Raw genomic sequence first — 57,671 nt, 5'->3', positions numbered from 1 at the left:
TCTATTCAAACAAAAACTCAAAAGAAAAAGCTTTAAAAATAATAAAAAGCTGTATAAAAACAACTATAACCCTTATAAATATATTACGATAATTACTGAATTTCGCTAAGAATTTATAGCAATTACTACGAAGATTTTACTAAAGCGAAAAACTTCCTTCGGTCAAACAGTTTCGCTTCTTAACGTAAAATCTTCTACGTAATAGCTTAAATTCTAAAGCTTATTCAGATATTATCTTCATATTATTTATAAGTTTTAATGTAAGTTATTTTTTATACAGCTTATTGAAATTCAAATTTATAAATATATATTTAACTTAATTAGAGTATTATTAATAGTAATAAAATTTTATATTTTAAACAACACTAGAGATAGTATTAAAGAGTTTAACTCTTTAAAATAATCACTAATTAAGTTAAAACAAGATATTTTATTATTTTTTATTTATAACTTTCTCATATATAAAGTGTGAGAATAATGAATTTGACCATGCAAACCAATCTCTTGTAAACTTAGCTGGGTCATCTACATGAAAACCTTCATGCATATATCCAGTGCCTGCATCAGTATCTTTTAATAATTTAATTAACTTATCTATTTCCTCTTGATTATTTGTTGTTAATCCCTGCATTGATAAAGCTATATGCCAAATATATTGGTCTGGAGTATGTGGACTTCCAATTCCTTTAGCAGCTTTTCCTTCAAAGAAGAATCTATTATTTTTGCTTAAAATAAATTTTCTAGTATTTTGGTAAACTTCATCCTCAATTCCTTTATACTCTAAGTAAGGAATCGATAAAAGACTTGGTACATTAGCATCGTCCATGAAGTTATAATTACCCATACCATCAGTTTCATAAGCATAAACTTCTCCAAATCCTTCTTTATAAACTTTTCCATGCTTTTCTATAGCATTGTCTATTTCTTCTCTCAAACTATAAGCTTTTTCTTTAAGCTCTTCATCCTTATAAACCTTCTCTGCAATTTCTGAAATATATCTTAAAACAACTACAGCGAACATGTTTGCTGGAATTAAGTATCCATATTCACAAGCATCATCACTTGGCCTAAATCCTGACCATGTCATTCCTGTATAAGCAACTGGAGTTCCTAACCCTTCATGGCTTAAAGTGTCAGTTACTGAACAATTTAATCTTTGGAAACTATAATCTGATTTTTCTCTATGATATTGCTCAACTCTCCAAAGATCTATTATCATATTAAAAGCTTTTTTAATATCATCATTAAAGAAAGTTTTATCACCAGATTTTTTCCAATACTTATATATTAATCTAACTGGATAACATAGTGAATCTATTTCATACTTTCTTTCCCAAACCCAAGGACTATCCTTAGTTATATCATTGTCCCACTTTTGTCCGTTAGGTTCCTTATTAAATGCATTTGCATATGGATCTATGAATATACATTTTATTTGTCTATTGATTAATCCAGTAAAAATATCCTTTAATTCTGTATATTCATTAACAAACGGCAAGTAATGCTCTACTTGAGATGTAGAATCCCTAAGCCACATTGCAGGAATATCACCAGTAATTACAAAAGCATCTCCTTCTGAAACTTCTAAAGTTGTATCCATTGTATTTATAAAACAATTATAAAATAATTCTTGTAATTTCTTATCCTCTATTTTAGCTGATAAATCTTTACCAATTTTTCTTACACTTTCTTTTAATTCATTAGTTGATAAACTCATTTTACTCTACCCCCAAGTTAAAATATTTATTATTTAGCTATTTTCTAAATAAAACTAAATTTTTATGAAACGTTATTTTTAGGCACTAATTAAAATCAAAATAATTTTTCAAAAATCACCATTAACTAAAAACTAAATTTATTTAAATGCTTTACTTTATTACTTAGCTAAAAGTTAACCTGATTTTATAGAATATCCAATCAACTTCAGATACATTGTATACCATTTCATATTTGTAATAAATATACTTTTTTAAAGTTCTTTATGTTTCTAAAATTTATCACTTAAATCTAGAAACTAGACAAGTTAAGACTAAATAACTTTAAATATATAAAAATGAATCTCTATGAAAGTTTTGATACAATCTAGCTTAAAATAAAAGAGCTAAAAGATTTTAAAAATTATTATTCTAAAGTTCTAAAAATCTTTTAACTCTCATATTATTTAATTCTCATGATCTTATATTACCAACTAAAATTATAATTTTTTAGCTATTAAGAATTTTATTTTTATTCCTTGTTTTGAGAACATTTCCTCATGCTCTGTTACTACATTATATTCATATCCACTATTATGTAGATCACGAGTTATGTAAGTTATCTCAAAATTACATTCTTTAAAATATTCTAAAGATTCTTCAAAAAGCTCATCATCATCAGTTTTAAAATGGATTTCCCCACCATCAACTAAGAAATCTCTATATTTTGTTAACTGTCTTGTGTGAGTTAATCTTCTCTTCTTGTGTCTATCTTTAGGCCATGGATTACAGAAATTTATATAAATTCTTTCTATCTTGTCATTACTACCTAATATAGTATCTATTAAAGCAATCTCTTGAGGCATTAATTTAACATTATCTAAAGGTTTATTTTTCTCATCATATGCTTTTTCTATATTTCTTTTAGCTAAAACAAGAACTTCATCTTTTATGTCTATTGCTATATAGTTTATATCTAGATGGTCAGAACCATGTACAGCCATAAATGTTCCTTTTCCACATCCTAATTCTAAATATATTGGGTTTTCTGTATTTTTAAAAGTATTTTTCCAATTATCTCTATTCTCTTTTGGATTAGCTACAAAGAAGTCACATGCTTCTAATTCTGGTCTAGCCCAAGGCTTTCTTCTCATTCTCATCTTAAAATCCACTCCATCCTTTAGTTTCAGAATTATTATACAGATTTATATGAAGTATATCAACCTTAGGATTTTCCTAATCTTATAAAAGATTATATAATTTTAAAGAACTCCTTTGGAATATACTCTATGAACTGACTTATTTCATTTCTATGTCCATATTTTCCTTGAGAATTATATGTTATAACTAACCTTTTCTTTGCACGAGTTATTGCCACATAAAAAACTCTTTTTTCTTCTGCTAAATTTCCCTCTTTAATAGCCATATAAGAAGGAAATGTATTATTTTGAATACCTGCTAAAAATACAGTATCAAACTCCAATCCCTTTGCTTGATGCACAGTTATTATTGGTATTCTAGGCTTTTTAGTTCTATTTATTATTAAAGATTCTAACTCTCCATTAGAAAGACCTGTTATTCTTATAATATCTAACAAGGCATCTCTATTACCTTTACTTTTGTCATCTAAATCTCTAAATAAAGCATATAGATCTCTTAATCTATTTAACTTTTCTTTGTTTTCATCTCCAGAATACATACTCTTAATATTAAATCCATTCATTACACAGGCAACTAATTCATAAGGTCTTTTACTTTCTGCTATTTGAAAAAGTTCATTTAATTTCTTGCTAATAGACGTAAATGCTTTTAAATGTTTTGACATTAATGCTATTCTTTCCATTGAAGTTGGAATTATCTTTTCATTTATTGCCCTAACTAAAAGTTCAGAAGTAGCAATAATATCATCCATAGCATCATGGCTTGGCTTATGTCTAGTATCATAAACATTACTTAGATTTTCTAACTTATAATTTATATTTCCTGGATAAAATCTTCTATATATGTCTAAAGTATCATAAAAAGTTTTAAACTTAGGCTTTCCTAAATTGCTTCTTTCAAGCTCGCTACATAGGATATTTATATCATATTGAACATTGTGACCTACTATTATAGAATCCTTAGAATACTCCACAAATTCCTTTAAAACTTTTTCTTTATCTTCTCCAATCCTTTGAAGCATTTCATCTGAAAAGCCATGAACATAGTAAGAGTCCTTAACTGATTTCTTATTCTTTAGAAACTTTTCAAACTTATCTACTACCTCACCATCTCTATTTAATTTTATAGCTGCTATTTGAATTATCTCATCCTCTGTAACATCAACTCCTGTACTTTCCACATCAAAAACTATTATATTTTCTTTTTCAAATTCATTTATTAGTAAAGAAAATTTTTCTCCATATTCTAATACAAGAGGATCTATATAATCTGCTAATCTTATGCCAACCTCTTTATACTTATAAGATTCTATTGCCTCTAAGGTTCTCATACCAATTCCAGTTGGCAGTCTATTAACGATTCGCTTTAAACTTAGAGAATCATATCTATTAGCTATTAATTTTAAAAATGCTAATAGATCTTTTACTTCTTGTCTCCTAAAAAACTTAAATTGATCTACAAGTATAAATTCAAAATCTGCTCCTTCATATCCACCTATTTGATAGAGCTCTTCACTAAGTCCTATATTATAGTTATTATCCCTTGTAAGAACACATACTCTTTTTAAATCTTCACCCTTTTCACATAACTTATTTACATAATCAAAGATAAATCTAGCCTCTTCTCTTAATCCTCTAGTTTCTTTTAATAGTATTTTCTCACCAACTTCTTTTGATTCTGATAAAATCCCATTCTTATACATAGTAGAAACTTTACTAGAAAAAGCATTATTCAAAAATTCTAAGGAAGCTTTATTTAAGTTTTTGGTGGCCCTATAATTCTTAGAAAAAACAATTTCTACAGGATTATATTTCTCTTTAAATTTATTAAAAATCATTTCTGGGTCAGATCCACGCCAACTATATATGGTTTGAAAGAAATCTCCACATATAAGAACATTATTTCCTTCAAAAAGCTTCTCAATTATTGAATACTCTATAATACTTGTATCCTGAACTTCATCTATATTTATATACTTAAATTTATTTTTAAGGGCCCTAACAACTTTTTTATCCTTAAATAGTTCCTTAGTAAGTAGTATCAAATCATTAAAGTCTAAAGCATGATCCTCTCTAAGCTTAGAATCATATAATGTTACTAATTCATGCCCATGAAATTTAATGTAGTTTTTAAGGTTTAAATTTAAGTTTCCTTTGTTAGTACAAACTTTATTTATTTTTTCTTCTCTAAATTTAAAAATTTCATCAATTACAGTTTTATATTCATCTAAAACTCTATCTTCTAAGATTTCTATTCTTGCTCTTTCAACCTTTATAAAATCAATAACCTTTTGAATTTGCATATTAGTAGCCATTAAATTACTTGTAGCATAGTAATAACTTAACTTACTTATAACTTCTCTACAATCATCTTCATCAAATATTGTGAAATCTGAAAAAATATCAGTATTTCTCTTTGCATAAGTTCTAACTACGTCAAAACAAAAACTATGAAAAGTTCTTATGGTTATATCCTTAGCCTCTCCCCCAACTATTTTAATTACTCTATCATTCATCTCTTTACATGCCTTATTAGTAAAAGTGATGCATAGAATTTCTGAAGGCTTTGAATTTCCATTTTTTATTATTGAAGTTACTCTCTCTGCTAAAGTATTAGTTTTTCCTGTTCCAGCAGAAGCAAGCAAAATAATATTGTTTTTTTGTTCATTTACAACCTTTTGTTGCTCTTCATTTAAATTAATCATACTAGCCTTCCTTTCCACATAAAATTCTATTGTAATTATAAATTAAGTTAAGATTTAATTAAATATAATTACAATAAAATTTTATTTACAAGTATCTATTATTTCTTTTTTAATTTTTATATAAAACTTTTATTAAAATTATTTTATAAGTTTTATACAAAAATAAAATGAAAATAAAAAATTCATTAAAAACAAAAATAGCACAAGTAAAATTTTATTACCTGTACTATTATTAAACTTATTTTCCACCAAAATATAATTATATTATTATACTAAAATTCCAATCTTCTTTTCCACAATTAAAATTTTAAATCACTTTACATAGTTTTTATTTCTAATCCAAAATGATCTGATATAACTTCTTTATTTTTCCCATTAAATATAACCCTACTTTCATAAACTTTTGTAATCTTATTAGTAAAAATTATATCTATTCTTAATTGTCCAGTGTTATCTTCCCATCCAGCTATATTTTTATTAACTGTAACTCCTGAATCCTTACTTTCCGCTAAATAATAAGTATCAATTAACCCATTACTTTTAAGAAAATCATATCCCTCATTCTTTAAAAAGGCATTATTATTGAAATCTCCCATAAAAAAGGCTCTATTTTTACTTTCTTTAGCATGTGCAAGTAAGTTTTCAACCTGAAATATGAAGCTTTCCTCTTTATCATTCCACCATCCCATGTGACAAGAATAAAAATCTATATTTTCATTATTAATATCTATTGTTGCTTTTACTATTTTTCTTGATTTCCAAAAAGTTTTAGAGCGACTTTTTGATATATAAAAGCTTTCACTATTTACTATTTTATGTTTAGTTAATATACACAATCCTTCCTCATATATATCATAACCAATATGAGAATAATCCCAAACTAGGTGGTATTCTTCTCCACCCAGTTTGTTTATTTCTTTAATTAATGCTAAACAATAATTATCTTCTTTTAAATTTCCTTCTTTAATACTAGCTTTAATACTTTGACTAGCCTCTTGAAGAGCTATAACATCATATTTCTCTTCAATTATTGTTTTTGCTAAGTATTTTATTTTGTATAATTGATCTTCCTCTAGCCAAGAATGACAGTTTAAAGTAAGTAATTTCATCTTTAATCACCTAAATACCTAATATATCTTGAATATCTGATTTTAATACATCTGCTTTAGGACCATATATAGCTTGAACCCCTTTATCTTTAACTATAAGACCTAAGGCTTTATTATCTTTCCAAGCTTTTTCATCTCCAACTTTTTCAATGTCTTTTACAGTAACACGAAGACGAGTCATGCAAGCATCTACATCTACTATATTTTCTTTTCCACCTAGTAATTCAATAGCTTTAACTGCTAATTCATCCATTGAAGCATTATTATTTGATGAATCTTTATTTGTATTTTCATCTTCATTATCAATATAGTTACCCATACGTCCTGGTGTAGCTATTTTGAATTTCTTGATTAAGAAGCTAAATACAAAGTAATTTAAGAAGAAAAATACTACTGCAACTATTATAAAGTTTATTAAATCTTTAGTTAAACCTGCATTTATCATAAGTGGTGAACGAGTCATAAGCTCTATGAATCCAAAAGCATGAACTCTTAAGTTTATTATATCAGCTATTGCAAATCCTAAACCTGCAATTACTGCATAAACTACGTATAATATTGGTGAAATAAACATGAACATAAATTCAATTGGTTCAGTTACACCAGTTAAGAATACTGCTATAGCTGCTGAGAAAAATACTGATTTATATTTTTTCTTCTTATCTGGATCAACATTTTTATACATAGCTAATGCTACCCCTATTAATGAAGCACTTGAAAGTATTACTTGTCCTACTTTGAAACGAGCAGGTACCACTGATCCTATAAGTTGATTGTATGAAGTTATGTCTCCTGCTTGCTTAAAGTTATTTAAATCAGTTATCCAAGCAAGCCACAATGGATCTTGTCCTGCAACTGCTTGTCCAGCTGTTGGACCTGTAAGTATATGATAAACTCCACCAAGCTCTGTATAGTTTATTGGAACTGTAAGCATATGATGCAATCCAAATGGTAATAATAGACGTTCTAATGTACCATATAAAAACGGTGCTACTATTGGAGCTGTATCCTTAGATGTTGCTATCCATTGACCAAAAGTATTTAATCCATATTGTACAAATGGCCATAAGAAAGAAAGTATGATTGCTGCTATTGTTGAACCTATTATAACCACAAAAGGCACAAAACGTTTACCATTAAAGAATGCTAAGGCATTAGGTAATTTATTATAATTATAGTACTTATTATATAAAGCTGCTCCTAAAAAACCTGAAATGATACCAACAAATACACCCATATTAAGTGCTGGAGCACCTAACACTGAAACAAAGTAGTCTTTGACTAACAGTGTTTGTCCTGTAAATGATTGAACGGTAGTAGTTGAATCAGCTGCTAACATAGCATTACTTACACTAAATATTACACCAGTGATTCTATTAATAAGAACAAATGCTATGGTACCTGCAAAAGCTCCTCCAGCACGTTCTTTAGCCCAAGATCCCCCTATTGCAACAGCAAATAATAAGTTTAAATTACCAATTATCGCCCAACCTATATCCTCCATCACTCTTGCTATAGTTTTTATGAAATCTACATCAATGTAAATCCCCATTACTTTACCTATTGAAATCATAAGTCCAGCAGCAGGCATTACAGCAACAACAACAAGTAATGCCTTACCAAACTTTTGCCAGAAATCAAAAGAACCTAATTTAAATTTCTTCATTCTCAAATCCCTCCAAATTATTAATATTTTACACTTATTTTAAGGTTATAGCCTATATACACTCTAAACCTTAAATTTTTTCTTTAGATATATCTAGCTAAAATACAAAACTAAAAATAAACTTTAAATTTAACTTAACTTTGTTATATTTAAATATAACAACATCTAAAAAAAACTTATATTACATTCATTCATAAAATTTTAATTTAAATTTTTATAATTATTATAAATAAAAATATAATAAGCTCTTTAAAAAAGTTTATATACTCTGCATTCATAAGGTTTTAATGTAAACTCTGTTAAATTTTCATGTACATCAACCTCATAATTGTTAAGAATTAAATTCTTAGAATTAAGTTTTTCTTTGTCATATATGTACTTGGCATTTTCTCTAGTTAAATTAGCAATTATCAAAAATTTATCATTATTTAAAGTTCTTGTATAAGCAAAAATATTTCCATCATCTTTAAGAATTAAATCATATACACCATAGATTAAAGCTTTATTAGACTTTTTAAGTTTTATAAGCTTTTTATAGAAGTTTAAAACTGAATTTTCATCTTTTTCTTCAACCTCTACATTTATTGTTTTATAATTTTCATTAACTCCTATCCAAGGTTTTCCTTCAGTAAATCCTGCATTTTTACTTGAGTTCCATTGCATAGGTGTTCTTGCATTATCTCTTGAAGTAATCCAAGCTTCTTTTAATGCTAATTCTTCTGAAACACCACTTTCAATTCTTTCATTGTAAGTATTTATAGTTTTAACATCATCATACTCAGCTATACTGTGATACTTAATATTTGTCATACCAAGTTCTTGCCCTTGATATATGAAAGGTGTTCCTTTTTGTAAGAAGTAAATTGCTCCAAAAGCTTTTGCACATTCAGTTAAATATTCTTTGTCATTTCCCCAAGTTGAAACAACTCTAGGTATATCATGATTTTCAATGAAAAGTGCATTCCATCCTTTACCTTCTAAAGAATTTTGCCAATTTGTTAGAACATCTTTATAGGCCTTCACATCAAATCCTTTTCCCTCTTCATAATTCCAAAGATTAAGATGCTCAAATTGGAATATCATATTAAATGTTCCCTGATCTTCATCCACCCAATAGTCCGCTTCATTAGCACTAACTCCATTTGCTTCTCCAACCGTAACTATATTGTACTTTGAAAAAGTTTTTTCTTTCAGTTCTTTAAGGTAAGAATTTATTCCCTCTACATTCATATGTTTTTCAAAGGATGAAACATATTTAAGTCCCTCTGGATTATCCATATCTTTAAGACCATCCTCTTTTTTTATGTGACTTATAGCATCAACTCTAAATCCATCAATTCCCTTATCAAGCCACCAGTTTATCATTTTGTATAATTCATTTCTTACCTCTTTATTTTCCCAGTTTAAATCTGGTTGCTCTTTAGCAAACAAATGTAGATAATACTGTTTACTATTCTCACAAAATTCCCAAGCTGAACCTTTAAATATACTTTCCCAATTATTAGGTTCTTCATCCTCTTTTCCATCTCTCCAAATATACCAATCTCTTTTAGGATTATCTCTTGAAGCTCTTGATTCTATAAACCATGGATGTTCATGACTAGTATGATTTATTACTAGATCTATAATAAGTTTCATCCCTCTATTATGAACCTCATTAAGTAATTGATTAAAATCATCCATAGTTCCAAACTCATCCAAAATATCTTTATAGTCACTAATATCATATCCATTATCATGATTAGGTGATTTATACATTGGACATAGCCAGATTAAATCAATACCTAGATCTTTTAAATAATCTAATTTAGATATTATACCTTGAATATCACCTATACCATCACCATTAGAATCCATAAAACTCTTAGGATAAATCTGGTAAGCGATTAATTCTTTCCACCACTTTTTATTCATATTTTCTCCTTATATTTACGTATATTGATTAAATTCTAAATCCGAATAACATGCAAACGTTTGCCTTAAATTCAAAAAAATTTGTTTTTTAGAATTCCCTAAAAAACAGATTTTAAGAATCAAACTAAAATTCAAAGTTCACGAAACTCCTTTGAATTAAGTCTCATTTTACATTTTTATAATATCAGATAATTAAATCCTTTACAAAATTGATTTAAAGAAAATTTAATTATATATTCTGGATTTATCTCTTATTTTCTCTTTTATTCTTAAATTTTCATGCAAACGTTTGCCCAATTTTCATGAGGAATTCTATCCTCTATCAATTAATTCAGTATCTACTATACAATATTTTTTTCTACCTACTAAGTTTCCGTTTAAATAATCTATAAGTAGCTTAGTTGCCTCATATCCTAATTCTCTTGCATTAATATCTATAGATGAAATTGGTGGATTTTGATATTTAGTCATAGGTGTGTTATTAAACCCTACTATTTTTACTCCTTCAATTCCCTCTTCATTTAAAAATTTATTCGCTCCTAAAGCAAGTAAATCATCTGTTGTAACAACTATCTTAGGAGTTCTTTTTAATATTATCTCCCTCATAGCTAAATACCCACATTCTTCTGAAAAATCTATTCCCTCAATAACTATAGTTTTATCATAATTTAAATTATTTGCTTTAAAAGCATCTCTAAATCCGCTTAATCTATCTTTGGAAACATTCCAACTTTTCTTTCCTCCAATAAAAGCTATGTCACTTTCTCCATCTTTTATAAATTTATCAACTAACTTAAACATTGCTTGAAAATTATCATTATCAACCCATAAAACATTTTCTTCATCTGGTCTTCCAATAACTACAAATGGGAAATTTATATCTTTTAAATATTTTATAGTCCTTTCCTCTTCTCTAACAGATAATAAACATAATCCTTCTAATAAATTATTGCTTGTAAATTCCTTTATTACCTCTAATTCATCCTCATCATTTTTACCAAAAGCATACATGATATAGTATCCATTTTCATCTGCTGACATACTCATACCTCTCATAGCTTCTACAAAAAAAGGATTCTTAAATGAATCGTCTGCTTCATTAGGCAAGACTACACCTAATATTTTTGTTTTATTATTAACAAGACTTCTAGCTATTGCATTAGGTTTATAATTTAATTTTTCTATAGCCTTATTTACTTTTATTTTAGTTTCCTCACTAATTTTTGGACTATCAGATAAAACTCTTGAAACAGTTGAAGGGGCTACATTGGCTTCTCTAGCCACATCTTTAATTGTAACTTTCACAAAATCACTCCCTCACATATTAAAATATACCATAAAATCATTTTACAATCTACCAAGTGATTTAATTGTATAAAAGAACATATTTCATAGAGTATTTATGAAAAAAATTTATTAATAATCATTGGAAATATTAAAACATAAACATTATCCTTTGTTTAACTTATAAATTCCCCTAACAAAATAAAAGACATACTAAGAGTAATATTTTTTATAAACATAATTTTTTAAATTTTTCCTCATCTTTTATTAAAGATTTATCCCTTTTTAATCCCAATAATATATTTGGTATATTATCTTTATTTTTATAAGAATTAGGAATTGATAAAAATCCTACCACAATTGAAATGATTCAAATAAAATTCATATTTACTATCTTAAAAAATAAAAAAGGGATATATCAAAAGTTTTATAAAAAACTATTTTGATATATCCTAATTTAAAATTATTTCATCAGTTTACATATGTCATTTGTGAAATCTACAGGATCTTCAATACTTAATCCTTCAACAAGCAAAGCTTGGTTATAAAGTAATTTTGTATATAGGGTAAATTTATCTTTATCCTTTTCAAGTGCATCTTTTAATGAATTAAACACTTCATGATTTGTATTAACTTCTAATACTTTTTGTGCTTTAACTCCTTGATTATTTGGCATAGCACTTAATATTTTTTCCATTTCTATTGAAACTTCACCTTCTGAAGATAAACATACTGGATAATTTTTTAGTCTACTTGAAGCTTTTACTGCACTTATTTTTTCTCCTAAAGCTTCCTTCATAGCTTCAAATATACCTTTGTTTTCTTCATTTTCTTTTTTATTTTCTTCTTCTGATTCTATGCCTAAATCACCACTAGATACTGATTTAAATTCTTTTTCTTTGTAGTTCATAAGCATTTTTATTGCAAATTCATCTACATCCTCTGTGAAATAAAGAATTTCATATCCTTTATCTAGTACCATTTCTGTTTGTGGCATTTTTTCTATTCTTTCATTAGAATCACCAACTGCATAATAGATGTATTTTTGATCTCCAGCCATTCTTTCAACATATTCAGCTAGACTTACCATTTTCTTTTCTTTAGATGAGTAGAACATTAATAAATCTTTTAACTCATCCTTATTCATTCCAAAATCATCATAAACTCCGTATTTTAACTGTCTACCAAAGGATTTATAGAATTTTTCATAACTTTCTCTATCATTTTTCATCATAGACTCTAATTCATTTTTGATTTTAGTTTTTATATTTTTAGCAATACGGCTTAATTGCCTATCATGTTGAAGCATTTCTCTTGAAATATTAAGTGATAAATCTTGAGAGTCTACTATACCTTTTACAAATCCAAAGTAATCTGGTAAAAGCTCAGAGCATTTTTCCATTATTAAAACACCATTTGAATATAATTCTAAGCCTTTTTCATATTCTTTAGTGTAATAATCATATGGTATATTTTCTGGAATATAAAGAATAGAATTATAACTTATCATACCATCAACACTTATGTGCATGTGTCTTAAAGGCTTATCAAATCCAAATCTTTTTTCAACATAAAAATTATTGTAGTCATCATCAGTAAGCTCATTTTTATTTCTTCTCCATAAAGGAACCATACTATTTACTGTTTCTTCTTCTACATATTCTTCATGCTCATTCTCTGTTCCCTCTTTAACTCTTGATTTAGTAACATCAAGTTTAATTGGATATCTTATGAAATCTGAATATTTCTTAATTAATGATTTTAATTTATATTCTTCTAAGAATTCATCATAATTTTCATCCTCATCATTTGCTTTTAAATGTAAAATTATATCAGTTCCAAAAGAATCTTTTTCAGCTTCTGAAATTGTATATCCATCTACTCCATCTGATTCCCATTTATATGCTTTATCTGATCCAAAAGCTTTTGTTATTACTGTTATCTTATCTGCAACTAAAAATCCTGAATAGAATCCAACTCCAAACTGTCCTATAATATCAAACCCATCTTGGATTTCATTTTCTTTTTTAAACTGTAAAGAACCACTCTTAGCTATAACTCCTAAATTCTCATCAAGTTCCGCCTCTGTCATACCAATACCTCTATCTGATATTGTAAGAGTTCTTTCTTCTTTATTTGGTATTATTTTTATATAGTAATCATCTTTATTGAAAGTTAATGAACTATCTCCTAAAGTCTTATAATAAACCTTATCTATTGCATCACTAGCATTTGAAATTAATTCTCTTAAAAATATTTCTCTGTTTGTATAAATTGAGTTAATTACAATGTCTAATAGTCTTTTTGATTCTGCTTTAAATTCTCTTTTTTCCATTTTGAATTATTCCCTCCCAAAACAAAAAACTTCTTTATTAGCACTCTATTAACCAGAGTGCTAACCTCTATTTTTATATATAACACTTTTTGAAATTAATGTCAATATCTAATCCAAAATGAAAACTTTACTTCCACAATAAGGGCAATAATTATAATCTCCCTCTATAGTTTTTCCACAATTAGGACAAACTTTTTTCATTGCTCTTTTGCCATAAACTTGTCCTTCTTGAATAAGAGTCATATCTTCTAGATTAACTTCTTTAATTTCTCCATTTTCCATGGCTTTTCCTTTTTCCTTTGAAATTTCATATATTGAATTACATCTTTTACACATGACATAATATTTTTCGTTCCATCTAAAAATAGGAATAAAAAATATATGAAAATACTCATAACTCTTTATTAAAGTTCCCATAGTTCTTGTTGAACAAGTTGTACAATATATATTTTCTAATTGTTTTATTTCTTTCTGTTTATTTTCAATTCCAAATATACCAATAAAAAACATATCATTCTCCTATAAATTTTATCACTACTTAAATATCATATTAGGATATATTTTCTCAAAAATTCACCTGTATATTTATTATCAAGAAATCTATCTAATGAATTTTTAGCTTTTATCCTCTTCATGCTTTCTACTTATCTTCTTATAGCTAAAGATGATATTATGATATCTAGTATTAAAAGTATTGATATAATTATATAACTTTTATAAAAAGTTTATCTATCAATAATATTAAGTATTAATTAATTGTGTAAAAAAACACTTGCTTTAAATAAATTAAAGTAAGTGTTTTTTAATTTTTATTTTATTCATATCCATTTACTATAAGCTTAAGTTCTCCTGTATGTGGATCAATTATAAGTCCATGAATATTTACATCACTAGGCATTAACGGATGATTTTTTAATGATGTCACACTTTCTTTTACGGAGTCTTCTACACATCCAAATCCATGAAGCCACTTTTCCAAATCTATTCCACAATGTTTGATAGTTAAGATAGTATCTTCTGATATTCCTCTATCCTCCATTTTCTTAATCATATCTTTAGAATTTAAATTGCTCATCCCGCATCCATAATGCCCTACAACTAAAACATCTTCTGCATTAAACTCATAAATAGCAACAAGTATACTTCTAACAATACTTCCAAAAGGATTCATTATTGTAGCCCCAGCATTTTTTATTATTTTTGCATCTCCATTTTTTATATTCATGGCTTTTGGTAATAATTCCGTAAGCCTAGTATCCATACAAGATAAAATTACTAATTTTTTCTCTGGTTTTTTAGTTGCTTTATATTTCTCATATTCCTTATTTTTCACAAAATTCTTATTAAATTCTAAAATTTCTTCTAATATTCTTAAATTATTTCCCATACTAAATACCTCTAAATAATATCTTTTTATTTTTAAAATTAATTATTTATACTACTATAACGCAAAGATTTAATTATATCCTAAAAAACTTTTTATATAAAAAATTGATTTAAAGTATTTACTTTAAACCAATTTAAAAATTCTTCCTTTATCACTTTATATTAAAATAAATTAACTCTATCAAAATTTAAATTTCAGTAGAGTTAATTTATTTATAAAATATATGTAATATTGCCAAATATTACTTCTTAATAGATTTAATATATACTCTATATTTCTATTATAATATTTTAAATATATAAAATAGGAATATAATTTTTAACTTATAGCACTAATAAGCTTTTTACACTCATTTTCGATTTCTTCTATTGATTTATGAGTATAAATTGCATTTCCACAAGCATATATATTTTTACTTGAAGTTTCTAAATTTTCATCTACAGCTGGACCAGTTGTATTTGGATTTAATTTAAGACCACTTCTTAATGCAACTAATCCATCTGAAATCATTGGATAAGCAAAAATTACTGTATCACATTTTATTTTTTTCTTTTCATCACCATTTTTTATGGTTACAGAATTTACTCTTCCTTCTCCATGTATCGCAATAATTTCATATCCAGAATATAAATTTTCACTTAAATCAAAAACTTCATTTTTATTTTTATCTGTTATAATTCCAGAAACTTTAATATTATGCTTTTTTAAATCCTCTTGAATCATGTAAAGAGTGTTATCTCCCACTATGAAGAGATTCTTTCCTGGAACCATGTTTTTAATTCCAAAAATCTTTTTAGCCATTCCTACAGTTAAAACTCCTGCTGTACGATCCCCTGGAATTTGAACTGCATTTCTACTTTTTTCTTTTCCACCATTAGCAATTATTATGTTTTTACCTTTTATTTTCTCTACACCACAGTCGCTACTTGTACAAAGTATTTCATTTGAATTTTCTATTTTTAAAACCATGGTATTTAGTTTAACATCAACATCAAGTTCATTAAATTCTTTTAATAAACTTTCCTTATATTCTATACCTGTTAAATTCCCCTTTTCGCTTATGTTATAATCAGCTGAATTTAAAGCTCCACCTAAAATTGGATCTTTCTCTACTAGAAGAATATTTTTTATTCCATCTTTTTTTCCATTAATAGCTGAAAGAAGACCTGCTGCTCCTCCCCCAATTATAATTAAATCATATTCTCTCATAGTCTTAATCCTCCTTAAAACCAATTACTGGTGAACCTTCACTATTTTTATTTATGTCACTTATGTCTATTCCTAATTCTCTACTTAGTATTTTACTTATAGGAAGTGTACAGCCAACACCTTGACATCCTCCCATTGAAGCTCTAGTTCTTCTCTTAATAGCATCAACTGTAATAGCTGGTATAGGTCTATGAATAGCCTCTACTATTTCACCTTCAGTAACAAACTCACACTTACAAACCATATGTCCATATGCAGGTTTTTCTTTTATTAAAGTATTTTTCTCTTCTAAAGAAAGTTCTGCAAATCTAGCTATCTTCTCTCTAGTTTTTTTGAAATTTTTCTTTTCAACTAAATCTAATTTTTCTTTAATAATATTAACTACATATACACCAATTGCTGGCGCTGCAGTTAATCCTGGTGAATCTATTCCTATAACATTAATAAAGTTTTTAGCATCTTCTGCTTCTTCTATTATAAAATCTCCACCCTTAGTTTTAGGTCTTATTCCTGAGAATGTATTTAAAATTCTAGCTATTGGTAACTCTTCAACTGATTTTTTACTCTTATCTAAAATTTCATCTATACCCTCTCTAGATGTTTCTAATTCTTTTCCTTCTTCTGCATTAGGCCCAACTAAAAGATTTCCTTCTGCAGTTGGAGTTACTAAAACTCCTTTACTTAAATCACTTGGAACTTGGAATAAAGTTTTAGTAATCATAGCTCCTGCTACTTTATCAAATAAACAATATTCACCTTTTACAGGATTTATTTCTCTCTTAGTCATGCTTACAAGATTATTTAAGAAAGCTCCTTCTAATCCTGACGCATTTATTATAAGTTTTCCATTTACTACTTCTTTGTTATTTAAAGTTACTTTATATCCTTCAGATGTTTTTTCTATATTAGTAACCTTTGAATTTAATTTAAATTCAACTCCATTCTCTGCAGCATTTTCTGCTAAAGCGATTGTCATTTCATATGGACTAACTATTCCAGATGTTTTTACATTTAAAACTCCAACTATTTCTTTATTTAAATTAGGCTCAATGTTTAAAGCTTCTTCTCTAGTTAATATTTCAAGTCCTTCAACTCCAAGCTTTTCTCCATTTTCTTTTAAACTTTCTAATGTCTTCATATCGTCATTAGAAAAAGCTAAAATAAATGCACCATTTCTTTTAAAAGGGAATTGTAAATCTCTTGACAAATCATGAAACATTTTATTTCCTTCTATGTTTAATTTAGCTTTTAAAGTACCTATTTTTTCATTATATCCAGCATGTACTATGCCACTATTTCCCTTTGATATTCCCTCTGATACATCACTATTTTTTTCAACAACTAAGACATCTAAGTTGTATTTTGATAATTCTCTAGCTATAGAGCATCCAACTACTCCAGCTCCTATTACTATAATATCTTTCATGCTATATCTCCTTTTAAACCAAATTTTACTTTAATAAAAGACTATATTTCTAAGTTAAACATTGCTTTTATCAATAACTTTTATACGATTAAAACTATTCTTCCTTTTAAAAATAATCTAATATAATATGTTAAGCTTGTCTACAATTTTAAAATACAAATTTTCTTATAGCTTCTGTAACTCCTCAATGCTTATTATCTGATGTTACATAATTTGCAATCTCTTTTACTGATCTAACTTGTTTATCTTTAGGTAAAGTTTTGTTTAAAACCTTATAAACATGATTTTCTGGTAATTCTACTGTTGAAACAATTCTCCAGTTTTCAACTACATATGTAAACAATTTATCTTTCTTAGTTATTATATTAAAATCCTCTAAATCACTTAATTTAAGAAAGTTATTATATATTTCTTCATCATTTATCCATCCAATATAAGCTCCATTACTAGCTATAATTGGAGTTTTTAATACTATTATGTCTTAGTATGTTCTTACACAATTATAAATTCTACCTTTGGTTATGGCTACTGTTAATCCCTTTTCTACAGCTTCCTTTATTACCTTTTTATCTTATTCTACAACATTTTGCTTGATCCATAAGTAAAGTAACATCCATATCAATACATATTAATTTTATACTCATACTAGACACTTCTTTCTTTTGTAGCTTATTTCTTTCTATATTTTCATTATAAATCTATGTAATAAATAAGTTAAATATTTGTTTTTTATAACTATAATAATTTTTTACCTATATTTTTAATAAGAAAAATAAATAAAAAGTATAGAAAATTTTTCAAACTTTCTACACTTCTTATTTTAACTCTATTTTATTCCCTATTCAAAAGAATTATATTAATGAATTATCATAAAAATTTCCCATAACCTCAATAGTTGGTTGTATATTTACAAAAGCTTCTGGATCTATATCCATAACATTTTTCTTAACAATTAATAATTCATGCTTTGAAATTACTGTTGTAATTGAACTTAATTTTTCATTAGTATATCCACCATAAAGATTTCTACCAATTGTAACTCCTCTCATTTGGCTTTTAATTAAACTTTCAACAATTTCTTTTTCTTTTTTAGTATAAATGGTTACTGTAAGTTTGTATTGCTGAATATAAAATAAATCTATAACCTTAGTGGTTACGTAAATTGAAACTAAGCTATATAAAGCTAATTCCCATCCATAAACTAATCCTGCAACTAATAATATTATTCCATTTACTATAAATCCTAGTTGACCAACAGACTTTCCTGTCATTTTTTGAACAACTAAAACTATAATATCTGTACCTCCTGTAGAGAATCCTGCTCTAAAGCACATTCCAACTCCAGATCCCATAAGAACCCCTCCAAATATGGAATTTAAAAGTTGGTTATTAGTAACCTCTCTTGTTGGAATAAATCCTATAAAAAATGATAATGAAATTATAGAAAGAAAACTGTAAAGGGTAAATTTCTTTCCTAACTTTTTAAATGATAAATAAGCAAGTGGTAGATTTAAAATTAAAACCCATGTTGAAATATCAATATTTATATTAAAAAAATCCTCACCAATAGATGACAATAACTGTGATATTCCTGTAACCCCTGATGAATAAATATGTGCAGGTGTTAAGAAAAAGTTAACCCCAATTCCAGCTAAAGCTCCAAAAAGAATTATAGCAGTAATTCTATAAACAATCTGATAAATTCTTCCGTTCTTTGTATTCATTTAATTCACTCCTTTCAAAGTTATTTTTTTATTATAATTATTTCTTGAAAATTTGCTTAATTTATTATATCACCATTAAATTTCTTTTAAATAGTTTTATTTACTCTTTTTTTTAATTTATGATATTTTGCATTTTTTACTATCTATTTGTTATTTTATATATATTTAAGTTTAAATATTAATATTCGATACTAATTTATTGCCAATATCTAAAGAAAAAAAATACCCCGTGCCTATAAAAAGGTACGAGGTTTAATCGCTTTATCACCATAATTCTGTAAATATAACCTTAAATAATATATTATTTAAAAAGCTTTCTATATTTAGTTCCTATTCTTTCTATTAGTAAATTTCTTAATTCATCTACCAATGAACTTTCTAAGTCAATCTTTCTTATTATTGAAGCCTGTCTTCTGTTAAAATACATTATAAAATAATTTTTAGTTTCTATTACCTCATAAAATTTATAATATTTAATCTTACTTTTACCTTTAAATGCTGTGCTCTTAATCACTACAATATCATCAAAAAATTCTAAAGTTTCTATGGATTTTAAAATACCAGCTTTATCAGCCTTTACTCTTTCCCTACTTTGAAATTCAATTTTAACAATTATTGCAAATAAGGTTATGATTAATAATATTAACCAATAAATTAAAAAACTCTTTATGGCAAAAGTACCGTTATTATAAGAAACAAAACCAGCCATTAAAGCTGTAATTATTATAATAACAGGGATTGTAAATTTCTTTCTTAAGAAAGTTGCTATGTACAAAAATCTATGATAATCCTCTTTATCTATAGATGTTTTTATTGTGAATAATTTTTTATCACTCATTCCTTACTCCTTTAATAAAATTTATAAATCTTATGCCAAAATTTTTAATATTATTATGTATTACCTACAACAAACATTACATGGATCACTTTTACCACTTTCAGCCTGTGTTCCACTATATATTTTTTTACTTCTTTTTAAAGTCGTACAATTTGATCTTTTATGATAGCTTTTTCCACCGCTTGTCCAATAAACTGTTTCTCCTGAACCAGATATTTTAGGTATTGAATCTCCTGAAGAATTAGCTAAATTTGATGGATCATTAGATGATTTATTTGTATGCGTACTGTTATTATCTGATGTACTATTACTACTTTCAACAGCTTTATTTTTAGAGTTCTCTTCTGCTTTTTTTGCTTCTTCTTGTTCGATTTTAGCTTGCTCCTCTTTTTTAATTCTTAAACTATCTAACTCTTTTTGTTTATCTTCTATCTCTTTACTTAAGGTATTATTTTCATTTTGTAATTTATCTACTTCTTCCTGAATTGATTTAATCTCTGTATCATTATTTAAAGAAGCTATTTTATCTTCTAACTCATTAACTCTAGGAACTACTTCATTAAATTCCTTTGAATAATCTTTAGCCATAAGATTAGGTGCTCCTCCTAAAATTAATGCTAATATAAGAGCTATTTTATGAGTTTTTATAAATTTTATAATTTTTTTTATCATATGCTCCTACTCCTAATTCAAACTTTTTATTTCTTTATTTAATGAATTTAATTTATTTTGTAAATCTTCATTACTTTTAGTTAAATTCTCTTTTTTAGAATTTAAAGTATTTGTATCATTACTTACTTTTTCATTTAAGGAATCATACTCTTTTTGAAGATTATAACACCTATCTTTAATAGAATCATACTCACTACATGTTTTATAAACTTGTGGCTGTAAAAAACTAAATACAACATCAAAAACCATAGTAAAAACTAATAAAGTTCCTATTTGTTTAAGAGCTCTTATTACAAAATTTTTCTTAACTTTTTCATCTGAAAATTGCATTTTTCTCCCCCTCTCAATACAATTAACATTTTATCATAACTTATACATATTTTTCATTATAAAAATTCTAATTATAAATTAGATTGAATTTAATTGTATAATAAAAAATTTAAGAAATATTCGCAAAAAAATATCTTTGCTTCTACTAAATAGTTTTATACTTATAAAATAATAAAACAAGGTGCTTAAAATCTTAATATAAAGATTTTAAGCACCTTATTTTTTAATATATATCCCTAAGGCTTATAATAATTTACTTCTTCTTTAAGCTTTTCTATTGATTTAACTTTTATCTTACCTGAATTATAGTCAAGAATTCCTTCATCTACTAATTGATTTATTATTCTATTTATACTCCTAATATTAGAGCCCACTCCTTCAACTAACAAATCTTTAGTAATTCCTAGATTATTTTTATGAAGTGTGTTTAATATTATATACATTACCCTATATCTCAAATTATAAAAAGCATTAATTCGTTCCCTTTTACAGCATTCATAATTTCTCTCTGCTATAAGCTTACTTATAAATAATGAAAACTTATTATCTAATTCCATCCATTTAACAAAAGCTCCTTTACTTATCTCTAAGACCTCACATTGTGATAAAGCTTCTACTGTAGTAACAACTTCTTTATCAATCAAAGCTTCCAATTCTCCAAATATGGTAGCCTCACTATCAATATCTTCTAAATATATAGCTCCTGTAAAATCTGAATGATATGTCTTAATTTTTCCTTTTAATAGAATGTATACAAAATCACAATTATTACTTTGAACTAATAACTTTTCTCCATACTTAAAACTTCTATTCTTTAATTCTTTTTTAATCTCTTTTGGACAGTTATTAACAAACTCTATTAATTCACAACTTTTCATCTATAATCACACCCATAAAAATAATTTTACTATTATAGTGTTAACTTATTTTCTCCTTGTTCTTTATAACTTGTGTACCATTCTAATAAACCTGATATTGATAAGATTAATTGAATAGCAACTAAAATTAACATTACATAGTATCCATTTAGTATATATATAATTATAAATAATATGTTGCTTAATATCCATAGAATCCAGTTTTCATATAATTTTTTACTTAACCAATATTGAGCTACTAATCCAAGTACTGCAGTTAAACTATCTAATATTGCATTTTGAGCATGTAATATATTTATTTCTACATATCCCCAAGCTGCCCAAGCTGCTAATATAATTATAGTCCATAGCACTTGTCCTTTTTTAGTTAATCCTGATGTTACCACATTGTCTTCTTGATCTGAATTTTTAACCCAATAGTACCAACCAAATATATTAAATCCTACTTGGAAACATGCTAATATTGCTAATGCATATAATCCTGTATTGTAGTATATGTATAAATAAGCCACTACTGTTATTATTCCAAATATAAAATTTGATACTTTTTCTCTAGATAATAACCAAACATTTATTATTCCCATTACTGAAGCAAAAATTTCTATAATACTTGAGTTTATTGAAAATCCTACTAATAAACATATAGCACATGATATTATAGCAAATAGTGGACTACAAGTATACGCAGTAAATTTTTTCATTAATTCCATAAATAATATCCTCCTTTTTTTAAAACATTTTTATCTTAAGTTTTGCTTTAATCAAATATTTATTTTTAAAACAAAACTTTATTTTTAAATTACTTAATATCTCTTTAAAAATTCTTTTACTATGCTTGTGCATTTCTCTGCAATACTCTCAAAATTTGCCATAACTTCTTCATGAGTTATTTCAGATTGTGAATAAGCAGCCGCTAAACAAGGCACACCAGAAAATCCTAATACTTTTATTCCACAATGATTAGCTACTATAACTTCTGGAACTGTAGACATTCCTACTGCATCAGCACCTAAAGATGCAGCCATTAAGGTTTCTACTGCTGTTTCATAACTTGGTCCTGGAAACATTGCATATACTCCCTCTTTTAAATTTATTTTTAAATCTTTAGCAATATTTTTAACTTCTTCTCTTAAATCCTTATCATAAGGATAAGCTAAGTCTGGAAATCTCTCACCAAACTCTGATAAATTCTCTCCTCTTAAAGGATTATCTCCAGTTAAGTTTATATGATTTCTTATTACAATTAAATCTCCAGCTTCAATAGACTCTTTAGCTTGTCCTGAACAATTAGTAACTATAATAGTTTCAACGCCTAAAAGCTTCATTACTCTAATAGGAAGTGTTATTTTTTGCATTGAATGTCCTTCATAATAATGACATCTTCCCTTCATTGCAACTACTTCTTTACCATTTAGCTTTCCAATTATTAAAGTTCCTTCATGTCCATCAATAGTAGGTACTGGAAAATTAGGTATATCAATATATCTATAATATTCAGCATCCTCTATTTCATTTGCTAAATTTCCTAATCCAGTTCCTAAAACTAAGCCTATTTTAGGAGAATACTTACTTTTAGATTTTATATATTCATACGCTTCTTTAATTTCATTTGATAAATTCATTTTAAATTCTCCTTTCTTTCTGTGTGTTTCTCACAAGCCTATTATCAAATATCAAGTAAATGTTTTCAAGGACATTTGTCCAAAACTTCAACCTAAGTTTTGTAATAAAAAAAATCCTATGTATTAAACTTAAATTACTTTTAAACATAACTTAATATTTATTTACATTAAATCAAAATAAGTACGTCAAACCTTTTGACGTACTTATTCTTCTTATGATTGTAATATATATTTAAATCGTCTATTTCAACTTAAAAACATCTTCTAAAACTATAGTATAATCAAACTTAAATATTAATTTTTTAATACTTACTATATACATACTTCAATTCTTTTTTTATTTAATTCTTCATTTACTTCTAAAATCTTATCTTTTGAAAGATTATATAAAAACATTAGTATTAATGCTGTAAGTCCTAAACCAATAAAGTTTACTCCACAAATTATATTTTTTACTCCAACACCTATTGATTCTGCTTGTGTTGCTACTCCTGATTCATATCCTAAGAATCCTAGAGCAAAAGCACCAACACCACCTGATATTGCTTGAGATAATTTTCTACATAATGAGTAAGAAGAATATACTATTCCTTCACTTCTCTCTCCACTTAAGTATTCTTGATAATCTATAACATCTGCAACTAAAGCCCATATTAATGCATTTACAAGTCCTAGTCCTAGTCCAGCAATCATAGTTAATCCAATATAAATATAAGGATTAGTTATTGGCAGAATAAATAGTGCTAAATAAACTAACATTCCTAAAAGTGAACCACCAATTGTAGCTTCTTTCTTTCCAAACTTTTTAACTATTACACCAACAAAAGGTAATATTGCAAATGTAGGTAATATAGTTGCTACTCCACCTAAAGAAATAAGATCTGAATTATTAAAATATTCTTTATATAGATATGCATTAAGTGAAGTTCCTGTAAACATAGCTACAAGCATAGTAAATGATGCTAAAGTTACTCCTATAAATGCTCTATTTTTCACTAATATTTTTATTGTATTTCCAACACTTACTTTCTTTTTAGTATCTGCTTTATAAGCTATTCTTTCTGTTGTTAATCTAAACGTTATCAAATAACTTATAGAAGATATAAGAGCAAATATTACTGCACACTTAAAAAATCCTGTTGCTGTTACTAATCCATCAACAAATATTATTTTAGGAACTATTAACATTACTATTAAATTTGCTGCTATGGAACCTACACTTCTAAATGTTGAAAGTGCTGTTCTTTCATTTGGATCTGATGTCATAACTGAAGCTAAAGATCCATATGGTATATTAACAGCTGTATATAACATACCAAAAGCAATATATGTTACATAAGCATAAGGTATTTTCATATTATCTGGAATACCTGGAATAGCTGTAAATGCTAAAATTCCAATTAAGCTCATTGGTATTCCATATTTAATTATGTAAGGCTTAAATTTACCATGTTCTGTATGCTTATTTTTATCTACAATAACTCCCATTATAGGGTCATTTATTGAATCCCATATTCTAGCTACTATAAATAAAGTCCCTACAGCAGATGCACTTATACCTAATATATCAGTATAAAATAGCATTAAATAACTACTAACAAACATAAAAAATGCTCCACAACCAAAGTCTCCAAATGCATATCCAATTTTATCTCTATTGCTAAATTTATTTATATTGCTCCCCTTTTTCCCAATAATATCTAAAACAACCATATATTAATCTCTCCCAAAATATTTCATAGAATTTTTATAACAAATATTTTCCACAATCTCACCTAATATTTCTTCATCATAAGGATATTGTCCACTTTCTACTAATGATCCAATATAATTACATAATATCCTTCTAAAATATTCATGTCTTGTATAAGACAAAAAGCTTCTTGAGTCTGTAACCATACCAACAAACTGGCTAATAAGCCCAAGTTGTGATAATGCAGTCATTTGTCTTTCCATTCCATCCTTTTGGTCATTAAACCACCAACCTGATCCAAACTGTATCTTTCCTGCAATATTTCCACCTTGAAAATTTCCAATCATAGTTCCTATGACTTCATTATCTTTTGGATTTAGACAGTAAAGAATAGTTTTAGGTAAACTGTCTTCTTTATCTAGTTCATCTAGTATTTTTGAAATTGAATACGCTATCTCACTATCATCAATGCTATCAAATCCAGCATCTGCCCCAATACTATTAAACATTCTCGTATTATTATTTCTTAATGCTCCTATATGTAATTGCATTACCATTTTTCTATCTGCATACATTTTTCCTAAAGAAACTAATAATGCTATAGAATATATTACAGCTTCTTTTTCTGAAATTTCTTCTCCATTTAATGCTCTAATAAATATTTGGTCAACTTCTTCATAAGAAAAGTCAAAAAAGTTTACTCTCTCTAAACTATGATCTGTAATCATACAGCCATTTTCGTAAAAATAATCTAATCTAATTTCTAGAGCTTTCTCTAAATCAGCAAAAGATTTTATTTTACACTTACTTACCTCTGATAATAAATTTATATATTCTATAAAACCTTCATTTTTAATTTTCATAGCTTTCTCTGGTCTAAATGTTGGTGCTACGGTACACTTAAAATTCTTATCCTCTTTAATTTGTTTATGATATTTTAAATCATCTACAGGATCATCAGTAGTTCCTATATATTCAACATTTGCCATTTCAATAAGCTTTCTTGCTGTTAACTTGTTCTTTTTTATAGCATCATTACATTTTTCCCATATAATCTTTGCTGTTTTTTCACTTAAAATTTCTTCTACTCCAAAAAATCTTTTAAGCTCTAAATGAGACCAATGATAAATTGGATTGCCAATTAAGTATGGCATCATTTTTGCAAACTCATAAAACTTCTCATAATCACTTATATCACCAGTTATGTATTTTTCATCTATACCATAGCTTCTCATGGCTCTCCACTTGTAATGATCATGGTATAACCACATTTCTGTAATATTTTTAAATTCATAATCTGTAGCTATTTCCATTGGAACTAAGTGACAGTGATAATCAAATACTGGCACCTTTGAAGCATAATTATGATATAAAACTTTTGAAACTTCGTTTTCTAGTAAAAAGTCTTTATCCATAAATCTCTTCATTTTTAAACTCCCCTTGCATATTAATTCAACCTGTTAAGTTAAATGAACATTGCTCTTTTCAACACTTGAGAATATAATGAGTTTTCTAAAAAACATTTATCTCCCTCAAGAAAGGAGAAAAAAGCAATGAACAAAACCAATAGATTATATTAATTTTTTTCTTTATTAATAGCCTCTATTAACCCATTTATATAAACTGCCCCTAAAGCCCTATCATATAATCCATATCCAGGTCTTCCAGTTTCTCCCCAAATCATTCTTCCATGATCTGGTCTATATGGACCATCAAAATCATAATCACAATATGCTTTTACGATTTCATAAAAATCTAATGAACCTGCATCTGATAAATGGGCAACTTCATTAAAACTACTATCTCCTGTTATTTTTACATTTCTAAGATGTGCAAAATGTATTCTATTTCTTTCCTTACCAAAATAGTTTATCATCTTAACAATATCATTAACTTTTGTACATCCTAAAGATCCTGTACATAAAGTTATTCCATGATATGGACTATCATATAAATCTATAAATCTTTTTAAATTTTCAAAGTTTGTTATTATTCTTGGAAGACCAAATATTCCCCATGGTGGATCATCCGGATGTATAGCCATCTTAACCCTAACCTCATCTGCTACTTTCATTATTCTCTGTATAAAGTAATTTAAGTTGTTCCATAACGCTTCTTCATCAATATCTTTATATTGATCTAGTAATGCTTTAAGTCCGCCATCTTCATAAGATGTATCCCAACCTGGCAATTCTAATTCACCTAAAGCTGGATCCATTTTTTTAACTTGATCTTCATCATATATTAAGCATGTTGAACCATCTTCTAATTCATAATTTAAATCTGATCTTGTCCAATCAAAAACTGGCATGAAGTTATAGCATATTGTATCTATGCCTGCTTCAGCTAAATTTCTAATAGTTTGTATATAGTTATCTATATACTTATCTCTTGTTGGTAGTCCCAACTTTATATCTTCGTGAACAGGTACACTTTCAATTACAGAAAGTTCTAACCCATGACTTTCAACTTCTCTTTTTAATTCTAAAATTCTTTCTAATGGCCATACTTCGCCAACTGGAATATCATAAATTGCTGTTACTATCCCCTTCATTCCAGGTATTTGTTTTATATATTCAATCTTTACAGGATCATCTTTCCCATACCATCTGAATGTCATCTTCATAAACTTTAACATCTTCCCCTTTTAATTTTTTCAAATTTATTTATAAAATCTTTTGCTTTATTTTCTATATCATTAGGTGTTCCCTTTATTAATGAACTCCCAACACCAACACAAGCAACTCCATTTTCAAACCACTCTTCAATATTATCAACAGATACTCCACCTGTTGGCATAATTTCAACATTTGGAATAGGTGCTTTTATTGCTTTTACAAAACTTGATCCAAATAAGTCTCCAGGAAATAATTTAATCATTTTATTTCCAGCATCCATAGCCTTCATTATTTCTCCTACAGTCATGCAACCTGGTAAATACAATACATTCATTGCCTTACAAACCGTATTTATTTCTTCACTATATCCTGGACTTACAACATATTTTGCACCAGCTTCAATAGCATCAGAAGCCATTTTTCCATTTAAAACACTTCCAACTCCAACTAAAGTTTCTTCATTTGAGCTATATTCTCTTATAAGTTCAACTACATTAGGTATAGTGTAAGTAAGCTCTACAGATTTAATTCCACCCCTTATGCATGCTTCTACATATCCTCTTGCTTCTTCTATACTTTTTCCTCTAATTACGGCCACAATCCCATTATCTTTTAATTTTTCTAAGATCATTTGTACGCCTCCTATACACCTGAATAAGCTGAGAATGCTCCATCTATTGGAATAACTACTCCATTTACAAATCCTGATGCTTCTTCAGATACTAAATATAATAATGTTCCTATTAATTCTTCTGCTTCACCAAATCTCTTCATAGGAGTACTATTAAGTATTTTCTCAGTTCTTGCAGTTGGTGTTCCATCTTCATTAAATAATAATTTTTGATTTTGAGCTGTTACAAAAAATCCTGGTGCCATAGCATTTACTCTTACTCCAACCTTTGCCATATGTACTGCAAGCCATTGAGTAAAGTTACTTACTGCTGCTTTAGCTCCTGAATATGCAGGTATTTTAGTAAGTGGTGTAAATGCATTCATTGATGATATGTTAATTATTGTTGCACCTTTTTTATTTATCATATCCTTACTAAATTCCTGTGATGGAAGTAATGTTCCTAAGAAATTTAAATTGAATACAAATTCTACACCTTTAGGATCTAAATCAAAAAATGTTATTAAATCCTCATTATCTATGTCTTCTACTTCTAAATATTCCTTAGTTGTAGTTCCCTTTGGATGATTTCCTCCAGCACCATTTATTAAAATATCAACTTCTCCAAGTTCATTAAGTATAATTTCATGAGCTTTTTTCAAACTATCTTTATCTAAAACATTAGTTTCAATTCCTATTGCTGTTCCACCTTTTTCATTTATCTCTTTTGCTTTATTGTCACAAGCCTCTTGTCCTAATGCTAATATGGCAACCTTTGCTCCACATTCTGCTAATGCATCAGCCATAGCACCACAAATAACACCTGTTCCACCTGTTACAACACAAACTTTATCTTTTAAATCAATATTAAATGGTAATTTCATTTTAGATTCCTCCCTCATTCGCTATACTTGTATACTAGCATATTAATATATAAATTTCAATAGCTTTTGTATACATTTTCATGGAAACAATTTGTAAACTAAAAAAGCATTTAAAATTATCTTATAAATTGATAATTTTAAATGCAAACCACTATATCATCTATTTATTATATAACGTTCTATATCACTATTTTCATCTATTAGTTTATCCCATTCTTTAATAGGTGCTTTTATATGATTAAATATAAGTTCATCAATACTCTCCATATCTTTACTCTTTATTATATCTAGATATTCAACATGTTGTTCTATCAAACTACTTTTATCACGCTTCATTTCTGCCAATAATCTCATTCTATTATAATGAGTACTTATATTGCTTATAATCTCCCAAACATTACCTTTTTCTATTCCTTCAAAAAGCAATTTATGAAACTCATTATCTAAATTGTGAAATTCTAATAAATTATTAGGTTTATTTTTAATTAATTTCTGAGCAAATAAACTTTTTTCTAATTCCATTAATTTCTCTTCTGAAAAATTGTTGCAAGCTTCTTTTAATGCTTCCTTTTCTAAGTTATATCTTACAAAAACAGCTTCATTTATTATTTTCCAGTCTATTAAAGCCACATAAGTTCCTGATTGTGGTTTAACCTCAATTAATTTTTCTCCTTTTAATTTTATCAAAACTTCTCTTATAGGAGTTCTTGAAATATTTAACTTTTTAGCCAAATCTGATTCACTTATTAATTCTCCTGGCTTTAATTCTAGGCACATAATATTATCTTTTAGTACCCTATATAAATACTCCTTTCCCGTCTCTTTGTCTAATTTATCATAAATAATCACTTATAATACCTCCCTAAATAAATTCATTATCTATATATCTATTAAACAGTTCCTAAATCTACTTTAAATAATTTTTATAAATAGTACTTCATTAATTCAAAATTTAAATTAAAAATTGTATTTTTATAATCTTTAATTAATCTAGTTAATTTATTTATAGTTTAATTTAACCTAAATATTTACTTTTTAAGTTCTACTATATATTACATCCTTTGTTTTTAATTATATCTTGAATTTTAGTATACTAGCATGATTAGTTATTATACCATAAAAAATTAGACATACATAGTATGCCTAATTCAACTTGTAGCAAAAATAACTTTTTGTTGATTTCAAATGTTATTTTAGTGTTTTTATATTATTCAGAAAAGTATTTTTTTATTTCAAAATTTCAACAGATTAAACATTCTAAATTATGATCAAATATCATACTGAATTTTAATCTTATTATTAATTTCGATTTACTTTTTATATCCAAAATCAGGTATATTGTTCCATCTTTCACGTAATGCGTAAGCAATCATCTTAGGTTTTCTTTCTCTTGTAAATATACCTTTTTTATTTCCTTGAACTCTTAGAATTCCTTGACTTGTAGCAAAATCAGCAAAATTCCATGCTTGTTCTCCTACAAAATTACGGCACTTGTCTACTACTTCATGATTAGCTTTATAATATTCTACTTGATACTCTTCAGTAAACATAACTGGAAGAGTGTCATGCATTCCAGAGATAGTATCAGCTCCATATTCTGTAAACATAATAGGCTTATCTGGACATCTTCTTTTCCATCCATCTAATTCTTGTTTTAGCATTCTTTTAGCTTCTTCTAAGTCTCCACCTGCAACATACCATCCGTAATATCTATTAAGACATAATACATCTACTATATCTCCAACTTTACACTTATCTGGAGTAGACATTAAATATGTTACTATTGTAACAGGTCTCTTTTGTGGATCTAATTCCTTTGTTAATTTAATTAATGGCTCAAAATATTCTTTTGCACCTTCTGAATCTGAGTCAGGCTCATTAGCTACTGACCACATTACAACAGATGGGTGGTTTTTATCTCTTTTAACTAACTCTTTTAATATTTGTTCATGAGCTTCTTTAGTGCCTATTTCTTTCCATGTATCTCTCTTAACACCATCACCAAATATTCCACCTGTAGCTATAAAATTCAAGTGTAATCCAACTGCTGGAGTTTCATCTATTACTACTATCCCTTCTCTATCTGCAAGTCTCATTATCTCTTCTGAATATGGGTAATGTGAAGTTCTAAATGAATTTGCACCAATCCATTTCATTAAATTAAAATCTTTTATATTAACAGCTTCATTAAATCCTCTTCCATTAATACATGAATCTTCGTGCTTACCAAATCCTTTAAAATAGAAAGGCTTATTGTTTATTAAAAACTTTCCATCTTTAACTTCAACAGTTCTAACTCCAAATTCTTCTGTATAAGTATCAATTAGAGTACCATCTTTAACTAAATCTATCTTTAATTTATATAAATAAGCATTCATAGGTTCCCATAGCTTAACATTTTCTATAGTAACTTCACCATTAATTCCCTTATGAGTTGCTACAATATTATTTTCTTCATCAATTATTGATATTTCAACATCTGCTTCACCTGAAATTTCAACTTCATAATTTACATATCCATTTGATTCTTCAAATCTGCTAACTATAGTTACGTCTTTTAAATAAGTCTTTGGTGTTGTATAAATTTTAACTGGTCTATGAATTCCTGCATAATTGAAAAAGTCAAAATTGACAAGATTTTTTATAACCTTCTTGCCATTAACTTCAGTTTCTTTTAAAAAACCTACTGGTAAAGTAGTTTCATCAACTATATTGTTTACAGCAACAGTTAATCTATTTTCACCTAACACTAAGAATTCATTTATTTCAACTTCAAAAGGAGTAAATCCCCCTCTATGCTCAACTAAGAATTTTCCATTTAAATATACCTTTGCCTCATGAGTTACTGATCCAAATCTTAATACTATTCTCTCATCTAATAAACTTTTATGAATAGTAAAGCTTCTTTCATACCAAACCCAACCAACATGATCTCTTACTTCTTCATCTTCAATTAAATCATTATAAGATGATGGAACTGCCATTTTTATTGTATCTTTTAAATTTGACTCATACCATTTTTGAGCAAAGCCCTCTCCCTTATCTAATTTAAAATTCCATATACCATTTAAATCTATAATACTTCTTGATTCTGTCATTATTGGATATAACATAATAATTTCCTCCTAAAGTTTCTCTTTTATATAATTATTATAATCTAGTCTCCCATCTTTCACAAAATACAGTATCATTGTATTTTCCTTCAAATGCTTCTTCACCTTTTATTTTCTTTATGGTTTCTTTTATTACAGTTCTTGTTGAACCATATGCATTTATAAATGTCTTCATCATAGGTAAATCAAATAAATTAGTAGTTTGATTTAAAGATACACATATTGTTGGAAGTTCTCTAACATACCATGGTATTTCATTACTATGTCCTATTGACCATTGAACTCTTACAACATTTTCTTGACAATAACCTTTCATATTTACAAACATAATAACTGCATCATATTTGCTTGTCATTTCTTTTACACTTTCACTAAACATTGACTTAATTACATCTTGGATATTATGACCATTCTTAGCTGCCAAATCATGGTAAGACTCATGCATATTAACCTCAAAACCTGCTTCTTCAAGCTCTTCTCTTATAGCATCTTTTGTTGAGTTATTTCCCATTATCATATCAACTGCTTGAGAATTGCTTACATAATAAACTTTTAATCTCTTATGAGTTTCAGGATTTAAAGGAAGATTATTTTCTGTATCTTTAACTAAAGTTATACTTCTCTTTGCCGCATCTATAGCTAAATTTTTATGTTCTTCACAACCTAATAAGTTTAAATCTTCCTTAGGAGGCATAATTTCTCCCATTTCTTTTTCTTTGTGTAGTCCTATTGATGCTTTTAATCCTAAAATCCTTCTTAAAGCATCTTCAAGTCTGTCTTCTGTAATTATTCCATCTTTATATCCATTCATCATATATTCAAAATCTTCTTCTGGATGATGGAAAAATAAAAACATATCACATCCTGCAGCAATTGCATTTGGAACCTGATCTTTTCTTGGCATAGCACTTGTTAAACCTAACATATGAGATGCATCAGTTAATATTAATCCATTAAACCCTAATTGTTCTCTTAGTAAATTTTGTAATAATTCAGGTGCTAATGTTGCAGGTTTTATTTGAGAATAATCAATTCCGGGAACAAACTTTCTTGAATATGAAGGTAATGCTATATGTCCTACCATTATACTCTTAATACCATCTTCTATTAATCCTTTATAAACTTTTCCAAAAGTATTATCCCATTCTTCACAAGTTTGATCATTTACTCCCATAAGTAAATGCTGATCTCTTTCTTCTACCCCATCCCCTGGGAAGTGCTTAGTACAAGCTATCATTTTGCTTTCTTCAAGTCCCCTTATATATGCTCTTGAATACTCTAATACTAGTTCTGGATCATTTCCATATGATCTAGTATTTATTATTGTATTTCTCCAATTTAAGAATATATCTGATACTGGTCCAAATGCCCAGTTACAACCTATTGCAGCAGCTTCTTTTCCTGAAACATATCCTGCATTATAAGCTACTTTACTATCAGTAACAGCTCCTGCTGCAGCCTGTGTTGCTATATAAGTTCCTCCTCTAGCTGCTCCATCTCCACCTGATTCACAGTTACAAGCAACCAGTAAAGGTACTTTAGATGCTTCTTTATACATCTTTATTTGATCATATACTTGTTCTGCTTTTCCTTCCATATATCTAGCCGCACCAGGTTGATATTTTTTGATTATCTCTACTGCTGTTTTTCCTCCATCTGGACTTTTATCCATTATAACAAATAGTTGACCTATCTTTTCTTCAATTGTCATACCTTTTATAGTATCTTCGACCCACTTTATATCCTCATCTGATAAATAAAATGGTTTTGCTTTTAAATCTACTTTTCTCATAAACTCATACCTTTCATTAACTTATAAATCATTTATATACTTATCCTAATAAACTTTTTTAAAAATCATCTCTTTATATTACAAAGACCCCTATCCATCAATGAATTTACTGTTTCTTCATCAATAATGTTTATGTCCCCTAATATTGAATGTTTTAATGAACTTGCACATATTCCAAATTCAACAATTCTATCCTCTTTCATTTCTTTTAAAATCCCATGAAGTATCCCAGCTGTAAAAGCGTCACCTCCACCTACTCTATCTAAAATATCAAATGTATATTCATTAGATTTAAAAAGTTCATTTCCATTAAACAAGTAACCTTTTAATGTATTATTATTTATGGAATTTACTATTCTTCTAGTACATGCTACATATTTTAAGTTCTTATATTTTTCAAATAACTCTTTATAAAGCTCTTCTAACTTTTCATCAAACTCTAAATTTTTTTCTTCAAAATTTAATATATTTATCATATCTAGATGTCCTAAAAAGGCAAAATCAACATAAGTTAAAACTTCTCTCAAGAAATCTCCTGCTTCTTCTAAAGACCATAATTTTTCTCTAAAATTAGAATCATAAGATACAAGTATTCCTCTTTCTTTACATTCCTTTACAATTTCAATCATAAAATTATATAACTCTTTGCTTAAAGCTGGTGTTATACCTGATAAATGAATTACCCCTACACCATCAAGCATTTTATCTATATTAAATTCTTCCTTAGAAGCCATAGATATTGCTGAATACTTTCTATCATATATAACTTCTGTGCTTCTTAACCCATGTCCTATTTCTGAATAATAAATTCCTAATCTACCTTCGCCTAAAATTACATCTTTTACATCAACATTATATCCTCTAAATTTATTTATGACCTTTTGGCCTAAATAATTATCAGGAAGTTTTGTTACAAACTTAGTATTATGTCCAAACATAGCAAGACTAGCTATTACATTAGCTTCTCCTCCAGAATATACAGCATCAAAAGAATTTGCTTGAATTATTTTTTGATTATTAGGAGGCGTAAGCCTTAACATTATTTCTCCAAACCCTAAAACCTTTTTATTCTTAAATGATAACCCCATATTTACCCATCCTACTTTTCTATTAATACTTCTTTAATTACCTTTTGATAAGTTTTCCTCAAACTCTAAGACAACCCGATCTTGATATTTATTTTTATATGTATTATTAATAAACTTGTCTATTACCTCATTACGGAATCTTTCCCATGAAAATTTTTCACGCTTTACTAATATAGGATAATACAATACTTCATTTAACTTAGCTGCATTATAATCACCCAATGCATCACCAACCATTAAAACCTTATCTCTTTCATATCCTTTTTCAATAAGCTTACTTATACAATATGCCTTTGATCCAACATTTTGAGATAAAACCACATCAACATATTCTAATAAACCATGTTGTTCCCACTCTTCTAAAACAGCTTGTTCATTTGCAGAAGATACTATTGCTATATCTGCAATCTCCTTAGCTTTTTTTATTCCTTCAAATACTCCTTCAAATGGATTTTTTTCATCATCACTTAAAGAATTTATTGATTTATTAACTTCTCTAGACCAAGATAAAGCTTTCTTTAAACAAATACTATTATTTTTTTCTATTGTAGCTTCTAAAGATTCATTAGAAAGTTCTTTTGTCTCATCAGTCCATTTTATAAAATCATCTATACCATCTATCTTTTTATATTTTTCATTAATTTCAACAAGGGCCATAGCTAAACCTTTAAATCTATTTATTCCTCTAGTTATTGTATAAAGATTGACTTCATTCCATCTATCTAATATAGAATTTTCCCACTCTCCAAGATTCCATTCTGTTATCATACATGGTCCGAAACATTTAATATGTTTTATATCCATAGTATCCATTGCACATCCATCAGAATCTATACATATAAGGAAATCTTTATCTTTATTAAAATTGTATAAAGTATTATTCATACACCCACCTGCTCTTATATATTTTCTAAAACAAAATTGCTTTTCTTCATCACATTGATATACTTGTATACTAGCATATCAATTAAAATTTTTCAACCACCTCTGAATACCTTTTCAAATAGAATTAACGATTTTCAAATAATTTGTTTAAAATATTAAGCTAATATTAATTATTTATTCCATAAAAATCGCGTATCTCAAAACTATAACTAAAAAAACTTATTATAACGAACAATATAAAATATTGATATTTAAATTTTTCGTGATATAATAAATATATTAAATTTTAACTCGTATATAATCGGTAATATGGTCCGAAAGTTTCTACCTGCTAACCGTAAAATAGCAGACTACGAGGAGTTGTACTATAAAGACTAGTAATTCTAGCATTTAAAGCAACACCTCTAAAAAGGTGTTGCTTTTTTTATTAAGTATAACTTCCTAAAAGTTATAAGAAACCTTCCTTTTATATGAGTTTTAAGATTTAAATTATATTATTCAAATTAAAAACTCTCTTAAAATACTTTTTAATAGAACTCATATTTTTTCACTTTAAAACTTATAGAGAATTTTTATTTTGTATATAACTCTAAATCTTAATATTTAAATTCTAAAAAACTATAAGGAGATGAAATTATGGAAAAGCAAAACTTAAAAAATACGGAAGTTAACTTAATCTATGGAGTAGACGATGATTTAGATTTGCCAAAAAAAGTTCTATTTGGACTTCAACATATATTTGCCGCTTTTGGTGGAATTATAGTAGTACCATTAGTTATTGCAACCTCTCTTGGCTTTGATAGTAAAATAACAACTGCCTTAATAAGTGCTTCTATACTTGGTTCTGGACTAGCTACCATTATTCAAGCTAAAGGTATCGGAAAAGTTGGTGCAAGAGTGGCATGTATTATGGGTACTGACTTTACCTTTGTATCTCCTGCAATTTCAGTTGGCTCAGTTCTTGGACTACCTGGAATAATTGGAGCTACAATACTAGGATCTTTATTTGAAGTTATTTTAAGCTTCTTTATAAAACCTTTAATGAAATTTTTCCCACCTCTTGTTACAGGTACAGTTGTTGCATTAATAGGATTAACTCTACTTCCAGTATCAATTGATTGGGCTGCTGGTGGCGTTGGTTCAGCTAATTATGCTAGTTTAGAAAATTTAGCTGTAGCTATGTTTGTCTTAGTAGTAACTCTTTTGCTTAATAACTACGGAAAAGGAATGATTAGTAGTGCCTCAATACTTATAGGTATAGTTGTAGGATATATAGTTTGTATTCCACTTGGACTAGTTGATTTTAATCCTGTAAAAGAAGCAAGTTGGTTATCCTTTCCTAAAATACTTGAGTTTGGAGTAACTTTTAATGCTAAAGCAGTTATGGCCTTTATACCTGCTTACTTTGTAGCAACAATAGGAACTGTAGGATGTTTAAAAGCCATTGGAGAGACATCTAATATTGATATTGGTGATAAAAGAGTGGCTGCTGGAGTATTATCTGATGGTGTAGGAAGTGCATTAGGTGGATTAGTTGGTTCTTGTCCTAATACTTCTTTTAGCCAAAATATAGGTATTATTTCTTTAACTAAGGTAGCTAGCCGTCATGTGGCTGTAATGGCTGGAATACTATTAGTTATCCTTGGATTCTTACCTAAAGTGGCTGCTATAATAACAGGAATACCAAATCCAGTTCTAGGTGGCGTAGGTATAATGATGTTTGGAACAGTTGCAGCAGCTGGTATTAGAACGTTAAGTAATATAAAACTTACAGAGCGTAATCTTTTAATAATAGCTATTTCTATGGGACTTGGACTAGGAGTTACATTTAGACCTGATGTAATTAATAATCTTCCAGAAGCAATTAGAATGATCTTTTCTTCTGGAATATCAACAGGAACAATAGCTGCCTTAATATTAAATGCAGTATTAAAAGAAAATCCAACCTCTATGGAATTTGAAAATATGTATGATGAAGAAACAAAAGCTAGTTAAAAAATAAGCTATATCAAAATAACTTTTGATATAGCTTATTTTTTTAATCTCTTATGGAATCTACATCCATAAACTTAAATTATTTATTATAATACTTTATTAAAGCTTGAGTTCCTAAATCTCCAAAACCTTCTTTTTCTAACGCCTCATAATTCTCTAAAACCTTGCTTAAAACATTTAAATTTATATCATCAGCTATAGCTTCTTCCTTAGCTAATTTCATATCTTTAATAAAATGTTTTATAAAGAATCCTGGGTCAAAATCTTCCTCTAAAATTTTAGGAGAAACTAACTCTAATTGTTTACTTCCAGCTGCTCCAGTAGATACTGAATCTAGCATTTTTTTCACATCTAATCCTTTATCTTTAGCATATGCAATAGCTTCACAAACTCCTGATATAGCTCCTGCTATCATTATTTGATTTGCTAACTTAGTATGTTGTCCAAATCCAGCTTCTCCTTCATAGTGAATATTAGTTCCCATAGCCTGAAAAACAGGTAAACATGCTTTATAATCTTCTTCTTTTCCTCCAACTAAAATAGTTAAAGTCCCATTTTTAGCCCCAATATCTCCACCTGTAACAGGAGCATCTAAGGCTTTTATGCCTTTTTCTTTTGCTTTTTCAAATATTTTAACTGCTAACTTTGGACTAGATGTTGTCATATCAATAACATAAGTTCCTTCTTTAACATTTTCAAGTATTCCATTTTCTCCAAAATAAACTTCTTCAACATCCTTTGGAAAACCTACTATTGTTATTACTGCATCACATCTATAAACACACTCTTTTATGGTAGAATAAAAACTTGCTCCTTCTGAAATTACATCTAAAACTTTTTCTTTGTTTCTAGCAAAAATAGAAACTTCAAAACCTCTCTTCATAAGATTACGAACCATTGATTTTCCCATTATTCCTACACCAATAAAACCTATTTTCTTCATAAATTCTCTCCTCCTAATCTTAAATCAACTTAAATTACCTATAAAATAATTTTTAAACTTTATCTATCCCATAATAACCTATACTTATTTTTTCACGGTTAACAATTATATATTATCATCATAAAAATAACAAATTATATTTATCATAAATCTCTTAATTATTTGTCAAATAATCCTCCACCATTGTTGCTTTTTCTTCCTCCTTGAGCAAATCCAATAGTTTTTTGAGCTCTAACATTAGATTTAGTATTTTTACCTTTATTCTTTTTTTCTTCTATTAATTTTTTCATCATTTCCATATTTTTGTTCATTATAAGTTTCTCCTTTTATTTTCATAATATATAATAAATTTTAATATATTATTTAAAAGAAATCATCATAGTTTAGATAGATATAGTGACTATTTAAAATTATCTATTATTCAATTTTAACCTTAACTATTTCAGGTCTATTAAATAATCTTGTTATTTTAGTGGTATTTGCAAGGCCTCTACTAATAATAAGTTTATTTTTATTTCCATGTATCCCTTCAGTATATTTAGGAAAAATCCCTTGTCCAGGTGCAAATAATCCTCTTTTTACTATAGGAATTCTAAATTGCCCTCCATGTGCATGACCAGAAAACATTATATTAAAGTTATATTTTGAATATTCAGCTTCAAAATTTTCTGGGTAATGACTTAAAATAATTTTTAACCCATCTAAACTTTCTAATCTTTTAAAAAGTTTATGAGCATCCTTACATACATAGTTCCCATTAATTTTTTTAAGTGAATAATGTAAATCTCCCTTTGGCATTTCAAACATACCTAAAATATTGACTTTAATTCCATTTAAACTTAAAGTTATAATTTCATTTTTTAAAACTATAACTCCCTTTGACTTTAAACTTTCAAATATAAACTCAGATTTTTTACATCTCTGCTCATTGTTTCCTGAGATAAACACAACTTTAACACTCCTATTTAAGTCGCTTAAAAAATTTATTACACCATCCATATTTTTAAGACTTGAATCTATCATATCTCCAGTGGCAACAACTAAGTCTGGCTTCTCTTTTAAGATCAATCTCTTAAGTTTTTTATTGTTTTTCCCATACTCTTTTCCATGAAGATCTGATAAATGAACCACATTTATATCTTTTCCAATTCCACAATTAACTTCATACTTAGTCGTACTTATTACGTTATTTTCATAATAAAAAAATGCTGTTATTAAAGTTATACCTAATGCACCTAATAAAATATCCATATCATAACACCTATACTCTTAATTAATTTCATAATAATATTTTTATATTTATCTTATTAATTCTTATTTAATTTGTCCCTTTATTACTTTTTTAATAACTATAAAATTTTATATACTTATAATCTTATAAAATATTATTATTCTATCATAAATAACAACTTAAGTCTTTAAATATATTTATTTAAATTTATGTAAACTACTTACATATCAAAACTATCCAAAAATTAAAAGACTTTGGTAATTTTTGAGTTCTTGAATTATTAATCAATCTTCAAAATTCACCAAAATCTTTTTTAGACTTCTTATATTTATAAAAAATGAGTGTATCAAAATAACTTTTGATACACTCCTAAATATATTTTTATAATTATTAAACTAATTTATTTAAAACTGATTCACCAATTGTTCCTTCTGGCATTTTTAATCCAAAGTTATCAGCGATTGTTGCTCCAATAGTTGCAAATGTTTTTGGAGTTTCTAATTGTCCATGACCTTTCATTGATGGTGAATAAGCTAAAAATGGTACATACTCACGAGTGTGGTCTGTTCCAGTATATGTTGGGTCATTACCATGGTCAGCTGTTATTATTAATAAATCATCTTCATTTAACTTTTCTAATACTTTTCCTAAGTTAACATCAAACTTTTCTAATTCCTCTGCATAACCTTGTGGATTTCTTCTATGTCCCCATAAAGCATCAAAATCAACTAAGTTAACAAAGCAGAATCCTGTAAAGTCTCTATCCATTATTTCTAATGTTTGCTCCATACCATGAACTGAACTCTTAGATTTATTTCCTTCAGTTATTCCTTCTCCATCAAATATATCTTTTATTTTACCAACTGAAATAACATCAAAGTTGTTATCTTTTAATTCATTAAGAACTGTTCTTCCGTATGGTTTAAGAGCATAGTCATGTCTATTACTTGTTCTCTTGAATTCACCTTTTTTAGTTCCTAAGTAAGGTCTTGCTATAATTCTTCCAACTTTCCATTCATCTTTAAGAGTTAATTCTCTTGCTATTTCACAACATCTATATAATTCTTCTAATCCAAAAGTTTCTTCTTGACCACAAATTTGTAAAACTGAATCTGCTGATGTATAAACTATCATATCTCCAGTATCAATTTGATGTTCTCCTAATTCATCTAGGATTTCTGTTCCACTAGCACTCTTGTTTCCTACTATTTTATGACCAGTTTTTTCTTCTAACTCATCTAATAATTCTTGTGGGAATCCAGTATCTGTGAAAGTTTTAAATGGCTTAGTTATGTGTAAGCCCATCATTTCCCAGTGTCCTGTCATTGTATCTTTACCAACACTTGCTTCAGCCATTTTAGCTTGATATCCTATAGGATCCTTAACTGGAGCTACATGTTTTATTGGATGTAAGTTTGCTATACCCATTTTTTGAAGATTAGGTATATTAAATGTATTTACTGATTCAGCAATATGTCCTAATGTATCAACATTAACATCTCCGTATTTTTCTGAATCATTCATTGCACCTATTCCTAATGAATCTATTACTATTGTAAAAATTCTTTTATATTTACTCATTATTAACCCCCTAAGTGTATTTCCGTATATATTATAATTTTTAAAATTTCATCTTATATATTAAGTTTCATTTTTACTAATAGTTAGTAATTCTAAAGCTAAATCCAAAAGATTTTACTAAGAATTACTAATCTATTAGATGAATTTAACTAAAATTTATAGGTAGCTTAATCTACTATGCATTATTTTTCATTTTATCTTCTTTAATTAAGTTTCTTATTCCTTCTATTCCTGCTTTTATTGCAACCTCTGTATCGTGTACTTGAGGATTATCAAGACCTTCTTTTTGTCTTTCTTGGTTAGCTATAGTTAGGAAAACAGCTCCAACTCTTACTCTTAAATAGCTTCCTACTATAAATAATGCTGCTCCTTCCATTTCTGATCCTAAACATCCACATCTTTTCCATGCTTCCCATTTATTTAATAAATCATAGCTTACAGGTTTATTTTCTGGTGAGTGTTGTCCATAAAAAGAGTCTTTTGATTGAACTACACCTGTATGATAAGGAACTTTTAATTCTTTTGCTCCTTTAACTAAAGCATTTATTACATCTAAATTTGCTACTGCTGGGAATTCTATTGGAGCATATTCTCTTGAAGTACCTTCTGCTCTTATAGATCCAGTTGCTATTATAAGATCTCCACCTTTAACGTTTAAATCTATTCCACCGCAAGTTCCTACTCTGATGAAAGTATCTGCTCCACATTTAACTAATTCTTCTAATGCTATTGCAGCTGATGGACCACCAATACCAGTTGAAGTAACGCTTACTTTTTCTCCATCTAAATATCCAGTATATGTAACATATTCTCTTTTGTCAGCCACTAACTTAGCATCATCTAAATATTTTGCTATTTTAGCACATCTTTTTGGATCTCCAGGCATTATTACATATCTTCCAACTTCTCCTGGTGCTACGTCTATATGAAACTGTTTTTCTGAACCTTGTGTATAAATCATTTATATTTCCTCCTAATAACTTGTTTTCTTATAACAATTTTAAACTTGTCTACTTAGTTGTCTATTTTATATTTATATAATACTACAATTTTTAGAAATTATCAAACGTTTACAGATTTTTTTTAAAATTATTTATTGGTTATTAACATAAAATCTTTTATAATTTAAGTAAATAATACTTTGTCCTAGTACAACTTGTTTGTAACTTGTTTATTTTTAGAAAGGTGATTACAAATGGAACTATTAACTGTAAATAAGACTAAAGAACTATTGTATGTTAACGTATACGACAAACTTTTTAAAATGATCAATGAAGGAACCTTTCCTGAAAATAGTAGGCTTCCTTCTGAACCTGAACTTGCAAAAAGATTAGGTGTTAGCAGAAGCACACTTAGACAAGCTTTAGCTTTACTTCAAGATGATGGATTAATAAAAAACATTAGGGGTAAAGGAAATTATATAATTAAAGAAACTAAAACTGATACAACAGGTTTAGAAAAAATAGGACACCCTGTATATAAGTGTTTAGATGTAAAAACGAATAATATTGAATTAGACTTTAAAATAGACCCACCATCAGATTATTATAAAAAGATATTAGGAAATAGTTCTGTGGCAACTGTTTGTATTGATAGATGGTATTTAAATGATAATTTAGCTCTAGCTTATTCTTACACAATAATATCTATTGAAGCAATTTCAAAATTTAATATAGATTTATCAGATAAAACTAATTTATTGAAATTTGTTGAAAAAGAATGCTATAAAGAATGTTCAAAAATAAAAAGTACTATTAAGTTTACTACCTCTGGTAACTTTGTAACTAAAAGCCACCCTATTAAAGATGAAACACAATTTTATTTAATTGATGAATCTATATATTCCAATTCAGAATTTCCAATTATCTTTAACAAACACTATCTTCCAGTAAAACATAGCACCATAAAAATAAATCCTATGAAATAGTATTTCATAGGATTTATTTTTATCATTTTTTAATTCTTCTTTATTGTGAACTACTCACCAGTTATGTAAATAGAATAATTACTAATTATTAGTTAAATATTTCTTTTTTTAGCTATTCCAATAATTTATTTATCCCAAATAAATCAATAATTAATTTTATTAAAAACCAAATTATAATTTAATATTTATATAAATAAAATCAATTATATAGTTATTCATTTTCTTTATATCTATATTTTTTGTATTGACAAAAAAAAAATTATATTATAGTATATTTAAGGCAATTCAATTGTTAAAATTTTATTAAAAACATTAAAACAAACAACAAAAAAATAATAAATCCATAGTAAACATTGATATATATTCTGTATTTGGGCATCTTGAATATATTGAGTTAGTGATGCAACCGACTATTTTTTATAAGAATTCTTATAAAATTAGTCGGTTTTTTTATTTAATTATTACAATACTATGAAATTAATGGAGGTGTGTTAAGATTAAAAATATAAAAACATACAGATTTTCAATACTTTTAATAGTTATTATTTCAATTTTAATAAATATAATAACACCTGTGAAAAATGTTTTATGTGCCTCTCAATCTTCAGAACAAGCCAATGGTGCTGTTAAACTTACTAGTGTAACTTTTGATAATTCTGAAAATACAACCGTTATGGATGGTATTACTAATACCTTGAGAATAGATTATCAAATTATAGATAAAAACAAGTTACATGCTGGAGATACTATAACAATACAATTACCAGATATATTTAAAGATATAACTCCAGATTATCCCAAAAAACATTTTTCTGATTGTGTAGTTAATGGGAACTTATTAACTTTAACTTTCAAAAATAATATTGGAGATAAAACAAGATTACAAGGATATATTGTTATTTCTCTAACTGGAAATAGCAATATAAAAAACAAAGAATATCCAATAACTATAAATTTATATGATACAACTAAAACTATTTATGTTAGTGGTAAAGAACGAAGTGGAGATACATCTCAAACCTCTCCTATTATGTATAAAGGTGCATTCTTATCTCGTGATTCAAGTGGCTTAGGAATAATATCTAATATGAAGGATAATATAAAATACTATGTCGAAATAAATAGAGATAAAAGGCCTGACCTTAAAAACTCTATTTTTCTTGATAATATTCCCAAAGGAATGGAGCTTTTAATTGACAGCATACATTTAACAAAAATTGATTATTATGATCAAAGAACTGATGTAACTAAAGAATTCTTTGATTCTGGAAAAATAAAAGCTACTAAAAATTCTATAAAGATAGATTTTGGAATGATAAATTATGAACAGTATTCCTTAAGATATTCTACAAAAATTGTATCTACAGAAGCTAAGTACACTAACTCAGCTCATTTTTATTACAACAATTCTAAATATGATACTGATTACACAGCAAAACCTAGTTCAAAATCTGGAGCTATAGATGTAATTAAAAGTGTAAGTAAAACAGTTATTAATAATAATGGAGATCAAAATATACAATACAAAATAAAATTTGATTCAGATGGATACTTTGCTAAAGGAAGTATGCACATTAGAGATCCATTAGACCCTAGGCTATCAGATATTAAAATATCACAAACAGGTCATTTTTCAATAAAGTATGATAAAACAACTAATGAAATTAATATTGTAAATGATAAAAATGATATTCAAAAAGGTGAAGATGCATATATAACAATAGATGCTAGCATGAAAAATATTAAACCAGGTGAATCTGTTTCAAATATAGCTTATGTAAATGAAATTCCTACTAACGAGGTTATTACTAAAAAAACACCAGAAGTAAGTATAAAAAAGATTGCTGCTGGAGATAAAGATGAACGAATACTTTCTGGAGCAGTATTTAAGCTAACTACTTATGATAATAAACCTGTAATTGATGTGTACGGAAAGCAAATAGACGAAATTACAACAATTTCAAATAAACCAATAAGCTTAGAATTACCTTATGGCCATTATAAGTTAATTGAAAAAACACCTCCAAATGGATATAAATTAAATAAAAATCCAAAGTATTTTTTAGTAAATGATAGTAGTAAGGTAGTTACTGTTATTTTTGAAGATGAATCGCTTCCACCTCAATGCGATTTAATGATTAAAAAAGTTAATGAAAATAATATTCCTCTTTTAGGTGCTGAATTTAAATTAGTAAAACAAGATGATTCTGAAAATGCTTTAAAATTTATTTCTAAACAAAATAAAAATAATTATGAAATAAATAATAACGGAACTATATGTCTAAAACCTATTGGTGAAGATTCTTATTTTTCAATTAATAACTTACCTTATGGCAATTACATACTAAAAGAAATCAAATCACCTAATGGATATAAATTAAGTCCTGATATTTATATAACTTTAACATCTAAAGAAAGCTTTTATAAAGTAGGTAAAGAAGGACAAGTATTACCTTTAATTAAGAATACAAAAACAAATTCATATAGTATTACAGTAAAGGACATGCCTAGAATAATATTGCCTGAAACTGGTGCTAGTGGAACTTTTAAATTTTACTTAATAGGAAATTTATTATTAGTAATTACAGTAATTTTACTAGCTAGTAATAAATTAATTATAAGAAATAAGGAGAATTAATGAAATGAATAATAGAATTTTTAAATTTAGTATTTTTATGTCATGCTTATTTATTTTTATGGCATTATCAATACCAGTATTTGCAACAACGCCAACTCTTGGTGAAAACCATCCAACTGAAGGAAGTGTAACAATAAATAAAAATGGATCTACTTTTACTGCCTATGAAGTATTAAGTGCAACTCAAAGTGGAGATGCTTATGAATATACGCCAACAAATGAATTTAAAAAGTTTTTCAATAATCCCAATTATACTATGAATTCAAAAGATACAACTTCTGTTTATACTGTGGATAATCTACAAAAATTAACAACAGATCAAGTAAAAGATTTAGCTACTAATATACATAAATATGTTCTTGATAATTCCATAAAAGGTATATCTTTGTTAAATGGACAAAAAACAACTGTTAACTTAGGATATTATTTAGTAACTGAAACATCAAAAGATTCTTCTGACGCTATGGTTGCTTCTACTCCTATACTAGTATCAGTACCACAAGTTTTAAATAAAACTTGGAATTACAATCTAACTATTAATCCTAAAGATAATAAGCCAACTTTAGAAAAAAATATAATTGAAAATGGTAAAAAAGTTAAAACTTCTTCAGCAAATATTGGGGATGTTATAAAATATGAAGTTAATTCAGTTATACCAGCATATCAATCAAATGCAACAGGTATAAAATACATATTTACAGATACTATGAGTAAAGGCTTAACATATGATGAAAATACTGGATTTAATATTACTTCTGGTGATAAAACTTTTGTAAATGGTACTGATTATAATGTATCAACAACAAAAGATTCTACTGGAAAAACTATTATAACTATAGAATTTAAATATGATAATATAAAAGAATATGCTACTAAAGGCTTAACTTTACACTATCAAGCTACTTTAAATGAAAATGCTTTAATTAGTACAAAAGATAATGGTGGTAACCCTAACGATATTGACTTAGAATATACAAACAACCCTTATGTTAAAGATAGTTATAAACATTTAAAAGACCATGTTACTACTTACACTTGGGGATTTGCAATAAAAAAAGTTGATTCAGATGATACTAATAAAACTTTACAAGGTGCTGAGTTTGCATTAACTCCTTCTAAAAAAAATGTAATAACTGATTCAAATGGTATAGCTTCATTTAAAGGATTAAAAGAAGGAACTTATTACATTAAAGAGTTAAGCTCTCCAAAAGGATACAGTTTACTAAAAGATCCAATCGAAGTAACAATTACACCTAAAAAAGACTCTACTGGTAATTATACTGGTTCAGCAATTATAAATATATCTAATAATAATAAAGCTGGATATATACTGAATAATCCTTATGAAACTAATGGAAATGATTTATTTACTGTTCAAATTACAAACCATGCTGGATTCTCAATTCCAAGAACTGGAGGAGTTGGAACAATAGGATTTGTAAAAATAGCCATCACTTTATTAAGTTTAGTTTGTGTTTTAGGTATGTTAGGATTATTATATTTAAAATTAGAAAATAAAAAAGCTTCTAAAAACTAAAATATATTATACTTGCTCTACAAAGTGAACTATTCAAAAATTATATAATTAAATAACTACTAAAAACTTCTTTTTTAAAGTAAAATTAATTATATATAATTTTTTACTTAAAAGAAGTTTTTTTTATGAATAAATATTTATTTTATATTTTTAATACCTGAAATATACGTATAAATCTCTGTTTAAAATGGATGTTAGTTACTAAAACAAAGTTAATATAAAAAAAGGAGGTGAATTTCATAGTAATTTTATTGCTATGAATAATTATTTGAAAAAACTAAAAAAATTATATTTTTTCACTTTAATTTTAATTACATTAGTTGCCTTAGGATTTTTAATCTATCCCATACTTTCTAACTATATAAATAATAAATTTGCTGTTTCTACAATTTCTGAATACAATAAAAAAATAAATTCTATTAGTAATGATGAGATTGATGATTTAACGCAAAAATTAAATAAATATAATAATGATTTATTTAATGGAACTGCTCCTAATAAATTACCTTCAAGCTTAAATATTAAAAATGGAAGTCTTTTAGGATATATAGAAATTCCTAGCATAAATATAAACTTACCTGTATATTTTGGAACTTCATCTGATGATTTAAAAAAAGGAGTTGGAATGTTAGAAGGAACATCTTTCCCAATTGGTGGTGAAAATACTCATTCTGTTTTGGCTGCTCACACTGGTTTAACAACACAAAAATTATTTACAGACATAGACAAATTAAAAAAAGGTGATGTGTTCACTTTACATATTTTCAAAAATAATCTTGAATATAAAGTAAATCAAATTAAAATAGTATCTCCAGATCAAATTAATGATTTAAAAATAGTTGATGGAAAAGATTATGTTACATTATTAACTTGTTATCCTTATGGAGTAAATACAGAGCGTTTATTAGTAAGAGGAGAAAGAACTACATTAAATTCAAATGATAAAAATTTAGATGATAAAAATTTAAATGATAAAAATCAAATCGAAAATAATATTAAAAAAACTACAGAAACATTTAATCATATAAATATTAATCTTCTAATAACACTAATAATATTATTTATAATATTATTATTTTTAATAATATTATTTTTAATAATGAAATTTAAATCTAGAAGCAAATCTTAAATTTATAAAAATTATATTTATACAATTGTTTAAATAAATTCTAAAAATTATGGCAATAATAAAATAGCCTAAATTTCAAATTTTTTATGTTATACTAAATTATTATAAACATAATTTAGTAGTAAGGAGATTTAAGAGATGATAAAAATAAAACACAAAGGATTTTTAATAGCTTTAGCTTCTGCCTTAATCATAAGCTCATCTTTTATAGCTTGTGACAAAAAATTTAACAAAAGCAATGTAGAAAGTGAAAAAGCTAATTTAGAAAATAACACAAAAAAAGAATCTACTTCTAGCAATAAGGAAAATACTAAAGAATCAAATAATGATTCAAATGTTGAAAGTTCTAAAAATAGATTTGAAGGAATAGAAACTACTTCTGAAGATATGAATATTCCTGTTTTATGTTACCATGATGTAACACCAAATAACCCTGATAATAATGATCTTTTAATAAATCCTGAAAAATTCAAAGAGCAACTTCAATATTTAAAGGATAATAATTATACTCCTATAACTTTAGATGAGTTTTACGATTATCTAAGGAATAATAAGCCTATTCCTAAAAAGCCTGTTGTTATAACTTTTGATGATGGATATACAGGTAACTATAAATATGCTTATCCTTTGCTAAAAGAATTCAAATTTCCTGCTACAATATTTGTAATTTCAAATTATGTTGGAGCACCTGATTTTATGACTGCTGATCAGTTAAAAGAGATGTCTAATAACGGCATAGAAATAGAAAGCCACACTTTTAAACATGATGACTTATCTATATTAGATGAAGCTAATCAAATTGAAACTCTAAAAAATTCTAAAGTAAATTTAGAAAAAATAATAGGAAAGCCAGTAGATTTTATTTCTTATCCTTTTGGAAGATACAATTCTAGCACTAGAGTAGCAACTGAAAAAGCTGGGTATAAATTAGGTTTTAATTTAAATGGAAACTTTGCTGACAGAAAAGATAATAATTTCAACATGGATAGAATTTATGTTAGTAATAATGATTCCTTAAAAAAATTTGAAAGCAGACTAACTGGTAAATAAGTATAAAACTAAGCTGTATAAAACAAACCATAGATAAAACTTACAATTATTATAAATAGAAAATATTAATAAATCGTTAGTGATTTTAATAATTATCTAAATCTATTTACAAGTTTTATATTTAAAATTTTATACAGCTTATAAAAATAACTTATTTGATTTTTTTTTATTATCTAACTGCTTTAAAGCTTCTTTCAACTTTTCTGGTATAGGCACTCCTAAAGATGCACAGTTTGTTAATATACTTGTTCCCTCTTTTATTATATAGAAATAACTTATTAACCCTTTAAACATCCAAGTTCCATCACTTATCAATCTATCTAGCATAACACCAACTAAAAGAACTACTAATATAAGACATTTCTTAATTATTCCTTTTAATGCTATCCTTAAACAGAATTTTTTATTTTTACATCCATTAATTACTCCAGTTAAATAGTCTAAAAAAATAAATACTAATAAAGTGATTAGTGGAGTATCTAAATCACCAAATATCCAAATGAATAAATTTTGTAAAGCTACTCCCAAAGAATTTACATAACTTATTATATTCTCCATAAAATCATTCTCCTGAAACTTAATTAAATATTTATTATTTGCTTTAATATATATTATTTAGAAATCTCTATAATTGTACTTATTTCTAAAAAAATTATTTGACATATAATTATAAAAAGTTTAAAATAAGTTTAACCAATTAAATTGTATAAAATTAAATTTATAAAAATTAATAAATTAAATTATTTAGGAGGATTTTATTATGAAACAAAACGGAAATGAAATGTTATTAAAATTACAACAAGGAGAATTAGATGCAGTTCTTGTTTATAAAAAACTTGCTGAACTTGCTAGCTCTGAAGGAGAAAAAAATATTTTATTAAGCATAGCCGCAGATGAAGGAAGACATGCCTCAATAATAAGAGAATATTCAAAAGAAATTTTAAAACCTTGCAAAAAATCATCTGAAGAAATAGAAGCTGCTTATAAAAATTTAGGTAAAGAAAAAGTTTTTGAAATGCTTATAAATGCTGAAATTAATGGTGGTCCAGTATATGAAAAGCTTGGAGAAGAATTCCCTAGATTTAAAGAAATAGCTAAAGATGAAATAAAACATGGTAATTTATTAAAAGAATTAATAAATAAAAATTAATAAACAAAGAAGATGTATCAAAATTATTAAATTAATCATTTTGATTACATCTTCTTTTTTGAATGATATTTTCTCTATTTATTTATTCTAATTGTTGTTGCAATGCTACTTGCTAATAAATTATCATTTGCTTGTCCTTCTTGATTCACAATAGTTAAATCAGATACATAAGAATTTCTAATATTTTTAAATAGTGGTGCTTTAGCTCCACTTATCTTATGATTATTTCCTTCTATCTTTCCAATAAATGTTTGATTAATATAAAAGTCAGTTACATCAATTCCTTCTAATGAAATATCATTATCCAAAACATAAAATCCATTTGGATTTTCTTTAATTTTAGCAATTAGGTCTTGTCCTGTTTTTATATGTGTGATAGTTCTTGTTGAATCATCCCCTGATACAGATTGACTAAACTCATTTGTTATACGTTGTAAATAACGGAATATATTTTCACGTGCATCTTTAATATTATTTAAGGAATTGTTTCCATTTGAAGCTCCACTATCAATTGAATTTCCTGGATTAATCATTGACTTTTTAAAATATTCAATTAATGCTTTTTCATCAAAATAGCTATTTGTCATTTGATTCATGTCTTTTATTAAAGATTCAATTTCTTTATTTTTATTTTTGCGATATGATTCAAATGTTAAATTTGGATCATTAAACTTCTTTCTATAAAATGCTAAATCTCCACTATTAGCCACATTACTTAAGTATTCTGTTGTTCCATCTGTATATCCAAAGTATCCTCCCAACTCAAATGCATTTCGTCTAAAGATTTGAGCATTCGGCGAACCATTGTCATTATATGGAATATACCATGTTGTATAACGTACACGATCTAACTGATATGCTCCAAAATCATTAACACCAACTTTATTTTGAGATGAAAGATCATATCTATGCCCTGGACGAATAGTTAACTGATTATTCCATAAATCATCTAGAGTTTTTAAATTCATATTTTGTAAATCCTGTTCACTAACTCTACTCCATGTACTTGTAGAAGAATTTCCTATATATGAGTGTTTTAAGACAATCTTAGCTTGTTGACTAGGTGTCAACTCTAAAAAGGCTTTTCCTTGAAGATAGTCAAGAATATATAATGTATCAAAAACTTCTTTGTAATAACTCTTAAATTTTTCTTGTGTATTAATACGTTCTGGAGTTAAATTTGAAAGTACATCACTTGATCTATCATAATTTCTCATTAAGTTCATATTATAATCAACAGATGCTTGATTGGCAAATCCATTGTTGTAATCTTCTCCTCCTCTTCCAGAACGGAATCCTCTGCCTTCTAACCAAATCCAATAATCTGTAGCATGTCCTAACTCGTGAATTAATTCTTTTTCATTACCTATAATAGAAATATTATTAAAGAAAATATAATCTACATTATACCCTCCACGTCTTATAGTTACAGCAGCTCCATGGGGGTTACTTATTAAACATTCTAAAGGCTTATAAAACTGTGAAAAAACAGGTTGATTACGATCTAGTTTGTTTGAACGATCAATAATTGTAAATTTACTTTCATTAATAGCCTTAGTTGCATGAGAAGAAAGAGTAGTATAATTATCAAATATATTTCTTATATTTTCACAAATACCTTGCAATTGATCTTTCTTTTTCTCACGCCAAGCTTCATTAGAAACTTCTTCTGCACTTCCATAATTCCTTAAATTCCCATAAATTAATGAAGTTGGTGCAGAAGCTATATATAATGAATTATCTGCTTTATATGATAATACTGGTAAAATCATTTGTTGATCTCTAAAATATGTATTACTTTTTATTTTAGACCATACTGTAGAATTAATATTATTATTCTTAGATTTTACATCTACAATTATTCCATTTTTAAAATTATCAATAATCCAATCATCTACATTACGATATCCAGCATACTCACTAATAAAATATTCTAAAAAACTAGCTATGTCAGAAAATCCAGTAAATTTAGAAATTCTACTTTTATATAATACAGGTGTATTATTTCCTTTACGACCATTTGAATCTGTATTTAAACAAATTTCAGAAACTAACCCTGATGGATTTTTTGCTGATTTTAAAACAGAATTATCAAATAGTACAACATCTCTAATATTTATATCTGCAATTTCAAAGTCATACCATTTATCTATATAATTATAAACATATAAAAAATCTTTTAATGAATCATTATCTAATAACATATTTTTAATAATATTATTTGATAATTGTGTATCCATATTAATTGGGTATTCATCTTGATTGCTAAACATTGATAATATAACTTGTTTCATCTCTTGCTTTACAATTGAATTAAAGTTATCTTTATATAAACTAACTACACTACCAGCATCATTTCCCTTTACCCTTGTAGCAATATCTTTATCATATTCTAGTGATAAAGCCGTATTTAATATATTATTAAATTGATTAGATTCTGTTTTTACAATAAACTTATCATAGTTATAATGTATGTTTAACTGAGGAATAGAATATGATGCAATATTATTTCTTGTATTAATATAGTTTATATTATATTCTACAGGTGATGAATCGTTTTCATCAAACTTAATATGAATTTTATTGACTTTAGCTGCTTGTTCCTCATTAATTCCAACAATTCTTTTTCCTGATTCATCTAATGGATAAACAGATAAAATTTTATGAGTATTTAACTCATTATCTTTTGATAAATTATTTCCTTCTTTTACGATAATTGAACAATCATAAAATGGCATTAATTTACGTAAGTTTTCATAGGCAATTTTCATTTCAGCATTATAATTGTCAACTGATATAAACTCATCATTATCAGTAAATTCCTTACTTGTTAAATAATCTGTCTTCACATTCCCATTTTCTGATTTACTGCCATAATTAACATAAGCATAATCTAGTTTTTCTCCATTTATATAAGTTTTATAATCTTGCAAATCTAATTTAAATCCAACTGACTGATTTAATTCTACAACATCTAAAACTTTACTCCATATATTAGGTTGATTCTTAAACTCAACATAAACCAAATAAGAATCTGGATTAGCTTTTAGTTTTTCCTTCATTGAATTAAAATCAAAATCAGAAACTTTTTCATGCTCTCCTTGATCATTTAAAGTATATAAAGTTACCATACTTGGATTTTTCATTTCAAATTTAATATTTTTTTCTTCATCACTTGGATTTACTGTACTTATTGTAGACTTTAATGTGTTATCTTGTAATTGACTTTCTTTCTTCACTTTTATTGAACTATCTTGTATAGTCTCTGCTTTAATAGATGTTATAGTTCCACATGTAACATAAGTAAAAATCAAAAAAATTATACTAGCTTTTTTCAAAAATATCATCCTTTCCTTATATCTATATATTTAGTTAGTGCTTAAAATAAAAATTATACATTTTATTACTTTAAATCAAATTAATACCTTAATTTGATTTATATTCCAATATAAACATACAAAAAAACTACTCAAAAAGAGTAGCTTTTATATACTTAATGAATTCAATATTCCTTATACAATATAAGCAATATTAATAATTGATTAAGCTTTAAAACAAAAAGTATAATGTACTCTTTGGCAACTGGCTGACATAGTTATTACCTTAGTCCCTATAGCTTTGCGTCCTTAAGTTTCCTTAAGTTTGCCTATTTAATTTTAATTTATTAAAATTTTACTATAATTTAATTTAACTTTCAATATATTTTTATTATTTTACACATTTCATAAATAATAATACTTATATTTATTAATACAATAAATACTATCTAAAATATTTGTACACTAATATAAATAAAGTAATATTTCATAGTTATTAACCGTTACAGCATACAAATACTTATATAAAACTTATGCTATTAATTTAAATTGCTGTATCCAAAAAAATTTATACATTTAAGAAAAAATAACTAAAAAATATAAAATAGATAAAGATATTTTTTATAAGAATCTAATAGCATAATTTAGAATAACTAAACATTTTTTCTATTTACCATATAATTTTTTATTTATACTATTAAAAATTTCTTTCAACTATAAAAAAGAAGGCTTAATCAAAATGATTAAATTTAATCATTTTGATACACCTCCTTGGATAATATAAATTTTAAAATTTAGGATTTATTAACTGGTCTATTAACAATTATTACTATTTTTTTCATTTGAATCTTTACTTAGAAGTTGAAGTTGGAATATAGAAATTACTAAATTAAGATTTAATTTTTCTACTACAGTATCAAATAATTCTTCGTTAGTACAAGAACAGTTTGTTTTACTTATAACAGCTTCATTAATGGTATAACTATTTAATTCACAAGAGAAAGGTTCTTGCAATTCAACTGATTGAGAGAATAATCTTTCACAATCAGATTCGCTCATTGTACCCTTATCACATGGTTTCATACAATCTTTTAATAAAGCTCTTTCTTCTGAACTTACACTATCAACTATCTTTGCACCAGTCAAATTTATTGGAACAGAAAAATTAAAGTTAATTTTTGCTGTTAAATCTTTATATTCATTTCTCATAGCAACACAATGATCACAACAATCAGAAGGATTTTGATTAGAACTTGGAGTTGCATATTGAACATTTTTTAAAATATATCCTTCAACAAAAAGTTGACCACTTGTTGTTTCTGAATCTACTGAAATTGGTACTATATAACATTGAGTTAAAACTAACCTTCTATTTATTCCTTTTATACTATAAAATCCTTCAGGAATTGTAATTGAATCAGTTAATGGATGATTTATAGTGACATTTGCTACATTAGTAAGAATTTTATAACAACCTCTAGTTTCACTAGAAGTAGAAGTTGTATCAAAATTATCAACATTTACAGATATATCATCAGCACATACAGGGAAATTTTTTTCACAACATGAACTCATTTTTTCCACCTCATAACATAAAATTTTAATTATTGACTTTATGTTATATATTATTATCTTTTATTTAAAAATGTTCTATTTTTTTATCTTAAATTATAAAAAATCATAAATTTCAATCGAATAATTAACTATTATGGATAATTGAAAGATTTTATGCAAATAAATACAGTCTTCTATAACTTCTATATCTCTAGCCTTCACATCAGTAGTAAAGTTACTCTTTTTTAAAACTATATTTGATTCATTAAAATATAGTTTATTCCCCTTAACTGGAGAGTTTAAAGTAACATGTATTGAGCTATTGAATGGAATTCTTATAATATAGTTGTTAATCTTAGATATAAGAGGTATTTTTTTGTTTTCTGGTATTGGATATGTTAAGTCGATTTCTATATAACCATTTATAAACAAGAATCCAGAACTTCTACTAGTTGAATCTAAAATTAAAGAAATCGAACACAATTTAAGACTATTTTTTATTGAGTTTATAGAAGTAATATGTTTAGGAAATTCTATATCCCCTTTAAATATTTCAATTATAGAAAATATACCAAAACAAATTGGCACTTTATTTGTTTTAGAATTATATTTTAATATATTAAAATTAGATTTATGTTCTAAAAAGTTATTATTTATATTTTTTAAATAAGTAGAATTTTTTAGATGTATAATTGATATTTTTAAATTATTTTCATATAAATTACTCTTATTTCTCATTTTTATTAGATTATATCTTTGATTAAATCTTTTTATATTTAGTTTACTATTACTACTACAATTAGATTTGCTAGTTATTAAAATAATACATTGACAAAATAAAAAGCTAATCAATATTTTTCTAAATTTTATTGATAATAAGTCTTTGCAATATAAAATAAATATAGAAAATACATAATTTAAATTCATTTAATTTAACCTCAACCATTGTTTATTTAATACATATTTTTGATTATGAAAAAATA

General features: G+C 26.6%; 46 protein-coding genes and 3 riboswitches. Of the genes, 7 read left to right on the top strand and 39 right to left on the bottom strand.

Features of this window, described 5'->3' with window-relative positions:
• Positions 1 to 433: 433 nt before the first annotated feature.
• From Q1J60_RS02700 to Q1J60_RS02555, 30 genes are all read right to left on the bottom strand, one after another.
• A complete protein-coding gene (locus tag Q1J60_RS02700; RefSeq protein ID WP_300258146.1) occupies positions 434 to 1,717 on the bottom strand; it encodes a glycoside hydrolase family 125 protein in 1,284 nt (427 codons plus the stop codon).
• A gap of 477 nt (positions 1,718 to 2,194) precedes the next feature.
• On the bottom strand, positions 2,195 to 2,854 hold the full coding sequence (gene trmB / locus Q1J60_RS02695) for a tRNA (guanosine(46)-N7)-methyltransferase TrmB (protein ID WP_300258143.1): 660 nt from the start codon (positions 2,852 to 2,854) through the stop codon (positions 2,195 to 2,197).
• A gap of 92 nt (positions 2,855 to 2,946) precedes the next feature.
• Positions 2,947 to 5,559, bottom strand: coding sequence for a 3'-5' exonuclease (locus tag Q1J60_RS02690; RefSeq protein WP_300258141.1), 2,613 nt, complete (start codon positions 5,557 to 5,559; stop codon positions 2,947 to 2,949).
• A gap of 317 nt (positions 5,560 to 5,876) precedes the next feature.
• Positions 5,877 to 6,668, bottom strand: coding sequence for an endonuclease/exonuclease/phosphatase family protein (locus Q1J60_RS02685; RefSeq protein ID WP_300258138.1), 792 nt, complete (start codon positions 6,666 to 6,668; stop codon positions 5,877 to 5,879).
• A 10-nt stretch (positions 6,669 to 6,678) separates the two neighbouring features.
• On the bottom strand, positions 6,679 to 8,334 hold the full coding sequence (locus tag Q1J60_RS02680) for a PTS transporter subunit IIBC (RefSeq protein WP_300258135.1): 1,656 nt from the start codon (positions 8,332 to 8,334) through the stop codon (positions 6,679 to 6,681).
• Between the two features lie 249 nt (positions 8,335 to 8,583).
• Positions 8,584 to 10,248, bottom strand: coding sequence for a glycoside hydrolase family 13 protein (locus tag Q1J60_RS02675; RefSeq protein ID WP_300258132.1), 1,665 nt, complete (start codon positions 10,246 to 10,248; stop codon positions 8,584 to 8,586).
• Positions 10,249 to 10,560: 312 nt separating this feature from the next.
• Entirely contained in the window at positions 10,561 to 11,553 is a 993-nt protein-coding gene (locus Q1J60_RS02670) for a LacI family DNA-binding transcriptional regulator (protein WP_300258129.1), read from the bottom strand.
• 442 nt (positions 11,554 to 11,995) lie between these two features.
• A complete protein-coding gene (htpG, locus tag Q1J60_RS02665) occupies positions 11,996 to 13,867 on the bottom strand; it encodes a molecular chaperone HtpG (protein WP_300258126.1) in 1,872 nt (623 codons plus the stop codon).
• Between the two features lie 108 nt (positions 13,868 to 13,975).
• Positions 13,976 to 14,377, bottom strand: coding sequence for a zinc ribbon domain-containing protein (locus tag Q1J60_RS02660; RefSeq protein WP_300258124.1), 402 nt, complete (start codon positions 14,375 to 14,377; stop codon positions 13,976 to 13,978).
• A gap of 304 nt (positions 14,378 to 14,681) precedes the next feature.
• Positions 14,682 to 15,254, bottom strand: coding sequence for a beta-class carbonic anhydrase (locus Q1J60_RS02655; protein ID WP_300258121.1), 573 nt, complete (start codon positions 15,252 to 15,254; stop codon positions 14,682 to 14,684).
• Between the two features lie 318 nt (positions 15,255 to 15,572).
• Positions 15,573 to 16,463 (bottom strand): NAD(P)/FAD-dependent oxidoreductase, encoded by an 891-nt coding sequence (locus Q1J60_RS02650; RefSeq protein WP_300258119.1) that lies wholly within the window; start codon positions 16,461 to 16,463, stop codon positions 15,573 to 15,575.
• A 4-nt stretch (positions 16,464 to 16,467) separates the two neighbouring features.
• Positions 16,468 to 17,889, bottom strand: a complete 1,422-nt coding sequence (locus Q1J60_RS02645) for an NAD(P)/FAD-dependent oxidoreductase (RefSeq protein WP_300258116.1) — start codon at positions 17,887 to 17,889, stop codon at positions 16,468 to 16,470.
• A gap of 184 nt (positions 17,890 to 18,073) precedes the next feature.
• Entirely contained in the window at positions 18,074 to 18,232 is a 159-nt protein-coding gene (locus tag Q1J60_RS02640) for a hypothetical protein (protein ID WP_300258115.1), read from the bottom strand.
• 508 nt (positions 18,233 to 18,740) lie between these two features.
• Complete coding sequence (locus tag Q1J60_RS02635) at positions 18,741 to 19,613, bottom strand: YitT family protein (RefSeq protein ID WP_300258113.1); 873 nt, start codon at positions 19,611 to 19,613, stop codon at positions 18,741 to 18,743.
• 301 nt (positions 19,614 to 19,914) lie between these two features.
• Complete coding sequence (locus Q1J60_RS02630) at positions 19,915 to 20,451, bottom strand: YcxB family protein (protein ID WP_300258110.1); 537 nt, start codon at positions 20,449 to 20,451, stop codon at positions 19,915 to 19,917.
• A gap of 60 nt (positions 20,452 to 20,511) precedes the next feature.
• Positions 20,512 to 21,123, bottom strand: coding sequence for a coiled-coil domain-containing protein (locus tag Q1J60_RS02625; protein ID WP_300258107.1), 612 nt, complete (start codon positions 21,121 to 21,123; stop codon positions 20,512 to 20,514).
• Positions 21,124 to 21,135: 12 nt separating this feature from the next.
• Positions 21,136 to 21,453, bottom strand: coding sequence for a coiled-coil domain-containing protein (locus Q1J60_RS02620; RefSeq protein ID WP_300258104.1), 318 nt, complete (start codon positions 21,451 to 21,453; stop codon positions 21,136 to 21,138).
• Positions 21,454 to 21,689: 236 nt separating this feature from the next.
• Positions 21,690 to 22,331: a Crp/Fnr family transcriptional regulator gene (locus tag Q1J60_RS02615; RefSeq protein WP_300258101.1), complete on the bottom strand. Its 642-nt coding sequence runs from the start codon at positions 22,329 to 22,331 to the stop codon at positions 21,690 to 21,692.
• A 32-nt stretch (positions 22,332 to 22,363) separates the two neighbouring features.
• Complete coding sequence (gene pnuC, locus Q1J60_RS02610; RefSeq protein ID WP_300258098.1) at positions 22,364 to 23,041, bottom strand: nicotinamide riboside transporter PnuC; 678 nt, start codon at positions 23,039 to 23,041, stop codon at positions 22,364 to 22,366.
• Positions 23,042 to 23,134: 93 nt separating this feature from the next.
• Positions 23,135 to 23,953 (bottom strand): purine-nucleoside phosphorylase, encoded by an 819-nt coding sequence (locus tag Q1J60_RS02605; protein ID WP_300258096.1) that lies wholly within the window; start codon positions 23,951 to 23,953, stop codon positions 23,135 to 23,137.
• A 312-nt stretch (positions 23,954 to 24,265) separates the two neighbouring features.
• Positions 24,266 to 25,666 carry an MFS transporter gene (locus tag Q1J60_RS02600; RefSeq protein WP_300258093.1) on the bottom strand — a complete coding sequence of 467 codons (1,401 nt, stop codon included), beginning with the start codon at positions 25,664 to 25,666 and terminating at the stop codon, positions 24,266 to 24,268.
• Between the two features lie 3 nt (positions 25,667 to 25,669).
• Positions 25,670 to 27,073 carry a glucuronate isomerase gene (uxaC, locus tag Q1J60_RS02595; protein ID WP_300258090.1) on the bottom strand — a complete coding sequence of 468 codons (1,404 nt, stop codon included), beginning with the start codon at positions 27,071 to 27,073 and terminating at the stop codon, positions 25,670 to 25,672.
• A 149-nt stretch (positions 27,074 to 27,222) separates the two neighbouring features.
• Positions 27,223 to 28,272 carry a mannonate dehydratase gene (uxuA, locus tag Q1J60_RS02590; RefSeq protein ID WP_300258087.1) on the bottom strand — a complete coding sequence of 350 codons (1,050 nt, stop codon included), beginning with the start codon at positions 28,270 to 28,272 and terminating at the stop codon, positions 27,223 to 27,225.
• A gap of 5 nt (positions 28,273 to 28,277) precedes the next feature.
• A complete protein-coding gene (gene eda, locus Q1J60_RS02585; RefSeq protein ID WP_300258084.1) occupies positions 28,278 to 28,895 on the bottom strand; it encodes a bifunctional 4-hydroxy-2-oxoglutarate aldolase/2-dehydro-3-deoxy-phosphogluconate aldolase in 618 nt (205 codons plus the stop codon).
• 11 nt (positions 28,896 to 28,906) lie between these two features.
• On the bottom strand, positions 28,907 to 29,758 hold the full coding sequence (locus Q1J60_RS02580; RefSeq protein WP_300258081.1) for an SDR family oxidoreductase: 852 nt from the start codon (positions 29,756 to 29,758) through the stop codon (positions 28,907 to 28,909).
• A gap of 156 nt (positions 29,759 to 29,914) precedes the next feature.
• The gene (locus Q1J60_RS02575) at positions 29,915 to 30,607 is read right to left on the bottom strand and encodes a GntR family transcriptional regulator (RefSeq protein ID WP_300258079.1); all 693 of its coding nucleotides are present in this window, start codon (positions 30,605 to 30,607) and stop codon (positions 29,915 to 29,917) included.
• A 461-nt stretch (positions 30,608 to 31,068) separates the two neighbouring features.
• Positions 31,069 to 32,871 (bottom strand): beta-glucuronidase, encoded by a 1,803-nt coding sequence (gene uidA, locus Q1J60_RS02570; RefSeq protein ID WP_300258076.1) that lies wholly within the window; start codon positions 32,869 to 32,871, stop codon positions 31,069 to 31,071.
• A 37-nt stretch (positions 32,872 to 32,908) separates the two neighbouring features.
• Positions 32,909 to 34,663 (bottom strand): glycoside hydrolase family 3 protein, encoded by a 1,755-nt coding sequence (locus Q1J60_RS02565; protein ID WP_300258073.1) that lies wholly within the window; start codon positions 34,661 to 34,663, stop codon positions 32,909 to 32,911.
• A 65-nt stretch (positions 34,664 to 34,728) separates the two neighbouring features.
• Positions 34,729 to 35,751 (bottom strand): sugar kinase, encoded by a 1,023-nt coding sequence (locus Q1J60_RS02560; protein ID WP_300258070.1) that lies wholly within the window; start codon positions 35,749 to 35,751, stop codon positions 34,729 to 34,731.
• A gap of 33 nt (positions 35,752 to 35,784) precedes the next feature.
• Positions 35,785 to 36,636, bottom strand: a complete 852-nt coding sequence (locus tag Q1J60_RS02555; RefSeq protein ID WP_300258067.1) for an HAD family hydrolase — start codon at positions 36,634 to 36,636, stop codon at positions 35,785 to 35,787.
• Positions 36,637 to 36,907: 271 nt separating this feature from the next.
• Positions 36,908 to 37,009: riboswitch (purine riboswitch) on the top strand.
• A gap of 263 nt (positions 37,010 to 37,272) precedes the next feature.
• Here Q1J60_RS02555 and Q1J60_RS02550 point away from each other — a divergent pair.
• Positions 37,273 to 38,631 carry a uracil-xanthine permease family protein gene (locus Q1J60_RS02550; RefSeq protein ID WP_300258064.1) on the top strand — a complete coding sequence of 453 codons (1,359 nt, stop codon included), beginning with the start codon at positions 37,273 to 37,275 and terminating at the stop codon, positions 38,629 to 38,631.
• A 79-nt stretch (positions 38,632 to 38,710) separates the two neighbouring features.
• On the opposite strand, the gene Q1J60_RS02545 is transcribed toward Q1J60_RS02550, so the two are convergent.
• From Q1J60_RS02545 to udp, 5 genes are all read right to left on the bottom strand, one after another.
• A complete protein-coding gene (locus tag Q1J60_RS02545; protein WP_300258061.1) occupies positions 38,711 to 39,574 on the bottom strand; it encodes an NAD(P)-dependent oxidoreductase in 864 nt (287 codons plus the stop codon).
• 158 nt (positions 39,575 to 39,732) lie between these two features.
• Positions 39,733 to 39,885 carry a hypothetical protein gene (locus tag Q1J60_RS02540; protein WP_003455666.1) on the bottom strand — a complete coding sequence of 51 codons (153 nt, stop codon included), beginning with the start codon at positions 39,883 to 39,885 and terminating at the stop codon, positions 39,733 to 39,735.
• 106 nt (positions 39,886 to 39,991) lie between these two features.
• Positions 39,992 to 40,825 carry a metallophosphoesterase gene (locus Q1J60_RS02535; RefSeq protein ID WP_300258059.1) on the bottom strand — a complete coding sequence of 278 codons (834 nt, stop codon included), beginning with the start codon at positions 40,823 to 40,825 and terminating at the stop codon, positions 39,992 to 39,994.
• A 370-nt stretch (positions 40,826 to 41,195) separates the two neighbouring features.
• Positions 41,196 to 42,386, bottom strand: a complete 1,191-nt coding sequence (locus tag Q1J60_RS02530; protein ID WP_300258056.1) for a phosphopentomutase — start codon at positions 42,384 to 42,386, stop codon at positions 41,196 to 41,198.
• 175 nt (positions 42,387 to 42,561) lie between these two features.
• A complete protein-coding gene (udp, locus tag Q1J60_RS02525) occupies positions 42,562 to 43,347 on the bottom strand; it encodes a uridine phosphorylase (protein ID WP_300258054.1) in 786 nt (261 codons plus the stop codon).
• Between the two features lie 234 nt (positions 43,348 to 43,581).
• Here udp and Q1J60_RS02520 point away from each other — a divergent pair, with 234 nt between their 5' ends.
• The 5 genes from Q1J60_RS02520 to Q1J60_RS02500 all read left to right on the top strand — a co-directional run bounded on the left by Q1J60_RS02520 (position 43,582) and on the right by Q1J60_RS02500 (position 50,667).
• The gene (locus Q1J60_RS02520; protein ID WP_300258051.1) at positions 43,582 to 44,313 is read left to right on the top strand and encodes a GntR family transcriptional regulator; all 732 of its coding nucleotides are present in this window, start codon (positions 43,582 to 43,584) and stop codon (positions 44,311 to 44,313) included.
• 336 nt (positions 44,314 to 44,649) lie between these two features.
• Positions 44,650 to 44,733: riboswitch (cyclic di-GMP riboswitch) on the top strand.
• Positions 44,734 to 44,887: 154 nt separating this feature from the next.
• Positions 44,888 to 46,951, top strand: a complete 2,064-nt coding sequence (locus tag Q1J60_RS02515) for an MSCRAMM family protein (RefSeq protein WP_300258050.1) — start codon at positions 44,888 to 44,890, stop codon at positions 46,949 to 46,951.
• 4 nt (positions 46,952 to 46,955) lie between these two features.
• Positions 46,956 to 48,488 (top strand): SpaH/EbpB family LPXTG-anchored major pilin, encoded by a 1,533-nt coding sequence (locus Q1J60_RS02510; protein WP_300258047.1) that lies wholly within the window; start codon positions 46,956 to 46,958, stop codon positions 48,486 to 48,488.
• A gap of 268 nt (positions 48,489 to 48,756) precedes the next feature.
• Positions 48,757 to 49,617, top strand: coding sequence for a class C sortase (locus tag Q1J60_RS02505; RefSeq protein ID WP_300258044.1), 861 nt, complete (start codon positions 48,757 to 48,759; stop codon positions 49,615 to 49,617).
• Positions 49,618 to 49,755: 138 nt separating this feature from the next.
• Positions 49,756 to 50,667 carry a polysaccharide deacetylase family protein gene (locus tag Q1J60_RS02500; protein WP_300258041.1) on the top strand — a complete coding sequence of 304 codons (912 nt, stop codon included), beginning with the start codon at positions 49,756 to 49,758 and terminating at the stop codon, positions 50,665 to 50,667.
• Between the two features lie 138 nt (positions 50,668 to 50,805).
• On the opposite strand, the gene Q1J60_RS02495 is transcribed toward Q1J60_RS02500, so the two are convergent.
• On the bottom strand, positions 50,806 to 51,225 hold the full coding sequence (locus Q1J60_RS02495) for a phage holin family protein (protein ID WP_300258038.1): 420 nt from the start codon (positions 51,223 to 51,225) through the stop codon (positions 50,806 to 50,808).
• Positions 51,226 to 51,427: 202 nt separating this feature from the next.
• On the opposite strand from Q1J60_RS02495, the gene Q1J60_RS02490 reads away from it, so the two are divergent.
• Positions 51,428 to 51,817: a ferritin family protein gene (locus tag Q1J60_RS02490; RefSeq protein ID WP_300258035.1), complete on the top strand. Its 390-nt coding sequence runs from the start codon at positions 51,428 to 51,430 to the stop codon at positions 51,815 to 51,817.
• A 74-nt stretch (positions 51,818 to 51,891) separates the two neighbouring features.
• Here the strand turns inward: Q1J60_RS02490 and Q1J60_RS02485 are convergent, their stop codons facing one another.
• The 3 genes from Q1J60_RS02485 to Q1J60_RS02475 form a co-directional block, all read right to left on the bottom strand.
• Positions 51,892 to 55,155: a ZmpA/ZmpB/ZmpC family metallo-endopeptidase gene (locus Q1J60_RS02485; RefSeq protein WP_300258032.1), complete on the bottom strand. Its 3,264-nt coding sequence runs from the start codon at positions 55,153 to 55,155 to the stop codon at positions 51,892 to 51,894.
• A gap of 236 nt (positions 55,156 to 55,391) precedes the next feature.
• A riboswitch (cyclic di-GMP riboswitch) is annotated at positions 55,392 to 55,474 on the bottom strand.
• A 476-nt stretch (positions 55,475 to 55,950) separates the two neighbouring features.
• Positions 55,951 to 56,709, bottom strand: a complete 759-nt coding sequence (locus tag Q1J60_RS02480; RefSeq protein ID WP_300258029.1) for a DUF7852 domain-containing protein — start codon at positions 56,707 to 56,709, stop codon at positions 55,951 to 55,953.
• A 93-nt stretch (positions 56,710 to 56,802) separates the two neighbouring features.
• Complete coding sequence (locus tag Q1J60_RS02475) at positions 56,803 to 57,615, bottom strand: hypothetical protein (RefSeq protein ID WP_300258027.1); 813 nt, start codon at positions 57,613 to 57,615, stop codon at positions 56,803 to 56,805.
• Between the last annotated feature and the right edge of the window lie 56 nt (positions 57,616 to 57,671).

This window comes from Clostridium sp., assembly GCF_029258205.1.
GTDB lineage: Bacteria > Bacillota > Clostridia > Clostridiales > Clostridiaceae > Sarcina.
This window is presented reverse-complemented; position numbering and strand designations above follow the sequence as displayed.

Bases quoted from the DNA above. Each gene is read 5' to 3' on its own strand.
- Q1J60_RS02700 (WP_300258146.1), bottom strand. From the start codon at position 1,717: ATGAGTTTATCAACTAATGAATTAAAAGAAAGTGTAAGAAAAATTGGT.
- trmB (WP_300258143.1), bottom strand. From the start codon at position 2,854: ATGAGAATGAGAAGAAAGCCTTGGGCTAGACCAGAATTAGAAGCATGT.
- Q1J60_RS02690 (WP_300258141.1), bottom strand. From the start codon at position 5,559: ATGATTAATTTAAATGAAGAGCAACAAAAGGTTGTAAATGAACAAAAA.
- Q1J60_RS02685 (WP_300258138.1), bottom strand. From the start codon at position 6,668: ATGAAATTACTTACTTTAAACTGTCATTCTTGGCTAGAGGAAGATCAA.
- Q1J60_RS02680 (WP_300258135.1), bottom strand. From the start codon at position 8,334: ATGAAGAAATTTAAATTAGGTTCTTTTGATTTCTGGCAAAAGTTTGGT.
- Q1J60_RS02675 (WP_300258132.1), bottom strand. From the start codon at position 10,248: ATGAATAAAAAGTGGTGGAAAGAATTAATCGCTTACCAGATTTATCCT.
- htpG (WP_300258126.1), bottom strand. From the start codon at position 13,867: ATGGAAAAAAGAGAATTTAAAGCAGAATCAAAAAGACTATTAGACATT.
- Q1J60_RS02660 (WP_300258124.1), bottom strand. From the start codon at position 14,377: ATGTTTTTTATTGGTATATTTGGAATTGAAAATAAACAGAAAGAAATA.
- Q1J60_RS02655 (WP_300258121.1), bottom strand. From the start codon at position 15,254: ATGGGAAATAATTTAAGAATATTAGAAGAAATTTTAGAATTTAATAAG.
- Q1J60_RS02650 (WP_300258119.1), bottom strand. From the start codon at position 16,463: ATGAGAGAATATGATTTAATTATAATTGGGGGAGGAGCAGCAGGTCTT.
- Q1J60_RS02645 (WP_300258116.1), bottom strand. From the start codon at position 17,889: ATGAAAGATATTATAGTAATAGGAGCTGGAGTAGTTGGATGCTCTATA.
- Q1J60_RS02635 (WP_300258113.1), bottom strand. From the start codon at position 19,613: ATGAATACAAAGAACGGAAGAATTTATCAGATTGTTTATAGAATTACT.
- Q1J60_RS02630 (WP_300258110.1), bottom strand. From the start codon at position 20,451: ATGAGTGATAAAAAATTATTCACAATAAAAACATCTATAGATAAAGAG.
- Q1J60_RS02625 (WP_300258107.1), bottom strand. From the start codon at position 21,123: ATGATAAAAAAAATTATAAAATTTATAAAAACTCATAAAATAGCTCTT.
- Q1J60_RS02620 (WP_300258104.1), bottom strand. From the start codon at position 21,453: ATGCAATTTTCAGATGAAAAAGTTAAGAAAAATTTTGTAATAAGAGCT.
- Q1J60_RS02615 (WP_300258101.1), bottom strand. From the start codon at position 22,331: ATGAAAAGTTGTGAATTAATAGAGTTTGTTAATAACTGTCCAAAAGAG.
- pnuC (WP_300258098.1), bottom strand. From the start codon at position 23,041: ATGGAATTAATGAAAAAATTTACTGCGTATACTTGTAGTCCACTATTT.
- Q1J60_RS02605 (WP_300258096.1), bottom strand. From the start codon at position 23,953: ATGAATTTATCAAATGAAATTAAAGAAGCGTATGAATATATAAAATCT.
- Q1J60_RS02600 (WP_300258093.1), bottom strand. From the start codon at position 25,666: ATGGTTGTTTTAGATATTATTGGGAAAAAGGGGAGCAATATAAATAAA.
- uxaC (WP_300258090.1), bottom strand. From the start codon at position 27,073: ATGAAGAGATTTATGGATAAAGACTTTTTACTAGAAAACGAAGTTTCA.
- uxuA (WP_300258087.1), bottom strand. From the start codon at position 28,272: ATGAAGATGACATTCAGATGGTATGGGAAAGATGATCCTGTAAAGATT.
- eda (WP_300258084.1), bottom strand. From the start codon at position 28,895: ATGATCTTAGAAAAATTAAAAGATAATGGGATTGTGGCCGTAATTAGA.
- Q1J60_RS02580 (WP_300258081.1), bottom strand. From the start codon at position 29,758: ATGAAATTACCATTTAATATTGATTTAAAAGATAAAGTTTGTGTTGTA.
- uidA (WP_300258076.1), bottom strand. From the start codon at position 32,871: ATGTTATATCCAATAATGACAGAATCAAGAAGTATTATAGATTTAAAT.
- Q1J60_RS02565 (WP_300258073.1), bottom strand. From the start codon at position 34,663: ATGAGAAAAGTAGATTTAAAAGCAAAACCATTTTATTTATCAGATGAG.
- Q1J60_RS02560 (WP_300258070.1), bottom strand. From the start codon at position 35,751: ATGGGGTTATCATTTAAGAATAAAAAGGTTTTAGGGTTTGGAGAAATA.
- Q1J60_RS02555 (WP_300258067.1), bottom strand. From the start codon at position 36,636: ATGAATAATACTTTATACAATTTTAATAAAGATAAAGATTTCCTTATA.
- Q1J60_RS02550 (WP_300258064.1), top strand. From the start codon at position 37,273: ATGGAAAAGCAAAACTTAAAAAATACGGAAGTTAACTTAATCTATGGA.
- Q1J60_RS02545 (WP_300258061.1), bottom strand. From the start codon at position 39,574: ATGAAGAAAATAGGTTTTATTGGTGTAGGAATAATGGGAAAATCAATG.
- Q1J60_RS02540 (WP_003455666.1), bottom strand. From the start codon at position 39,885: ATGAACAAAAATATGGAAATGATGAAAAAATTAATAGAAGAAAAAAAG.
- Q1J60_RS02535 (WP_300258059.1), bottom strand. From the start codon at position 40,825: ATGGATATTTTATTAGGTGCATTAGGTATAACTTTAATAACAGCATTT.
- Q1J60_RS02530 (WP_300258056.1), bottom strand. From the start codon at position 42,386: ATGAGTAAATATAAAAGAATTTTTACAATAGTAATAGATTCATTAGGA.
- udp (WP_300258054.1), bottom strand. From the start codon at position 43,347: ATGATTTATACACAAGGTTCAGAAAAACAGTTTCATATAGACGTAGCA.
- Q1J60_RS02520 (WP_300258051.1), top strand. From the start codon at position 43,582: ATGGAACTATTAACTGTAAATAAGACTAAAGAACTATTGTATGTTAAC.
- Q1J60_RS02510 (WP_300258047.1), top strand. From the start codon at position 46,956: ATGAATAATAGAATTTTTAAATTTAGTATTTTTATGTCATGCTTATTT.
- Q1J60_RS02500 (WP_300258041.1), top strand. From the start codon at position 49,756: ATGATAAAAATAAAACACAAAGGATTTTTAATAGCTTTAGCTTCTGCC.
- Q1J60_RS02495 (WP_300258038.1), bottom strand. From the start codon at position 51,225: ATGGAGAATATAATAAGTTATGTAAATTCTTTGGGAGTAGCTTTACAA.
- Q1J60_RS02490 (WP_300258035.1), top strand. From the start codon at position 51,428: ATGAAACAAAACGGAAATGAAATGTTATTAAAATTACAACAAGGAGAA.
- Q1J60_RS02480 (WP_300258029.1), bottom strand. From the start codon at position 56,709: ATGAGTTCATGTTGTGAAAAAAATTTCCCTGTATGTGCTGATGATATA.
- Q1J60_RS02475 (WP_300258027.1), bottom strand. From the start codon at position 57,615: ATGAATTTAAATTATGTATTTTCTATATTTATTTTATATTGCAAAGAC.